The 56,517-nt window shown below is 61.7% G+C and carries 54 protein-coding genes and 1 tRNA gene (1 of these 55 running past the window's edge); 38 read left to right on the plus strand and 17 right to left on the minus strand.

Features of this window, described 5'->3' with window-relative positions:
- The 5 genes from J9893_RS15710 to J9893_RS15730 form a co-directional block, all read left to right on the plus strand.
- Positions 1-39, plus strand: the 3' end of a protein-coding gene (locus J9893_RS15710; protein WP_045522010.1) for an ROK family protein. 891 nt of this gene lie to the left of the window's left edge; only the last 39 of its 930 coding nucleotides appear in the window; its start codon lies beyond the left edge, outside the window; it ends in the stop codon at positions 37-39.
- Positions 40-89: 50 nt separating this feature from the next.
- Positions 90-1,100 carry an erythrose-4-phosphate dehydrogenase gene (gene epd / locus J9893_RS15715; RefSeq protein ID WP_041211676.1) on the plus strand — a complete coding sequence of 337 codons (1,011 nt, stop codon included), beginning with the start codon at positions 90-92 and terminating at the stop codon, positions 1,098-1,100.
- A 66-nt stretch (positions 1,101-1,166) separates the two neighbouring features.
- Positions 1,167-2,330, plus strand: a complete 1,164-nt coding sequence (locus J9893_RS15720; RefSeq protein ID WP_052815671.1) for a phosphoglycerate kinase — start codon at positions 1,167-1,169, stop codon at positions 2,328-2,330.
- Positions 2,331-2,445: 115 nt separating this feature from the next.
- Complete coding sequence (fbaA, locus tag J9893_RS15725) at positions 2,446-3,525, plus strand: class II fructose-bisphosphate aldolase (protein WP_010675658.1); 1,080 nt, start codon at positions 2,446-2,448, stop codon at positions 3,523-3,525.
- A 153-nt stretch (positions 3,526-3,678) separates the two neighbouring features.
- Complete coding sequence (locus J9893_RS15730; RefSeq protein WP_041213912.1) at positions 3,679-4,980, plus strand: FAD-binding oxidoreductase; 1,302 nt, start codon at positions 3,679-3,681, stop codon at positions 4,978-4,980.
- A gap of 18 nt (positions 4,981-4,998) precedes the next feature.
- On the opposite strand, the gene J9893_RS15735 is transcribed toward J9893_RS15730, so the two are convergent.
- From J9893_RS15735 to cutA, 4 genes are all read right to left on the minus strand, one after another.
- The gene (locus J9893_RS15735; protein ID WP_039040544.1) at positions 4,999-5,424 is read right to left on the minus strand and encodes a hypothetical protein; all 426 of its coding nucleotides are present in this window, start codon (positions 5,422-5,424) and stop codon (positions 4,999-5,001) included.
- A gap of 86 nt (positions 5,425-5,510) precedes the next feature.
- Positions 5,511-5,963 carry a GNAT family N-acetyltransferase gene (locus tag J9893_RS15740; protein ID WP_210599752.1) on the minus strand — a complete coding sequence of 151 codons (453 nt, stop codon included), beginning with the start codon at positions 5,961-5,963 and terminating at the stop codon, positions 5,511-5,513.
- Positions 5,964-6,026: 63 nt separating this feature from the next.
- A complete protein-coding gene (locus tag J9893_RS15745; RefSeq protein ID WP_210599751.1) occupies positions 6,027-7,805 on the minus strand; it encodes a protein-disulfide reductase DsbD in 1,779 nt (592 codons plus the stop codon).
- Positions 7,802-8,119 carry a divalent-cation tolerance protein CutA gene (gene cutA / locus J9893_RS15750; protein ID WP_210599750.1) on the minus strand — a complete coding sequence of 106 codons (318 nt, stop codon included), beginning with the start codon at positions 8,117-8,119 and terminating at the stop codon, positions 7,802-7,804. The genes J9893_RS15745 and cutA overlap by 4 nt, the downstream gene beginning before the upstream one ends.
- Before the next feature lie 183 nt (positions 8,120-8,302).
- On the opposite strand from cutA, the gene J9893_RS15755 reads away from it, so the two are divergent.
- On the plus strand, positions 8,303-8,644 hold the full coding sequence (locus J9893_RS15755; protein WP_010675652.1) for a hypothetical protein: 342 nt from the start codon (positions 8,303-8,305) through the stop codon (positions 8,642-8,644).
- A gap of 70 nt (positions 8,645-8,714) precedes the next feature.
- Here the strand turns inward: J9893_RS15755 and J9893_RS15760 are convergent, their stop codons facing one another.
- Positions 8,715-9,152 (minus strand): PACE efflux transporter, encoded by a 438-nt coding sequence (locus J9893_RS15760; protein WP_039040541.1) that lies wholly within the window; start codon positions 9,150-9,152, stop codon positions 8,715-8,717.
- Positions 9,153-9,276: 124 nt separating this feature from the next.
- On the opposite strand from J9893_RS15760, the gene J9893_RS15765 reads away from it, so the two are divergent.
- On the plus strand, positions 9,277-10,158 hold the full coding sequence (locus tag J9893_RS15765; protein WP_010675650.1) for a LysR family transcriptional regulator: 882 nt from the start codon (positions 9,277-9,279) through the stop codon (positions 10,156-10,158).
- 7 nt (positions 10,159-10,165) lie between these two features.
- Here the strand turns inward: J9893_RS15765 and ygfZ are convergent, their stop codons facing one another.
- Positions 10,166-11,077 carry a tRNA-modifying protein YgfZ gene (ygfZ, locus tag J9893_RS15770; protein ID WP_210599749.1) on the minus strand — a complete coding sequence of 304 codons (912 nt, stop codon included), beginning with the start codon at positions 11,075-11,077 and terminating at the stop codon, positions 10,166-10,168.
- A 113-nt stretch (positions 11,078-11,190) separates the two neighbouring features.
- Here ygfZ and J9893_RS15775 point away from each other — a divergent pair, with 113 nt between their 5' ends.
- Together J9893_RS15775 and J9893_RS15780 are read left to right on the plus strand one after the other, a co-directional pair.
- Positions 11,191-11,460, plus strand: a complete 270-nt coding sequence (locus J9893_RS15775) for a succinate dehydrogenase assembly factor 2 (RefSeq protein ID WP_041213909.1) — start codon at positions 11,191-11,193, stop codon at positions 11,458-11,460.
- A gap of 58 nt (positions 11,461-11,518) precedes the next feature.
- The gene (locus tag J9893_RS15780; RefSeq protein WP_043154867.1) at positions 11,519-11,890 is read left to right on the plus strand and encodes a protein YgfX; all 372 of its coding nucleotides are present in this window, start codon (positions 11,519-11,521) and stop codon (positions 11,888-11,890) included.
- 103 nt (positions 11,891-11,993) lie between these two features.
- Here J9893_RS15780 and nadB read toward each other — a convergent pair whose 3' ends face one another.
- Positions 11,994-13,601 (minus strand): L-aspartate oxidase, encoded by a 1,608-nt coding sequence (nadB, locus tag J9893_RS15785; protein ID WP_048208412.1) that lies wholly within the window; start codon positions 13,599-13,601, stop codon positions 11,994-11,996.
- Between the two features lie 181 nt (positions 13,602-13,782).
- On the opposite strand from nadB, the gene rpoE reads away from it, so the two are divergent.
- From rpoE to pdxJ, 10 genes are all read left to right on the plus strand, one after another.
- Positions 13,783-14,364, plus strand: a complete 582-nt coding sequence (rpoE, locus tag J9893_RS15790) for an RNA polymerase sigma factor RpoE (protein ID WP_010675645.1) — start codon at positions 13,783-13,785, stop codon at positions 14,362-14,364.
- A gap of 22 nt (positions 14,365-14,386) precedes the next feature.
- Positions 14,387-14,974 (plus strand): RseA family anti-sigma factor, encoded by a 588-nt coding sequence (locus J9893_RS15795; protein WP_041211670.1) that lies wholly within the window; start codon positions 14,387-14,389, stop codon positions 14,972-14,974.
- 21 nt (positions 14,975-14,995) lie between these two features.
- Complete coding sequence (locus J9893_RS15800; protein WP_010675643.1) at positions 14,996-15,976, plus strand: MucB/RseB C-terminal domain-containing protein; 981 nt, start codon at positions 14,996-14,998, stop codon at positions 15,974-15,976.
- Positions 15,977-16,066: 90 nt separating this feature from the next.
- Positions 16,067-16,528 (plus strand): SoxR reducing system RseC family protein, encoded by a 462-nt coding sequence (locus tag J9893_RS15805; RefSeq protein ID WP_210599748.1) that lies wholly within the window; start codon positions 16,067-16,069, stop codon positions 16,526-16,528.
- Positions 16,529-16,687: 159 nt separating this feature from the next.
- Complete coding sequence (gene lepA / locus J9893_RS15810) at positions 16,688-18,481, plus strand: translation elongation factor 4 (protein ID WP_010675641.1); 1,794 nt, start codon at positions 16,688-16,690, stop codon at positions 18,479-18,481.
- 3 nt (positions 18,482-18,484) lie between these two features.
- Positions 18,485-19,408, plus strand: a complete 924-nt coding sequence (gene lepB, locus J9893_RS15815) for a signal peptidase I (RefSeq protein WP_010675640.1) — start codon at positions 18,485-18,487, stop codon at positions 19,406-19,408.
- Positions 19,409-20,080 (plus strand): ribonuclease III, encoded by a 672-nt coding sequence (rnc, locus tag J9893_RS15820; RefSeq protein ID WP_010675639.1) that lies wholly within the window; start codon positions 19,409-19,411, stop codon positions 20,078-20,080.
- 61 nt (positions 20,081-20,141) lie between these two features.
- Complete coding sequence (gene era / locus J9893_RS15825; protein ID WP_041211854.1) at positions 20,142-21,041, plus strand: GTPase Era; 900 nt, start codon at positions 20,142-20,144, stop codon at positions 21,039-21,041.
- Complete coding sequence (gene recO / locus J9893_RS15830) at positions 21,042-21,752, plus strand: DNA repair protein RecO (RefSeq protein WP_039040537.1); 711 nt, start codon at positions 21,042-21,044, stop codon at positions 21,750-21,752.
- Between the two features lie 157 nt (positions 21,753-21,909).
- Positions 21,910-22,647 (plus strand): pyridoxine 5'-phosphate synthase, encoded by a 738-nt coding sequence (pdxJ, locus tag J9893_RS15835; RefSeq protein WP_201890308.1) that lies wholly within the window; start codon positions 21,910-21,912, stop codon positions 22,645-22,647.
- A 140-nt stretch (positions 22,648-22,787) separates the two neighbouring features.
- On the opposite strand, the gene J9893_RS15840 is transcribed toward pdxJ, so the two are convergent.
- The 3 genes from J9893_RS15840 to barA all read right to left on the minus strand — a co-directional run bounded on the left by J9893_RS15840 (position 22,788) and on the right by barA (position 26,981).
- A complete protein-coding gene (locus tag J9893_RS15840) occupies positions 22,788-23,678 on the minus strand; it encodes an N-acetylmuramoyl-L-alanine amidase (RefSeq protein WP_210599747.1) in 891 nt (296 codons plus the stop codon).
- A 32-nt stretch (positions 23,679-23,710) separates the two neighbouring features.
- Positions 23,711-24,196 (minus strand): DUF1456 family protein, encoded by a 486-nt coding sequence (locus J9893_RS15845; protein ID WP_010675634.1) that lies wholly within the window; start codon positions 24,194-24,196, stop codon positions 23,711-23,713.
- Between the two features lie 64 nt (positions 24,197-24,260).
- Positions 24,261-26,981 (minus strand): two-component sensor histidine kinase BarA, encoded by a 2,721-nt coding sequence (barA, locus tag J9893_RS15850; protein WP_210599746.1) that lies wholly within the window; start codon positions 26,979-26,981, stop codon positions 24,261-24,263.
- 269 nt (positions 26,982-27,250) lie between these two features.
- On the opposite strand from barA, the gene rlmD reads away from it, so the two are divergent.
- The 14 genes from rlmD to rpoS all read left to right on the plus strand — a co-directional run bounded on the left by rlmD (position 27,251) and on the right by rpoS (position 42,136).
- Positions 27,251-28,573: a 23S rRNA (uracil(1939)-C(5))-methyltransferase RlmD gene (rlmD, locus tag J9893_RS15855; RefSeq protein WP_113068966.1), complete on the plus strand. Its 1,323-nt coding sequence runs from the start codon at positions 27,251-27,253 to the stop codon at positions 28,571-28,573.
- A 349-nt stretch (positions 28,574-28,922) separates the two neighbouring features.
- Entirely contained in the window at positions 28,923-31,133 is a 2,211-nt protein-coding gene (gene relA, locus J9893_RS15860) for a GTP diphosphokinase (protein WP_010675631.1), read from the plus strand.
- 171 nt (positions 31,134-31,304) lie between these two features.
- The gene (mazG, locus tag J9893_RS15865; RefSeq protein WP_210599745.1) at positions 31,305-32,102 is read left to right on the plus strand and encodes a nucleoside triphosphate pyrophosphohydrolase; all 798 of its coding nucleotides are present in this window, start codon (positions 31,305-31,307) and stop codon (positions 32,100-32,102) included.
- Positions 32,103-32,243: 141 nt separating this feature from the next.
- Positions 32,244-33,881 carry a glutamine hydrolyzing CTP synthase gene (pyrG, locus tag J9893_RS15870; protein ID WP_039041042.1) on the plus strand — a complete coding sequence of 546 codons (1,638 nt, stop codon included), beginning with the start codon at positions 32,244-32,246 and terminating at the stop codon, positions 33,879-33,881.
- 89 nt (positions 33,882-33,970) lie between these two features.
- The gene (gene eno, locus J9893_RS15875; RefSeq protein ID WP_005335583.1) at positions 33,971-35,272 is read left to right on the plus strand and encodes a phosphopyruvate hydratase; all 1,302 of its coding nucleotides are present in this window, start codon (positions 33,971-33,973) and stop codon (positions 35,270-35,272) included.
- Positions 35,273-35,449: 177 nt separating this feature from the next.
- Complete coding sequence (gene ftsB, locus J9893_RS15880) at positions 35,450-35,767, plus strand: cell division protein FtsB (RefSeq protein ID WP_010675628.1); 318 nt, start codon at positions 35,450-35,452, stop codon at positions 35,765-35,767.
- Complete coding sequence (gene ispD / locus J9893_RS15885; protein ID WP_210599744.1) at positions 35,760-36,491, plus strand: 2-C-methyl-D-erythritol 4-phosphate cytidylyltransferase; 732 nt, start codon at positions 35,760-35,762, stop codon at positions 36,489-36,491. Before ftsB ends, ispD begins: the two co-directional genes overlap by 8 nt.
- Before the next feature lie 58 nt (positions 36,492-36,549).
- Positions 36,550-37,026, plus strand: coding sequence for a 2-C-methyl-D-erythritol 2,4-cyclodiphosphate synthase (ispF, locus tag J9893_RS15890; protein ID WP_010675626.1), 477 nt, complete (start codon positions 36,550-36,552; stop codon positions 37,024-37,026).
- Positions 37,026-38,084: a tRNA pseudouridine(13) synthase TruD gene (gene truD / locus J9893_RS15895; protein ID WP_210599782.1), complete on the plus strand. Its 1,059-nt coding sequence runs from the start codon at positions 37,026-37,028 to the stop codon at positions 38,082-38,084. The genes ispF and truD overlap by 1 nt, the downstream gene beginning before the upstream one ends.
- Positions 38,065-38,826 carry a 5'/3'-nucleotidase SurE gene (gene surE, locus J9893_RS15900; protein WP_041211067.1) on the plus strand — a complete coding sequence of 254 codons (762 nt, stop codon included), beginning with the start codon at positions 38,065-38,067 and terminating at the stop codon, positions 38,824-38,826. The genes truD and surE overlap by 20 nt, the downstream gene beginning before the upstream one ends.
- Positions 38,827-38,830: 4 nt before the next feature.
- A complete protein-coding gene (locus tag J9893_RS15905) occupies positions 38,831-39,448 on the plus strand; it encodes a protein-L-isoaspartate(D-aspartate) O-methyltransferase (protein WP_010675623.1) in 618 nt (205 codons plus the stop codon).
- Entirely contained in the window at positions 39,445-40,026 is a 582-nt protein-coding gene (locus J9893_RS15910; protein WP_010675622.1) for a YqaA family protein, read from the plus strand. Before J9893_RS15905 ends, J9893_RS15910 begins: the two co-directional genes overlap by 4 nt.
- A gap of 9 nt (positions 40,027-40,035) precedes the next feature.
- Positions 40,036-41,106 (plus strand): LysM peptidoglycan-binding domain-containing protein, encoded by a 1,071-nt coding sequence (locus J9893_RS15915; RefSeq protein ID WP_039041047.1) that lies wholly within the window; start codon positions 40,036-40,038, stop codon positions 41,104-41,106.
- Between the two features lie 46 nt (positions 41,107-41,152).
- Positions 41,153-42,136, plus strand: a complete 984-nt coding sequence (rpoS, locus tag J9893_RS15920) for an RNA polymerase sigma factor RpoS (RefSeq protein ID WP_010675620.1) — start codon at positions 41,153-41,155, stop codon at positions 42,134-42,136.
- Positions 42,137-42,209: 73 nt separating this feature from the next.
- On the opposite strand, the gene tsaD is transcribed toward rpoS, so the two are convergent.
- Entirely contained in the window at positions 42,210-43,223 is a 1,014-nt protein-coding gene (gene tsaD, locus J9893_RS15925) for a tRNA (adenosine(37)-N6)-threonylcarbamoyltransferase complex transferase subunit TsaD (protein WP_010675619.1), read from the minus strand.
- A 179-nt stretch (positions 43,224-43,402) separates the two neighbouring features.
- On the opposite strand from tsaD, the gene rpsU reads away from it, so the two are divergent.
- The 5 genes from rpsU to J9893_RS15950 all read left to right on the plus strand — a co-directional run bounded on the left by rpsU (position 43,403) and on the right by J9893_RS15950 (position 48,304).
- On the plus strand, positions 43,403-43,618 hold the full coding sequence (rpsU, locus tag J9893_RS15930; RefSeq protein WP_005309452.1) for a 30S ribosomal protein S21: 216 nt from the start codon (positions 43,403-43,405) through the stop codon (positions 43,616-43,618).
- A gap of 15 nt (positions 43,619-43,633) precedes the next feature.
- On the plus strand, positions 43,634-44,077 hold the full coding sequence (locus tag J9893_RS15935; protein ID WP_210599743.1) for a GatB/YqeY domain-containing protein: 444 nt from the start codon (positions 43,634-43,636) through the stop codon (positions 44,075-44,077).
- A gap of 89 nt (positions 44,078-44,166) precedes the next feature.
- Positions 44,167-45,954, plus strand: coding sequence for a DNA primase (dnaG, locus tag J9893_RS15940; protein WP_010675617.1), 1,788 nt, complete (start codon positions 44,167-44,169; stop codon positions 45,952-45,954).
- A 183-nt stretch (positions 45,955-46,137) separates the two neighbouring features.
- A complete protein-coding gene (gene rpoD, locus J9893_RS15945) occupies positions 46,138-48,033 on the plus strand; it encodes an RNA polymerase sigma factor RpoD (protein WP_263639565.1) in 1,896 nt (631 codons plus the stop codon).
- A 194-nt stretch (positions 48,034-48,227) separates the two neighbouring features.
- Positions 48,228-48,304 (plus strand) — tRNA-Ile (locus J9893_RS15950).
- A gap of 47 nt (positions 48,305-48,351) precedes the next feature.
- On the opposite strand, the gene J9893_RS15955 is transcribed toward J9893_RS15950, so the two are convergent.
- From J9893_RS15955 to purH, 6 genes are all read right to left on the minus strand, one after another.
- Positions 48,352-48,714: a tetratricopeptide repeat protein gene (locus J9893_RS15955; RefSeq protein ID WP_223933045.1), complete on the minus strand. Its 363-nt coding sequence runs from the start codon at positions 48,712-48,714 to the stop codon at positions 48,352-48,354.
- A 259-nt stretch (positions 48,715-48,973) separates the two neighbouring features.
- Entirely contained in the window at positions 48,974-51,550 is a 2,577-nt protein-coding gene (locus tag J9893_RS15960) for an alpha amylase C-terminal domain-containing protein (RefSeq protein WP_210599742.1), read from the minus strand.
- Positions 51,551-51,815: 265 nt separating this feature from the next.
- A complete protein-coding gene (locus J9893_RS15965; RefSeq protein ID WP_103243703.1) occupies positions 51,816-52,370 on the minus strand; it encodes a cytochrome b/b6 domain-containing protein in 555 nt (184 codons plus the stop codon).
- Entirely contained in the window at positions 52,351-52,725 is a 375-nt protein-coding gene (locus J9893_RS15970) for a cytochrome b562 (protein WP_104454743.1), read from the minus strand. The genes J9893_RS15965 and J9893_RS15970 overlap by 20 nt, the downstream gene beginning before the upstream one ends.
- 404 nt (positions 52,726-53,129) lie before the next feature.
- On the minus strand, positions 53,130-54,419 hold the full coding sequence (gene purD, locus J9893_RS15975; protein WP_210599741.1) for a phosphoribosylamine--glycine ligase: 1,290 nt from the start codon (positions 54,417-54,419) through the stop codon (positions 53,130-53,132).
- A gap of 106 nt (positions 54,420-54,525) precedes the next feature.
- Positions 54,526-56,118 (minus strand): bifunctional phosphoribosylaminoimidazolecarboxamide formyltransferase/IMP cyclohydrolase, encoded by a 1,593-nt coding sequence (purH, locus tag J9893_RS15980; protein ID WP_042016335.1) that lies wholly within the window; start codon positions 56,116-56,118, stop codon positions 54,526-54,528.
- Positions 56,119-56,517: the final 399 nt, after the last annotated feature.

Raw genomic sequence — 56,517 nt, forward strand, 5'->3', positions numbered from 1 at the left:
CTGGCCCGCGGCGTCTTTCGCGAGGCACTGCTCTCGTGAGTCGCCCCTTCCTCTCATCCCTTTGTCGCAGCTAAGGACACAACGTTTCCATGATCAAGATTGCCATCAACGGCTATGGCCGCATCGGCCGCAACGTGCTGCGGGCCCTCTACGAGAGCGGCCGCGACAAGACCATCAAGATAGTGGCCATCAACGAGCTGGCGGCCCCCGAGGCCATGGTGCACCTGACCCGCTTCGACACCAGCCACGGTCGCTTCCGCTATCCGGTGCAACTGGCGGGCAACAGCATGCAGGTGGGGGAGGATCTCATCGCCCTGTTTGCCGAGCGGGATCCGTCGAACTTGCCGTGGCGGGCGCTGGGGGTGGACGTGGTGCTGGACTGCACCGGGGTGTTCGGCTCCCGGGCCGATGCCGAGCTGCATCTGGGGGCGGGAGCGGGCAAGGTGCTCTTCTCCCATCCGGCGGACGCGGACGTGGACGCCACCATCGTCTACGGGGTCAACCACCAGGTGCTGACCGGGCGGGAGCGGATCGTCTCCAACGCCTCCTGTACCACCAACTGCGTGGTCCCCGTCATCGAAACATTGCATCGAGAATTCGAGATAAATTGTGGTACTATTACGACAATTCATTCGGCCATGCACGATCAGCAAGTCATCGATGCCTATCACGGCGACTTGCGCAGAACCCGGGCAGCCAGCCAGTCCATCATCCCGGTGGACACCAAGCTGGCAAAGGGGTTGGAACGTATCCTTCCCCACTTTGCCGGCAAGTTCGAGGCGATCGCGGTACGGGTACCGACCATCAATGTAACCGCCATGGATCTGAGCATTACTGTTCGTAAAAAAGTGACAGTTAGTGACGTAAATCAAGCCCTGCAACGGGCATCCAGAGGTACATTACACGGTATTCTGGACTACACGGAAGAGCCACTGGTCTCCGTAGACTTTAATCATGATGCACACTCCTGCATCATTGATGGTACCCAGACCCGGGTCAGCGATGCCAACCTCGTCAAGATGTTGATGTGGTGCGATAACGAATGGGGCTTCGCCAACCGCATGCTGGATACCACCCGGGCCATGATGGCCGCAGGCTGAGAGTCTGCACCGGGCGCAAGGTTACTGTTTTTTTAACATTACCTGAAAATATATAGAGGACTGAATATGTCTGTTATCAAGATGACCGACCTGGATCTGGCGGGCAAACGCGTTCTGATCCGTGCTGACCTGAACGTGCCGGTAAAAGACGGCAAGGTCACTTCCGATGCACGTATCGTTGCGACTCTGCCGACCATCAAGCTGGCTCTGGAAAAGGGCGCCAAGCTGATGATCACCTCCCACCTGGGTCGTCCGACCGAGGGTGAATACAACGAAGAATTCTCCCTGGCTCCGGTTGTCAACTATCTGAAAGACGCACTGTCCTGCCCGGTTCGTCTGGCCAAAGACTACCTGGATGGCGTAGACGTCGCCGCCGGTGAGCTGGTTGTGCTGGAAAACTGCCGCTTCAACAAAGGCGAGAAGAAGAACACCGAAGAGCTGGCCAAAAAATACGCCGCCCTGTGTGACGTCTTTGTAATGGATGCGTTCGGTACTGCTCACCGCGCCGAAGGTTCTACCTACGGTGTGGCCCAGTTCGCGCCGGTTGCCTGTGCAGGCCCCCTGCTGGCCGGTGAACTGGAAGCCCTGGGCAAAGCAATGCTGAAGCCCGAGCGCCCCATGGTTGCCATCGTGGGCGGCTCCAAGGTCTCCACAAAGCTGACCGTACTGGAATCCCTCTCCAAGATCGCTGACCAGCTGGTGGTCGGTGGTGGCATCGCCAACACCTTCATCGCTGCTGCCGGTCACAACGTCGGCAAGTCCCTGTGCGAGCACGATCTGATCGACACCGCCAAGAAACTGGCTGCCGAAACCAACATTCCGGTGACCACCGACGTGGTTGTGGGCGCCGAGTTCTCCGAATCCACCCCGGCCACCATCAAGTCTGTGTCCGACGTGACTGACGGCGACATGATCTTCGACATCGGTCCGGATTCCGCCAAGGCCCTGGCCGACATCATCATGAACGCCAAGACCATCCTGTGGAACGGCCCGGTCGGTGTGTTCGAGTTCGACCAGTTCGCTGAAGGCACCAAGGTGATCGCCGAAGCCATCGCCGCTTCCCCGGCCTTCTCCATCGCTGGCGGTGGTGACACCCTGGCTGCCATCGACAAGTTCGGCATCGCCGACAAGGTCTCCTACATCTCCACCGGCGGCGGCGCCTTCCTGGAGTTCGTAGAAGGCAAGGTACTGCCGGCTGTCGCGATTCTCGAAGAGCGCGCCAAAGCCTAATTGACCCGGGACGGGGGGCAAAAGCCTCCCGTTTCGTTTATCATGTGGCCGCTGTGCCGGTTCATGATGAACCCCCCACTTTTTATTAACGGCATACGAGACAGGACGATTAAACATGTCTAAGAAAATTTTCGACTTCGTAAAACCCGGCGTGATCACTGGTGATGACGTTCAGAAAGTATTCGCCATCGCCAAGGAAAACGGCTTCGCTCTGCCGGCCGTCAACTGCGTCGGTACCGACTCCGTGAACGCCGTGCTGGAAGCTGCTGCCAAGGTCAAAGCCCCGGTTATCGTACAGTTCTCCAACGGTGGTGCCGTGTTCACCGCCGGTAAGGGTCTGAAGCTGGAAGGCCAGCAAGCTGCCATCCTGGGTGCCATCTCCGGTGCCAAGCACGTGCACGCCGTTGCCGAAGCCTACGGTGTGCCGGTGATCCTGCACACCGACCACGCCGCCAAGAAGCTGCTGCCGTGGATCGACGGTCTGCTGGACGCGGGCGAGAAGCACTTTGCCGAAACCGGCAAGCCGCTGTTCTCCTCCCACATGCTGGATCTGTCCGAAGAGTCTCTGGAAGAGAACATCGACATCTGCTGCGAGTACCTGACCCGCATGGCCAAGATGAACATGACTCTGGAGCTGGAACTGGGCTGCACCGGCGGTGAAGAAGACGGCGTGGACAACAGCCACCTGGACCAATCCTCCCTGTACACCCAGCCGGAAGACGTGGCCTACGCCTACGAGCGTCTGTCCAAGATCAGCCCGCGCTTCACCATCGCTGCCTCCTTCGGCAACGTGCACGGTGTGTACAAGCCGGGTAACGTCAAGCTGACTCCGAAGATCCTGGACAACTCCCAGAAGTACGTCTCCGAGAAGTTCGGTCTGCCTGCCAAGTCCCTGGACTTCGTGTTCCACGGTGGCTCCGGCTCTACCCTGGAAGAGATCCGCGAATCCATCTCCTACGGCGTGGTGAAGATGAACATCGACACCGACACCCAGTGGGCGACCTGGGAAGGCGTGCTGAACTTCTACAAGTCCAACGAAGCCTACCTGCAAGGCCAGCTGGGCAACCCGGAAGGTGCCGACAAGCCGAACAAGAAGTTCTACGATCCGCGCGTATGGCTGCGTGCCGGTCAGACTTCCATGATCGCGCGTCTGGAGAAGGCCTTCTCCGACCTGAACGCTATCGACGTACTGTAATTCGCAGCACCTTGATTGCATGAAAAGGCGCCCTTCGGGGCGCCTTTTGCATTTCTGTGATCCTGACGGGCTGGATTGGGAATGGGGGGCTGGGTATTATCGATGACATCCGTTTAATTTAGTAAACGAATGCAACCAGGCAGGATGCTGAGCATGCAGACAGGAAGACAGGGACATCAGGAACACACGGCCTCCTATTACGCGGCCACTCGCAACGACCATCGGCAGTGGCCCGAGCTCAGTGGTGAGCTGGATGCGGACGTCTGCGTCATTGGTGGCGGTTTCACTGGCCTCAACACCGCCATCAACCTGGCCGATGCCGGTTACAAGGTGGTGCTGCTGGAGGCCAACCGCATCGGTTGGGGAGCGTCGGGGCGCAACGGCGGCCAGCTGATCCGCGGCATCGGCCACGATACCAGCCAGTTTGCCCGCTGGATTGGCGAGGCGGGCGTGCGGGAGCTGGATCTCATGGGGATCGAAGCGGTGCAACTGGTGCGCGAGCGGGTCGAGCGTTTCAATATCGAGTGCGATCTCACCTGGGGCTATTGCGATCTCGCCACCAAGGCGCGCCACCTGAAGGGGTTCGAGGAGGATGCCGAGCACCTGGCGAGCCTGGGTTACCGGCACGCACTGAAAATGGTGGCGCGGGAGGAGATGCACACCGTGGTCGGATCGGATCGCTATATCGGCGGGATGATCGACATGGGCTCCGGTCACCTGCATCCTCTCAACCTGGCACTCGGCGAAGCGCGTGCGGCAGCCAGTCTCGGGGTCTCCCTGTTCGAACACTCAAGGGTGACCCACATCGACTACGGCGAGCGGGTCGAGGTGACCACGGCCCACGGCCGGGTCAGCGCGGACTACCTGGTGATCGGCTGCAACGCTTACCTGGGCGACCTCCAGCCCGATCTCGGGGGCAAGGTGCTGCCGGCGGGCTCCTACATTCTCGCCACCCAGGTGCTGGAGAAGCGCCTGCGCCAGCGCTTGCTGCCACAGAACATGGCGGTGTGCGATCAGAATGTGGCGCTCGACTACTATCGGCTGTCGGCGGACGGTCGCCTGCTGTTTGGCGGGGCCTGCAACTACTCGGGCCGTGACCCCCGCGACATCAAGGCCTTCATGCTGCCCAAGCTGCTGCGGGTTTTCCCCGAGCTCGCGGGTACCGCCATCGAGTTCCAGTGGGGGGGCATGATAGGCATAGGCGCCAACCGGCTGCCCCAGATAGGCCGCCTCGAGCAGCACCCCAACGTCTTCTATGCCCAGGCCTATTCGGGCCATGGCCTCAATGCCACCCACATGGCGGGCAAGCTGGTGGCGGAGGCGATCAAGGGGGAGAGCCGGGGCTTCGATCTCTTCAGCCGCGTCCCCCACATGACCTTCCCGGGTGGCCCGGCGTTGCGCTCTCCGCTGCTGGCGCTCGGGATGCTCTGGTATCGGCTGAAGGATCTGCTCTAGGGAGAGGGGGGCTCGGGATTATCCCTGCTGCGTCGCGTCTGGCTCGGCCAGGCGCCAGCCCTGCTCCGTCTTCATCATCCAGACCTGGGTCTCCTGCGCCAGGGCCTGGCCTGCCTCGAAGTCGCCATATTTGCGCTCGAGCTCCATCAGCCCCATCTCCTGCTGGAAGGGGCCGACCCTGTCATAGACGAGATCCTCGTCGTGCAGCACCTGCAACTGATCCAGTCCCTGCTTGAAGTGGAGCTGGTAGCTCACCTTGACCAGATAGACCCCCTCCATCCGCTCCTCCTTGCCGAGCACGGCGAAGTCGCGGATGTCGAACAGGTCAGCATCTGTGCCCGCCTGCAACCTGGCGGTGACCTGGCTCTGGATGGTCTCTTCACCGGGACCTGCGTTGCAGCCATAAAGCCAGAGGGCCAGCAGGGGGATGAACCACTTTTTCATCAAAACTCCGGATGATGCGAGACAGGAGGGGCAAAGTTTGCCACGGTACGGGCCAGATACAAGGGATAGCCAGAAAAATCAGCAGTCTATGGCAGGTCCGAGGTAAGGGGACGGCGAACGATGCAGGTCATGATCAGGGTATCGCCGCTGAACCCGGCGATCTGTTTGCGATCTACTTGCTGGAAGCCGTGCCTGGTCCAAAAATGCAGGGCTGGCAGGTTGGTTTCTATGACCCCGAGCCGCATGTTGGTGCAACCCCAGTTTGCCGCCATCTCCATGAGCCGTAGGACGACTTGGCTGCCGATGCCACGGCCTTGCCTGCACTCCTTCAACAGCAGCAGACCGAGATAGGCGGTATCCGGTGTGGGATAGCCACGGATGAGATCGACGCAGCCAAGCAATTCTTCCCCCTCCAGCACGGCCAGCACAAACTTGTCCTCTTGCCCCATCCCCGGTGGACAGACCTTGAGTATCTCTTCGGCATCCGCAGGGACAGGCCCCTTGCTTTCGGTCAGCCAGCTGTAGGCTGGGGCTGCCATGACAACTTCCTCCAGCCAGCCCCTGTGCTCTGGGTGAAACGCTGACAGACGCCGGAGCTCCATCTAGCGCAGCTTGTCCAGCTGGCCGAGAAATTCGACAGGCCCCATGAAGCCGGTCACCCGCTGGCCGTTCACCTCGTTGCCATCGCGATCGAAGAAGATGAGGGTCGGCAATCCCAGCACGTTGAGGCCGTTGAGCAGATCCACGTCGGCGTCGTCGTTGGCGGTGACGTCCGCCTGCAGCAGCACCATCTCGCTGAAGCGCGCCTGCACATCGGGGTCGCTGAAGGTCTTGTGCTCGAACTCCTTGCAGGCCACGCACCAGTCGGCGTAGAGATCCAGCAGCACCGGCTTGCCGCGGGCGGCGGCAAGCTGCACCTTGAGATCGTCAAGGGTCTTGATGCGGATGAATCGGGGGGCCTGGGTCTGGGCGGCGGCATTGGCCCCCTCGGGTGGCAGCAGCAGATCCTTGCCCACCACCACGAGGCCCATCATCGCCAGCAACAGGACGAAGCCGCCAAGGCTCTTGCCCACCGAATGGGCGCGATGCTGGTTGTGGTGATAGAGATAACCGCACAGCACCAGCCCCCAGCCGAGCCAGAGCAGGGTGGCCACCTGATCGCTCAGGAGCCTTGAGAGCAGCAGGATGGGTACCGCCAGCAGCGCAAACCCGAAGAGTTGCTTGATCACATCCATCCAGGCGCCGGCCCTGGGCAGCAGCTTGCCGCTAGAGGTGCCGAGCAAGAGCAGCGGCAGCCCCATGCCCAGGGAGAGGGCATAGAGGGCCGCACCGCCAAGCCAGAGGTCGCCACTCTGGGCCACGTAGATAAGGGCCCCGGAGAGCGGCGCCGTGGTGCAGGGGGAGCAGACCAGTCCCGAGATCATGCCCATGATGGCGACGCCGGCCACGGATCCGCCCTGCTGGCGGTTGGAGAAGCCCGAGAGACGGGTTTGCAGGCTGCTCGGCAGTTGCAGGGTGTAGAGCCCGAACATGGAGAGGGCGAGCAGCACGAACATCACCGAGAGGCCGATGAGCACATAGGAGTGCTGCAGGGCCGCCTGGAATTGCAGGCCCGCCGAGGCAACGACGAGCCCGAGCAGGGTATAGGTGACCGCCATCCCCTGCACATAGACAAAGGAGAGCAGGAAGGCGCGACGGGTGGAGAGGCGATGCCCGGCCCCGGCGATGATCCCGGTCAGGATGGGATACATGGGGAAGACGCAGGGGGTGAAGGCGAGGCCGAGACCCAGGGCGAAGAAGGCGGCGACGCTGATCCAGAACCCCTGGCTGCCGAGGGCGGCCGCCAGCCTGTCCTGCTGGCTGCCCGGCACGTCGGTGCCCTGAAGGGGGGCCACCGCTTCCGCCTGGGCGGGGGCGGTGAGGGGCTCGACGGCGATCCGCTTGTCGGTGGGTGGGTAGCAGAGTCCCTCGGTACAGCCCTGGTAACTCAGGGTGAGGCTCGCCGTGTCCCCGACCCGGGTCAGTGCCACGGGGATCTGCACCTCCTGGTAATAGACCCGGCTCTTGCCGAAGAAGTCATCCTCGTGCTCGGTGCCGGGGGGCAGGACGGGCTCGTCAAAGGCGAGGTTCTCTCCCTTCACACGGATGCTGTGGCGATAGAGGTAGTAGCCGTCGGCGATGCGTATCCGGAGCAGCAGCCGATCACCCTGTTGTTCGCTCTCGAGGGCGAAGGCCTGATCCACCTTGAGGAATCTTGGCTGGGTCTCGATGCCGAGGCTGCCGAGCAGATCCTGGCTGCTGGCCCGGGCGGGGGCCGTCGTCAGGACGCAGAGCAGGCCCAGCAGTATCAGCAGGAAGGAGAGGGGGCGAGAGGCGGTCATGAGGTCTCCTGTGTCAACCAGTCGAGATAGGCAGGGTGGCCCTGGCTTGCCGGGAGCGCCAGGATCTCCGGTACCTCGTAGGGATGGTGGGCGAGAATGCACTGGCGCAGGGGTTGGAACAGCGCGGCCCGACTCTTGATGACGAGCTGGATCTCCCGGGTTCGCTCCGTCTTGCCCTGCCAGCGATAGACGGAGGTGACCCCGGGCAGCTGGTTGATGCAGGCGGCGAGGCGCTGGTCGAGCAGCTGCTCGCAGAGGCGGTCTGCACTGGTCTCGTCGGGGCAGGTGCAGAGCACCAGAATGGCGTCGGTCATAGGGATGGACGGTCTCGGCAACGGGGCGCACGGGCCCCCTGGATCAGCCGTTACTATACCGGGCCGGGGGGCAAATAGCACCCGGCCCCCCGCACCCGGAATAAGTCATGCGCCCGAGATGGACGCTGTGAAAAGGACAGGGCAGAATGAGCGGGCTTGTTCCAATTCTACGTAAGGAAATGTATGACCCAACAGAATGAGCAGCAGAGAAACCGCATGTTGAGCCTGTTGCGTGAAGGGGAGCGCCGCATGCTGGTGCAACTGGCCGGTCTGCTGCGTACCAGTGTCGACGAGATCAATGCGGAGCTGGAAAAAGAGGAGCTGTTGTCGGCGTTGGAGCAACCCATCACGGTGGAGTACCTCAACGGCGTGGTGCAGCATCATCTGTTCGAGCGCCTGCACAAGGGGGACATGGTGGCGGCCCAGCGCATGCTGAACCAGTACCAGAGCGACCTCGAAGCCATGATGCGCCAGGAAACCAGGCAGGACGACACCCCGCCGGAAGAGGTCAAGGCCCAGGCCTGACCCCGCGAGGCCCTCTTCAGCACCATCATGCCATCGCATGATGGTGCCTCGCCCTTACCCCTCGAATCGCTTATCCCAGTGCCTTCTGCACCTGTCCCATGGGAATGGGGAACACCTTGTCGTAGCTCCAGTTGTAGACGAAGGCATAGACCAGGTAGAAGAGCACGAAGCCCATATCCAGCACCAGCGCCTCCAGCAGGCCGATGTCGAGCCACCAGGACATCACCGGCAGGGCCACGATCAGCAGGCCCCCCTCGAACCCCAGGGTGTGCAGCACCCGCTGCCACAGCGCCTTGTGGGTGTGGCCCTGATAGCGCAGCAGCAGCTTGTCCACCCCGATGTTGTAGACATAGTTCCAGACGGTGGCGACCACCGAGAAGAACAGGGCCAGGGGGCCCATGTGGTTGAGCCCGACGCCGGTCACCCAGCTGGCCAGCGGAGCGGCGATCAGCAGGCCAATCAATTCGAAGCCGATGGCGTGGCGCAGGCGGTCACGGGTCGTACGCATGGTCTGTCTCTCTCTCTGATCAGGGAATGGCGGCAATGTATCGCCAAAACCGGATAGATTCACGTTGGTATCTATCGCTAAAATAGATAGATGTGACGACACAACCGCACGGCGGAGCAGGCTCATGACCCCTTCACTGGAACACTTCAAGGCATTGCTGGCGACGGCCGAGACCGGGTCGTTCTCGGCGGCGGCGCGCAGGCTGGGCAAGGCCCAGTCGGTGGTGAGTGCCGCCATCGCCAACCTGGAGATCGATCTCGGCCTTGCGCTGTTCGATCGCAGCGGCCGCTATCCCGTGCTGACCGAGGCGGGGGCCCGCATCTGTCAGGAGGCGGGGGTGCTGCTGGCCCAGAGCGAGCGACTGCAGGCCATCGCCGGCGAGCTGGCCAACGGCGTCGAGTCGCGCCTCACCCTGGCCATCGACGATGACTCCCACCTGCCCTGGCTTGGTTCCCTGCTGGAGGAGTTCGCCAGCCGTTACCCGGCGGTGGAGCTGGAGCTGCTGTTTCCGCTGATGGAAGACGTGACCGAGCTGCTCAAGAGCGGCCGTGCCCAGCTCGGCATCAGCTACCAGAAGGCGCACCCCGAGCGGGAGCTGGTCTCCCGCTCCCTGGGGACGGTCACCATGCCCCTGGTGGTCTCTCCGGATCACCCCCTGGCCCACAAGACGCCGTTGAAGGAGAGCGACCTGCAAGGGGCTCGCCAGTTGATGGTGACTGGACGGCGGGAGGGGACGGAGCGCCATCGCTTCCGCCTCTCGGCGCAAGTGTGGTGGGTGGAGGGGGATCTCGGGATCCTGGAGCTGGTGAAACTGGGGCTGGGATGGGCGGCGGTGCCCGAGTTTCTGCTGCACCGGCCCCTGGCGCGGGGGGAGCTGGTGGTGCTCAAGCCGGACTTCATCGCCGAGGCGGAACTGGCGCTGGAGTTGCAGTGGTATCGCGCCCGCCCACTCGGGCAGGCGGGGCGCTGGTTGCAGGAGGCACTGCTGGCGCGGGTGCCTCGCTAGGGGGGATTCAGTCGATCAACGCATAGGGCAGGGGTTGCAGACCGAGGCTGGAGCCCTCTTCCAGCTTGAGGCGGAAGCGGGCGTCGGCCTCGGTGTCCTTGGGCAGCACGGCGGTGAGCCACACCTGACCCTGCTGCTGCCAGGCGTTGAGCACCAGACCGCTGCGGCGCCAGTTGTCACCGAGCTGGATCTCCAGGGTGTCACCGCTGGCCACCTGCGTTGCGGCAGTGCCGCTCAGCACGAAGAGGGCGCGGTTGTTGGCGCCGCGATACTTGGCGCGTGCCACCGTCTCCTGCCCCATGTAGCAGCCCTTGTTGAAGCTGATGCCATCAAGGGCTTGCAGGTTCAGCATCTGGGGGATGTATTCCCCCTGATGGACCGCTTCCAGATGAGGGAGACCGGCTTTGATTTCCAGCCCCCACCAGAGTCCTTCGTCGCCCACCGGCAGGTTGAGGGCCAGCGGGGATGTGCTCGCCAGCAGCCAGCGGTTCGCCTCCACCCTGACTGCCATGCCGCCCTCCACCAGACCGGTGCCGGTCAGCGCGAAGTGCTGTGCCATCCAGTCGTCCGTCCCCTGACCGGCCAGTCCGGTCAGGCTGCCCTGAAACTCGCCGATCTCGACCTTGGCAAAGATCGCAAACTTCTTGAGCTCCGGCAGCTGGCGTGCCAGCACCGAGGGCTTGGTCAGCATCAGCAGGCTGTCTTCCAGGCAGAGCAGGCGAAAATCGCTCCACAGCTTGCCCTTGGGATCGCAGTGGCCGCCGAGGGTGCTCTGGCCCGGTTGCAGGGCGTTGACGTCGCAGGTGACCTGACCTTGCAGATACTTGGCGCGATCCGGGCCGCCGAGGCGGGTGATGGCCAGATTGGTCAGGGAAAACAGGGTCGGCTCGGCAGGAAGAAGAGGGGTCGGCAGGCTCACGATGGGATTCCAGAGACAGAAAGTATGTGACCTGCATGGTAAAGACGTAAGGAATGTTTGTCAGCCGGAAAATCCTGCTGCTACCATTCCCCGGTCTTTGTAAGGAGAGTTCCATGTTGAACCCAAGTGAGAAGTCCCGCCTGAAGTGGGCCTGCCGTCGCGGCATGCTCGAGCTGGATGTGATCTTTATGCCCTTCTTTGAGCACGAGTTCGATGGCCTCGGCGAGGCCGAACAGCGCACCTTCATCCGCCTGCTGGAGTGCGAGGATCCCGAGCTGTTCCGCTGGTGCATGGGTCACGGCGTGCCCGAGGATCCCGATTTTGCCGCCATGATCCCCCTGATCCTCGAGCGCAACCAGGCCCGTCACGACAGCCTGCGCTGAGCCCGACTCGCGACCGCCCCCCCTCATGGCCAGCCTCGCGTCTCCCCAGCGGGCAGTGATGCCCGTGATCGCCTCCCGCCAGCAGCGTCTGCTGCTGTGCATCCTGTTTCTGTTGCTGCTCTTGCCCGTCGCCAGCCTGATCCAGGGCTGGCAATGGGGGCTGTTCCTCCCTGTCTGGGGGCTGAGTCTGTGGCGTGCGTTGCGCCGCCATCCGGCGGCGAGCGGCGTGCTCGTCTGGGATGGGGAGTGGCTCGAGTGGCAAGGGGCGCGCCATCGGCTGGATCCCCGCAGCCGCATCCTGCCCGGGGTGCTCTGGTTGCGGCTGAAGACGGTGGAGGGCTCCGAGGGGCAGCTCTGGCTCTTCTCCGATGCCCTGGCCCCTGCACACTACCGCGCCCTGGCCCGCGCCATCCACCTCGCTGTCCGCTAGGGGCGTCTCTCTCTACCTGCTACATCTGCCGCTCATAGCAGATGACCCCGCCTGGGCGGGGTCATCTGGGGGAGGGCATACGCCCGAATCGAACGCAACGGCCTTATTCCCGATCCGGGGTCAGCACGGTCGGCTTGGAGTCCGGCTGCATGTCCGGATAATCCAGGTTGTAGTGCAAACCGCGAGACTCCTTGCGCTCCAGGGCGCAGTTGACGATGAGCTCGGCCACCTGCAACAGGTTGCGCAGCTCCAGCAGGTTGTTGGAGACCCGGAAGTTGGCGTAGTACTCCTGCACCTCCTGCTTGAGCAGATCGATGCGACGCTTGGCCCGGGCCAGGCGCTTGTTGGTGCGCACTATGCCCACGTAGTCCCACATCATCAGCCGCAGCTCGTGCCAGTTGTGCTGGATCACCACCTGCTCGTCCGAGTCATCCACCTGGCTCTCGTCCCAGGCCGGCAGGCTGGGGGGCGCCACGCTGGTGGGCAGCTTGGCCAGGATGTCGGCTCCCGCCTGATGGGCATAGACCACGCATTCGAGCAGGGAGTTGGAGGCCATGCGATTGGCGCCGTGCAACCCGGTATAGGTCACCTCGCCGATGGCATAGAGGCCGGGGATGTCGGTCTGGCCGTTGTTGTCGATCATCACGCCGCCACAGGTGTAGTGGGCCGCCGGGACGATGGGCATCGCCTCCTTGGTGATGTCGATACCGACCGCGAGGCAGCGCTCATAAATGGTCGGGAAGTGCTTGATGATGAAATCCGCCGGCTTGTGGCTGATGTCCAGATACATGCAATCCGCCCCGAGGCGCTTCATCTCGTGGTCGATGGCGCGGGCGACGATGTCCCGCGGGGCCAGCTCGGCCCGCTCGTCAAACTCCGGCATGAAGCGGCTGCCGTCGGGACGGCGCAGGTAGGCCCCTTCGCCGCGCAGCGCCTCGGTCAGCAGGAAGTTGGGGTCGTCCGGGTGGAACAGGCTGGTGGGGTGGAACTGGTTGAACTCCAGATTTGCCACCCGGCAGCCGGCCCGCCATGCCATGGCGATGCCGTCGCCAGAGCTTACATCGGGGTTGGAGGTGTACTGGTACACCTTGGAGGCCCCGCCGGTGGCCAGCGCCACGAAGCGGGCGCGGATCACCTCGACCTGCTCGGCGTTGCGATTCCAGACATAGGCTCCCAGTACCTTGTTGCCCGGCAGACCCAGCTTGCGGGTGGTGATGAGATCGACCGCGTTGAAGCGCTCCATCAGCTGGATGTTGGGGTGGGCGCGCACCTGGTCGATCAGGGTGAGCTGCACCGCCTTGCCGGTGGCGTCGGCCGCGTGGAAGATGCGGCGATGGCTGTGGCCCCCTTCCCGGGTCAGGTGATAGTGGGATTCCCCCTCGGCATCCTCTTCCTGATCGAAGGGGACCCCTTGCTGAATGAGCCACTGGATGGAGTCGCGGGCGTTGCGGGCGGTGAACTCTACCACCGCCGGGTCGCACAACCCGGCGCCGGCGTTGAGCGTGTCGCTCACGTGGGATTCGATGCTGTCGGTCTCGTCGAACACGGCAGCGATGCCTCCTTGCGCATAGAGAGTGGCCCCCTCACTGATGGGCCCCTTGCTCAGAACCAGGACTTTGGCCTGGTCTGCCAATCGCAACGCGAGGGACAGACCGGCGGCACCGCTGCCAATGATGAGTACGTCGCAAAGGTATTCAACACTTGCTTTCATAAGTATCATTGGCCTGGATTAAGAACTGGCCCCATGGTAGCCCAAGGGGGGTTGTGATGCAGCCCGCATCACATTTTTTTCAATGCAAGCGAACTTTCCCTGATTCCTCCTGTCTGAACTTGTGCGCTTAGAAGGGGCCGGAAAAGAAAAACGATAACCTGATGGGGGTTTTACGGCTCTGATGAGCGACCAGAATCTACTGGACGAACAGCTGGTTGAACGGGTCCAGCGTGGCGATAAAAATGCATTCAACCTATTGGTACGCAAGTACCAGCACAAGGTGGTCAACCTGGTGGCCAGGTATGTCAACAATCCGGGCGATGTACCGGATGTGGCGCAGGAGGCATTCATCAAGGCCTACCGTGCGTTGCCGACATTCCGTGGCGAGAGCGCGTTTTACACCTGGTTGTACCGGATCGCCGTCAACACGGCCAAAAACTACCTGACGTCACAGGGGCGCAGACCGCCCAGCAGTGATGTCGAAGCGGACGAGGCTGAATATTATGGTGGTGGTGAAGCCCTGCAAGAGGTGGCCACCCCGGAAAACTTGGCGCTGACCGACGAGATCAAACGCACCGTGTTTACCGCCATAGAAGCCTTGCCAGAAGATTTGAGAACGGCGATCACCCTTCGTGAAATGGAAGGGCTGAGCTACGAGGAGATTGCGGAGATCATGGATTGCCCGGTGGGTACGGTGAGATCCCGCATCTTCCGGGCGAGGGAAGCAATCGATAAAAAGCTGCAACCTCTGATCGAGCATTAACTGGGGAAAGACAGGCAAACTTATGGCAAATAAAGAGCAACTTTCAGCCCTGATGGATGGCGACCTCAGCGAAATCGAGGTACTGAACGAGCTGGGAACGGATCCCGCTCTGCAGGATACCTGGTCGCGTTACCATCTGATCGGTGATGCCATGCGGGGTGACCTGCCGGTCAATCTGCAACTGGATCTCAGCGACAGCATCATGCTGGCGCTGGAGGATGAACCCGCCATACTGGCGCCCAAGCCGGCACAGCCTGCTGCGCCCCAGGTGCAGCCCGCCGGCAAGGTGATCCCCTTCGTTCGCCGCTTTGGCCAGCAAGTGGGGCAGTATGCCATTGCCGCCTCCGTGGCTGCCGCCGTCATCTTCGGCGTGCAGCAGTACCAGGGCAAGGATGGTGTGCCGACCAGCCCGGTGCTCAATACCATACCCGTGGGTGGCAGTGCTGCGCCGGTGAGCGTGCACTATCCCCAGGATGGCAGCCGGACCGGTGTGCGTCAGCAAGGTCTGAGCGAGCAGCAGATGCAGGAGCAGCGCGAGCGCATCAATGCCTTCCTGCGCGACCATCAACTGCAACAGCGTCTGCTGCAAGACAAGCAGATTCAGGAATAACGCATTTTTAGGGATCAGATCGTGCGCCAGTCCAGCCGTATCCTGCTGGCCTCTCTCCTGTTGATTTGTGCCAAGGCCTCGGCCGACGATCTGTCGGCCGAGGCCTTGTTGCAGCAGATGCAGAGTGCCGTTTCGCAACAAAATTTCGAATTGTCCATGGTCAAGGCCCGCCAGGGGCGCCTCGAGCCTATCCGTTTCAGCCACGGGATCATCGATGGCAAGGAGGTGGCTCACCTGAGCTATCTCGACGGCAAGGCCGTGGAGTTCCTGCAACGCCAGAACGAATACACCTTCTTCGAAAACACCCATGAACCCTACACCCTCAAGGGGGCGCGTTTCCCCGGGGTGTGGTCGAGCCTGGTGAGGATGCCGCTGCCCCGGGTGATGGAGAGCTATGACCCCGTGCTGGCGGGCCGCAGCCGGGTGGCCGGCCTGGTGGCACAAGTGGTGCGGCTGGTGCCCAAGGAGGCGGACAAGTACGGCTTCGTGCTCTGGATTGACGAACAGAGCCATCTGCTGCTGCGGGTGGACATGGTGGATCGGGAAGGCAATCTGGTGGAACAGGTGCTGGGGGTGGATCTGGACAGGCAATCTGCGCCGGCCCCCTGGCTGGTCACCCTGGCACGCAGCAAGCTGCCGGATGCGCTGGCGCTGGAAGATGCCTATCCCGCTCCCCAGCAGACCCTCAACTGGCACCTGACCTGGTTGCCCGATGGCTTCAAGGTGCTCTCTCAGGATCGGCATCAGCTGGTCAGCACCAGTCTGCCGGTGGATTACATGATGCTCTCCGACGGGCTGGTGGATCTCTCCGTCTACGTCTCACGGGTCGATCCCAAGCAGGCGGTGCGCCAGCAGTTGATTCGCCAGGGGGCTACCTCGCTGGTGAGCTTCGTCAACGAGGTCGGGGTGGAGATCACCGTGGTGGGCGAGGTGCCCGCCGAAACCGCCAAGCGCATCGCCGAGGCAGTGCAGCCGCTGGCCCGCAACGAGGCGGTGCAGTGAGTCTTTGCCGTGAGACTTGCCCTGAGGGTGCCGCCGTGTTGAGATCCGGTGCATCCACCGCCCCCTGTGAGGAGTCATCAGGTGAGTAACATGAGTGAAGAGCTGGCCACAGTAGTGGCCATCGACGGCAATCACGCCTGGGTGGAGTGCGAGCGGCGAGCCGCCTGCAGCGGTTGCCACCAACAATCCAGCTGCGGGACCGGCACCGTCGCCAAGGCCTTTCCCATGAAGGCGCAGCGGCTGCGGGTCGCCCTCACCGGCGATGTGGCGGTGGGCCAGCAGATCCGCCTGGGCATCCCTCAGGCCAGCATCCTGCGCGGTGCGGCTCTGGTATACGTGCTGCCGCTCTTCTGTCTGCTGCTGGGCGCCCTGCTCGGCCAGCTCTGGCTGGTGCCGCTCTTGTCGGCGGGAGAGGGGGTGACCATCCTCTGCTGTCTGCTGGGCGGCGCCATCGGATTTTTACTGGTTCGTTACTTTTCTGACCGGCTCGAGCAGGGGGAATACGGTCCCCGCATGCTCGGGGTGGTGCTCAATACCCGTCATCTCTCTTGAGGGGCCGGGTCTGGCGGAGGGCATCCAGGTGCCCAACGCCCGCCAGACAAGGCGCTATTTGTGGGGCCCGCCGACTAAAGATTGGCCGTCGACCGGGTTATCCAGTAAAATCCTGCCCTCATATCCGACCCTAACTTAATTTTGAGTGATTCTTGCTCGATGAAACACATTCGTAACTTTTCGATTATTGCGCACATCGACCACGGTAAGTCGACCCTGTCGGACCGTCTGATCCAGACTTGCGGCGGCCTGTCCGATCGCGAGATGCAGGCCCAGGTGCTGGACTCCATGGATCTGGAGCGCGAGCGCGGCATTACCATCAAGGCACAGAGTGTGACCCTGAACTACCAGGCACAAGACGGTAACACCTATCAGCTGAACTTTATCGACACCCCGGGCCACGTGGATTTCTCCTACGAGGTTTCTCGCTCCCTGGCTGCCTGTGAAGGGGCACTGCTGGTGGTGGATGCCGGTCAGGGGGTTGAGGCACAGACTCTGGCCAACTGCTATACCGCCATGGAAATGGATCTGGAAGTGGTGCCGGTGCTGAACAAGATCGACCTGCCGGCCGCAGAGCCCGAGCGGGTTGCCGAGGAGATCGAGGACATCGTCGGCATCGACGCGGTGGACGCGGTGCGCTGCTCCGCCAAGACCGGCCTCGGTGTCGATCTGGTGCTGGAAGAGATCGTCGCCAAGATCCCGTCCCCGGAAGGGGATCCGGAGGCGCCGCTGCAGGCGCTGATCATCGACTCCTGGTTCGACTCCTATCTCGGGGTCGTGTCGCTCGTGCGGATCAAGAACGGTTCCCTGAAAAAGAACGACAAGATCAAGGTGATGAGCACCGGTCAGGTGTGGGGTGTGGATCGCATCGGTATCTTCACGCCGAAGCAGGTGGACACCGACGGCCTGGGTTGTGGCGAGGTAGGTTGGGTCGTCTGCGGCATCAAGGATATCCACGGTGCGCCGGTGGGGGATACCCTGACTCTGGCCAAGCACGGTGCCGAGAAGGCGCTGGCCGGCTTCAAGAAGGTGAAGCCCCAGGTCTATGCGGGCCTGTTCCCCATCTCCAGCGATGACTACGAGTCCTTCCGCGATGCGCTGGAGAAGCTCTCCCTCAACGATGCCTCCCTGTTCTACGAACCGGAGAGCTCCACGGCGCTGGGCTTCGGCTTCCGCTGCGGCTTCCTCGGGATGCTGCACATGGAGATCATCCAGGAGCGTCTGGAGCGTGAATACGATCTGGATCTCATCACCACTGCGCCGACCGTGGTCTACGAGATCGAGCTGAACGATGGCTCCACCATCCACATCGACAGCCCGGCCCAGATGCCCGCCATCAATAACATCAAGGAGATGCGCGAGCCCATCGCCGAGTGTCACATCCTGCTGCCGCAGGAGTACATGGGCAACGTCATCACCCTCTGCATCGAGAAGCGCGGCGTACAGACCAACATGGTCTACCACGGCAAGCAGGTGGCGCTGACCTACGAGATCCCGATGGCGGAAGTGGTGCTCGACTTCTTCGACCGTCTGAAGTCCACCAGTCGCGGCTACGCCTCCCTGGACTACGGCTTCAAGCGCTTCGAAACCTCCGACATGGTCCGTCTGGACATCATGATCAATGGCGAGCGGGTCGACGCCCTGGCCATCATCACCCACAAGGAGAACGCCCAGTATCGCGGTCGCCAGGTGGTGGAGAAGATGCGCGAGCTGATCCCGCGCCAGATGTTCGACATCGCCATTCAGGCCGCCATCGGCAACCAGATCATCGCCCGCAGCACCGTCAAGGCATTGCGTAAAGACGTCACCGCCAAGTGCTACGGTGGTGACGTGAGCCGGAAGAAGAAGCTGCTGAACAAGCAGAAAGAAGGCAAGAAGCGGATGAAGTCCCTGGGTCGTGTGGACGTGCCGCAAGAGGCCTTCCTCGCCATTCTCCACGTCGGAAAGGATTAATCGATGGCAAGCACCTTTTCCCTGATCCTCGTCGTCGTCACCCTGCTGACCGGCATCATCTGGACGCTCGACAAGCTGGTCTGGGCCAAGCAGCGGGCGGCCAAGATTGCCGCCGCCCGTGCCAATGCTGGTCCGGATGTGGACGAGAAGACACTGGCCAAGGTGGCCCCCATGCCGGTCTGGATCGAACAGACCGGCGGGGTTTTCCCGGTGATCGCGCTGGTGCTGATCCTGCGCTCCTTCATCTTCGAGCCGTTCCAGATCCCGTCCGGCTCCATGATGCCGACCCTGCTGGTGGGCGACTTCATCCTGGTGGAGAAGTTTGCCTACGGCCTCAAGGACCCGGTGACCAACACCAAGTTCCTCGAGACCGGCGAGCCGAAGCGCGGTGATGTGGTGGTCTTCAAGTATCCGCTGGATACCCGGGTGGACTACATCAAGCGGGTGGTCGGCATGCCCGGCGATCGGGTCATCTATCGCAACAAGGAGCTGATGATCCGGCCCAAGTGCGATGAGCAGGAAGGGAAAACGTGCCCCGGCTTCCAGAAGCTGGACGTCAAGTTCGAGCAGCGCGGGGAGTTCAGCCAGATGGGGATCCCGCTGGATCGCTACACCGAACAGCTGGGTGATGTCTCCCACGAGACCTTGCGCAACCCGCTGATGCCGGACCTGGTGGACCGCTACTATCGCCAGCCCGGCACCTACCCCGACGAGTGGGTGGTGCCGGAAGGCCACTATTTCGTGATGGGTGACAACCGCGACAACAGCACCGACAGCCGTTTCTGGGGTTTCGTGCCCGAGCAGAACCTGGTGGGCAAGGCGGTCGCCATCTGGATCAGTTTCGAATTCGAGCGCGAGGAAGGGTCCAGCTTGCCGAGCTGGGTGCCGACCGGTGTGCGCTTCAACCGCATTGGCGGAATCAAGTAAATGAATATCAAGATGAACAGACTGCAGTCCCGTCTCGGGCATGTCTTTCAGGATCCTGAGCTGCTGACCCGGGCTCTGACCCATCGCAGCGCAGGGTCCCGTCACAACGAGCGCCTGGAATTTCTGGGGGACTCCATCCTGAGTCTGGTGATTGCCGATGACCTCTTCCACCGCTTCCCGCAGGCGGCGGAAGGGGATCTCAGCCGGATGCGCGCCACCCTGGTGCGCGAGAAGACGCTGGCCGAGCTGGGCCGGGAATTCGACCTCGGGGATCACCTGATCCTGGGGCCGGGGGAGCTGAAAAGCGGCGGTTTTCGCCGCGAGTCCATCCTGGCCGACACCGTCGAGGCGGTGATCGGCGCCATCTATCTGGACACGGATCTGGAGCGGGTGCGCAGCCTCCTGCTCGGCTGGTATGCCAGCCGCCTTGGCGAGATCAAGCCCGGGATCGAACAGAAGGATCCCAAGACCCGTCTGCAAGAGATCCTGCAGGGCAGCCGCAAATCCCTGCCGACCTACACGGTGACCAACGTCAAGGGCGAGGCCCACAACCAGGAGTTCACCGTCCAGTGCGAAGTGGATGGGCTGGATGGCCCCCTGGTCGGGATCGGCTCCAGCCGCCGCAAGGCCGAACAGGCCGCGGCGCAGCAAGCACTGGAACGGCTGTCATGAGCACCATGACGGATCCGGCACTGTGCGCTCTTTTCACTCCATCAGCATTGGGAACGCGGGCATGACAGATACCACCTATTGCGGCTTTGTCGCCATCGTGGGCCGCCCCAACGTGGGCAAGTCCACCCTGCTCAACAAGTTGCTCGGCCAGAAGGTCAGCATCACCTCGAAGAAGCCCCAGACTACCCGTCACCGGATCCTGGGGATCGACACCGAGGAGAACCATCAGACCATCTATGTGGATACCCCGGGTCTGCACATCGAGGAGAAGCGGGCCATCAACCGCCTGATGAACCGCGCCGCCACCAGTTCCCTGGGGGACGTGGCCATGGTGGTGTTCGTGGTGGACGGCACTCACTGGACCAAGGATGACGAGATGGTGCTGGGTAAGCTGCGCCACCTCAAGTGCCCCGTGGTGCTGGCGGTCAACAAGATCGACAACGTCAAGGAGAAAGAGGATCTGCTGCCGCACCTCGAGTGGCTGGGTCAGCAGATGAACTTTGCCCACATCCTGCCCATCAGCGCCGAGAAGGGTACCAACGTGGAGAAGATCCGCGAGTGGGCCAAGGATCTGCTGCCGGAGAACGTCCACTTCTTCCCGGAAGATTACGTGACCGACCGCTCTTCCCGCTTCATGGCCTCCGAGATCATCCGCGAGAAGCTGATGCGCTTCACCGGCGAGGAGCTGCCCTATTCGGTGACGGTGGAGATCGAGCGCTTCAAGGTGGAGGAGACTGGTCTCTACCACATCCACGGGCTCATCCTGGTGGAGCGCGAAGGCCAGAAGAAGATGGTCATCGGCAACAAGGGCGAGAAGATCAAGACCATCGGCACAGAGGCGCGCATCGACATGGAACGGCTGTTCCAGAACAAGGTGCATCTCGAGCTGTGGGTCAAGGTCAAGTCCGGCTGGGCCGACGACGAGCGGGCCCTGCGCAGCCTCGGGTATGGCGACGACTGATTGCTGACCCCGGCTTTCGTCATCCACAGTCGGCCCTATCGGGAGACCAGCCAGCTGGTCGAGGTCTTCACCCAGGATAGCGGTCGATTCACCTTGGTGGCTCGCGGTTCCCGCGGGCCACGCTCCTCTCTGAAGGGGCTGCTTCAGCCCTTCACCCTGCTCACCATTGCCTGGCGCGGCAAGGGGGATCTCAAGAACCTCACCCAGGTGGAGTGCCCGGATCACTCGTTGCGCCTCGGGGGGGATCGTCTCTTCTACGGCCTCTATCTCAACGAGCTGGTCTACTACCTGCTGGAAGCACACACCCCCTTCCCCGAGGTGTTCGACGCCTATGCCCGTGCCATCATGGCCCTGGCGGACGGCGAGACCCCGGAGCTGCCCCTGCGCCGCTTCGAGTTCCTGCTGCTGCAGGCCCTGGGCTACGCGGTGGACTTCGAATATGCCGCGGACGACGACTCCCCCATCGACCCCACCCTGCTCTACGGCTTCGAGCGGGAGCTCGGCTTTGTCGCTTGCGAGCGGGCGCCGGATCCCCGTACCCTGTTCCTCGGCGCCCACCTGCTGGCCTTCGCCGAGGGGCGTTTCGACACGCCTCCCTTGCTGCAGGCGGCCAAGCGTTTCAGCCGGTTGGCGCTGCAGCCCTATCTCGGCAAGCGTCAACTGAAGAGCAGGGAGCTCTTTTTGAAGCGAAAAGGCAGTGTTTCAAGCTGATTTTTATTATCTGGTGATGTTTTGTGTTTATGACATCGCCTTTCATGAACAATAATGCTGTCGCCGTGGCCAGAACCGGCCTGCGGCGGCACATGGACAGAGGAGCGGGCACCACCCGCTCCGGCATTCACAGATGACCTGTATCAAGGAGTAAGCAATGAGCGAGATCTACCTGGGTGTGAACATCGACCATATCGCCACCCTGCGCAACGCCCGCGGCACCCAGTATCCGGATCCGGTACAGGCCGCCTTCGTGGCCGAGCAGGCCGGTGCCGATGGCATCACGGTCCACCTGCGGGAAGATCGCCGCCACATCACCGACCGGGACGTGGAGATCCTGCGCCAGACCATCCAGACCAGGATGAACCTGGAGATGGCGGTGACCGAGGAGATGATCGCCATCGCCTGCCGCATCAAGCCCCACTTCGTCTGCCTGGTGCCGGAGAAGCGCACCGAGGTGACCACCGAGGGTGGTCTGGACGTGGCGGGCCAGCTGGACAAGGTGACCGATGCGGTGACCCGTCTTGCGGCCGTCGGTGCTCAGGTATCCCTCTTCATCGATGCGGATCCGTTGCAGATCGATGCGGCCGCCGCGAGCGGTGCTCCCTTCATCGAGATCCACACCGGCCGCTACGCCGATGCCACCACGGATGCCGAGCGCAACGCCGAGTTCAAGCGCATCGCCGCCGGTGCTTCCTACGCCGCTGGCAAGGGCTTGAAGGTCAATGCGGGCCACGGTCTGCACTACCACAACGTCAAGGCTATCGCCGCCATCCCCGAGCTCTATGAGCTCAACATCGGTCACGCCATCATCGGCCGCGCCGCCTTCGACGGTCTGGCCAAGGCGGTCAGCGACATGCGTGCGCTGATGCAGGAAGCCCGTCAGGGGATCTGATGCCGTTCGCAGGTATCGCAACCACAAGGGACGCTTCGGCGTCCCTTGTGGTTTTCAGGAGTGGAAGGCGGGGTGAACCCCGAGCTCATCTGGCATGGGGCCGGGCATCCGTGTGCAGAGGGCGAAAGGGAAGGGGCGTCTCAGCCTGGCTCCGGGAAGTAGCGCTCCAGCAGGGCGGTGAGGATGGCCTGGCACTCGGCATCCGGCTCGCCGGTGACCAGGGCGGGGCGAAAGTGAAGCTGGAAGGCGCGCAGGACGGCGCGGCTCTGCTCATCCCAGGCGCCGTGCTGGGGTAGGCCGTAGCCGTAACGGGCAAGCTGCTGCTGCCATTGCAGCGCATCCCAGGGATTGAGCTGCGTCTGGCGCAGCTCGGCCACCCGGGCCTCGTCGGGCCAGGCGCCGACACCGTAGCGCAGGGCGAGCTCGCGCCAAGGGAACCGGGGGCCGGGATCTTGCTTGCGCTCGGGGGCGACATCGCTGTGGGCCAGCACCTGGGTGGGGGGGATCTGGTAGCGTTCGATCAGATCCCGGGCGAGGGCGCCGAGGGCGGCGATCTGGGCAGGGGGATAGGGTTGCCAGTGTCTCAGATGGGCGGGCAGGGCCGCGTCTTTCTCGTCATACCCGAGATTCACTATCTCGATACCGAGCGAACTGGCGTTGAGCCCGGCGTAGTGATGCCAGCGACTGCGTCCGGCGTGCCAGGCCCGCTGGCTGTCGGGCACCAGCTGGTAGACCGGGAACGGTTGCTCGTCGGTGTCGCGGGGGATCAGGTAGTGGGCGCTCACCTTGTGCTCCGGCTCGGTCAGCAGGCGCAGGGAGCGGGCATCCTCTTCATCCGTGTAGTGCAGGATGAGAAAGGCGATGCGCTCGTTCTGGCTGGCGCTCTGATGCTCCTGATTGAGACGATAGGGTGCAGGCTGGCAGGCGCCGAGCAGCAGGATGAGGGGCAGTGACCAGAACCAGCGCGCCGCGAACCGGCACACGCCGCCGCTCGCCGACGGGCGTGGAGTCAGCAGGCGGCGCCAGCCCATGGTCTAGCCTCGCACCTGGCCGGAGGCGGTCATCAGGGCCCGGGCCTGTATTTGGCGGTGAGGCCAATCAGGAAGTTGCGCAGGATCTGATCCCCGCAATCCTGATAGTGCTTGTGATCCCTGGCGCGGAACAGGGCGCTCAGCTCGGACTTGGAGAGGTTGAAGTTCGCGAGCTTGAGGGTGCCCAGCATCTCCTCTTCCTTGTAGTTGAGGCCGATGCGCAGCTTGCGCAGGATCAGGTTGTTGTTGATCCGGTTCGGGATCACCTGGGGCGGGGCATCTTCTCGCACACCGCGGCGCAGGGCGATGAAGCCGTCGAGGAACTGGCTCAGTGCCGAGTCCGGGCAGGCGGCGAAGCCCGCTTCCTGTGCCTCGCCCTCTTCGGCCTCTTTCATCAGCCAGCCGTGCAACTGGGCATGGGTGATGGCCAGATTGCCCTTGGCAAAGATCTCGACCATCTGGTCGTTGCTGATGCTGAGGGCATAGCGCAGGCGGCGCAGAATATCGTTGTTGGTCATGTTGACTCCTGTGGAAACGGTGCAGATGTTACCACCTGCCGCCTGTCCAGTCAGAAAAAGCGCCTCAGTCGGTCAGGGCCAGGTAGCGGGGGGCCTCTTGCCTCACCTGCTCCAGAGCATCCTGCAGCTCCAGCAATTCGGGCTCCAGATCGCTCACGGCGACCCCGTCGCGCAGCTGCTGCTCGAGCTGGGAGAGCAGGCGTTGCAGACCCGGCACCCCGGAGTAGGCGCAGCCACCGTTGAGGCGGTGGAGCTGGGCCAGCACGTCTGCATCGTCGACACTCCCTTCCAGCGCCGCCGCCAGGATGGGCTCCACCTCGTCGAAGCTGGCCACCAGCATGGTCAGCATCTCCCGGGCGAGGGCTGGCTTGCCGGCGGCCTGACGCACGGCGAGGGGCCAGTCTATCTGCTGATCCCCGTGATTCTGGTGCCGCCGGTGAGCGAAGTCGGTGATGAGCTGCGCCAGCATCCCCTCGTCGATGGGTTTGGCTAGGTAGTCGTCCATGCCCTGGCGAATGAGGCGCTCCCGCTCACCGGGAATGGCATGGGCGGTGACCGCGACGATGGGGGTCTCGGTGTTGAGGGAGTGGTGGCGGATCGCCTGGGTGGCGCTGATGCCGTCCATGACGGGCATCTGGATATCCATGAAGATGATGTCGAACGGCTGGCTCTGGGCCAGGTTGACCGCCTCCTTGCCGTTCTTGCACACCACCACCTCGGTCACCATCTCCTTGAGCATGGCGGCGATGAGCTTGAGGTTGGCGGCGTTGTCATCCACCGCCAGCACCTTGACCGCCTGCACGCTGCGCGGCGTCGGCGCGGGCAGGGGGGCACGGCGTACCGCCTCGGGGGAGAGCAGAGCGTGCAGCAACTTGCGATGGTTGATGGGCTTGGAGAGGCAGTGGACGGCGCCGTGGGCCAGCATGGCGTCGTAGAGGGCCGGCTCGTGGCTGCTGAGCAGCACTATGGTGTTCTGCTGGCCGTCCAGTCCGTCGAGACGGGCAATCACCTGCTGTGGGCTGTGCAGGGTGCTGCTGCCGATGAGCACCATGTCCTGGCTGTTCATCGGGGGCCACTCCTCGTCCACCGTCAGGGAGTGCACATCCAGGTGCCACTCTCCCAACAGGGCGAGCAGGGAGGCGTGAGTGAAGGGATCCGGCTCCAGCAGCCAGACCCGCTTGCCCTGGATGCGATCCAGCGGAAGCCGCTCGCTCTGTGGCAGGGGAGAGACATCCAGATCCAGGTGGAACGAGAAGACCGACCCCTTGCCGAGTTCGGATTCGAAGCGGATCTGGCCCCCCATCTGCTGCACCAGCTTCTGGGTGATGACGAGCCCGAGCCCGGTGCCCCCATAGCGGCGGGAGATGGAGGAGTCTGCCTGGTTGAAGGCCTGGAACAACTGGCGCTGCTGCTCTTCCGAGATGCCGATGCCGGTATCGCGAATCAGCACCCGCAGGCGCACCTTGTTGCCGCTGGATTCCCCGGTCTTCTCGACACGCACGTCCACGTTGCCGCGCTCGGTGAACTTGATGGCGTTGCCGGTGAGGTTGGTGAGCACCTGCTGCAGACGCATGGGGTCGCCGGTGAGGTAGTCCGGCACGGCGGCATCCACCTGGAGGGAGAGTTCGAGCTGCTTGTCGTGGGCGCTCGGCCCCAGCAGGTGCATGGTCTCGTTGAGGGTATCCCGCAGGCTGAAGGGGATGTGCTCGAGCTGTAGCTTGCCCGCCTCCAGCTTGGAGAAGTCGAGGATGTCGTTGATGATCCCAAGGAGGTTGCGCGCCGACTTCTCGATGGTCTGCATGTAGTCGGTCTGGCTCGGGGTCAGACTGGTCTTGAGCAGTTGGCGGGTGAAGCCGATGACCCCGTTGAGCGGGGTGCGCAGCTCGTGGGACATGTTGGCGAGGAACTCGGACTTGACCCTGGCCGCCTCCTGGGCGCGCTTCTTCGCCATGTCGAGCTCGACGTTCTGGATCTCGATCTGCTCGAGGGTCTCCCGCAGATCCGACGTCGCCTGATCGATGTTCTGCTGCATCTCCTCGTGATATTCGGAGAGCGCCTTGGCCATGGCGTTGATGCCGTTCTTGAGCATGTCCAGCTCGCCGGTGAGCTGGCCGCTGACCCGGGTATCGAGCCGCCCCTCCCTGATCCGGTGCACCGCCTGCACCATGTCGGTGATGGGCTGGGTCACGCTCTTGACCAGACGGAAGCCGAACAGGGCGCTGATGGCCAGCCCGATGAGCACGATGATGACCGCGAAGAAGGCGTCGCGGTACTGCAGGACGATGGCCCTGTCCGTGGCAAGTTGCATGGAGATGTAGCCGATGACCGGCGGCTCCAGATCGCTTGGCAGCGGGAAGCCGTCCAGGCTGGTCTCTGCCTGGATGGGGGTGCGCAGTATGATGTCATCGCCGTTGACGGAGACGCTGGTCAGGGCCGGGATGACGCTGCCGTCCGGCAGACGAAGCTGGCTGAAGTCCCTGTGGTAGTTGGACGTCACGAACAGCTGGTTCTCCTGGGTGAAGACGGCGATGGACTTGATGAAGGGCGAGTTCTTGCGATGGGTGAGCCCGATCAGCCGCTTGAGGGATTCGCGGCTGTGCTGTGTCATGCCGTATTCGCTGGCGATGGCCAGGGGCTCGATGATGTTGATGCCCTGATCGATGAGGTTGTTTTCCAGCTGCTGATAGCGGTGGAAGGTGAAATAGCCGGCGATGAGGCCGCCGATGATGAGGGTCGGCAAGATGGTGAAGGCCAGCACCCGGGCCCTGAGACCGTACTTGGTCATGCCGCCGACCCGCCTTTCGCAAGAGAAGCCATGACCCGGGGCGCATGCAGGCACCGGGGTCGGGCAGGCAATACAGTCACTGTCGCTGTACGGGGTCTCAGGCCGTATCCGGTCATATCAATGGGCCACTTTTGGTCAGAATGGACGATGGGGCGGATGCCGCGGCTCGGGCCCTCAGGCCGTATTTGGTCATACGATTATTCTTGTGGGACAATGGTCTGCCGCAGATTCCACAATCATGACATAGCCACCTATAGGCACCAAGTTTTATGGCCCAGTTTTTCAAGCCCCAAAAGAAATCCACCCAGCCCCAACGTATTGAATTTACGGTAGACAGTCTGGATCACCACTGTGTCGGCATCGGCCGTCATCAGGGCAAGGCCATCTTCGTCGAAGGGGCGCTGCCCGGCGAGGCCATCAAGGCTCGCATCATCGACGACAAGAAGCACTATGCTCACGCCGCCCTGCAACAGGTGGTGACCCCGGCGGCCAACCGGGTCGCCCCCTTCTGCGACCACTATCGCGAGTGTGGCGGTTGCAGTGCCCAGCACTTGGGAGAGGGAGATCAACTGGCGGCCAAGGAGGCGGGACTGGTCAGCCTGTTCGAGCGCCTTGGCAACATCCAGGCGCCGGCGCTGGCACCTGCGCTGACGGGGGAGCCCCGCGCCTACCGCCGGGTCTGCCGTCTGGCCATCAAGTTTGACAAGAACGGTCGCTGCACCCGGGTGGGCTTTCGTCGTCGCCAGTCGAACGATCTGGTAGAGATTGCCGGCTGCCCTGTGCTGGCCGAGCCCCTCTCTGCCCTTATCGCCCCTCTGCGCGAATGCCTCAATCGGCTGAAGAGCCAGCGCGAACTGGGCCATGCGGAACTCATTCAGGGGGAGCAGGGCATTCTGATGCTGCTGCGCCACACCGGTCGCCCCACCGAGGCGGACCGGGCGCACTTGACTGAGTTTGCCACCGCCCAGGGGATAGACCTCTATCTGCAGGCGGCGGACGAGCAGATCGAACCTCTGCGTCAACAGTCTCAGCCAAGTTACACGCTGGATGGCCTGTCTCTTGCATTCGCTCCCGGCGACTTCATCCAGGTCAACGGGCCCGTCAACCAGCGCATGGTGGAGCAGGCATTGAGCTGGCTCGACGCAGGCAAGGATGACAAGGTGCTGGACCTCTTCTGCGGCATCGGCAACTTCACCCTGCCGCTGGCCCGTCAGGCCCGCGAAGTGGTGGGGGTGGAAGGGGAGCTCGCCATGGTGACGCGTGCACAGGAGAATGCCCGCCGCAACGGCATCGACAACGCCCGCTTCTACAAGGCGGACTTGAGCGGCGACATCGTAGGCATGTCCTGGGCCCGGGAAGGGTTCGATCTGGTACTGCTGGATCCGGCCAGACCCGGGGCGCTGGAGGTGATGAGCCACGTGGTGGCACTTTCCCCCAAACGGGTGGTCTATGTTTCCTGTAACCCGGTCACCCTGGCCCGTGACAGTCAGGTGCTGGTGCAGGGGGGCTACAAGCTGACCCGTCTAGGGATGCTGGACATGTTCCCCCACACCGGTCATCTGGAGTCCATGGCGCTGTTCGAACGGGGCTGAGTCGAGGCGACCGCATTATTCTGGATGAATCAAGATGCGGTCGTGATGATTTTTCGATGTGCATGATGCTGCCAGAGTGAGGTAAAACAGGTGTTTTTCGCTGCCTTCAACGGGCAGGGCAGCATGCGGTTATCTTGGTTTTCCAGCGGCGGCAGCGCTGTTTGAGCGGGAGTGATTAGGGTAATCTAGGTCGTCGATAGTGGGTCGGATGCGGGGAAGAGCCCTGTCACCTTGCGCGGTGACATGCCTTGAAAACTCTTTCATGCATCCCCATTTGAGGCAGTCATCAGTTGATGAGGGGATGAGGAGAGCATCGGCTTTCGACCCCACACTTTTAAGGATTGATACCATGGTTGCGGTGCGCGATATTCATTTGAAAGACAATTTCACTCTGGATGAGTGGGTCAGTTCCCTTACCCTGAGTGAAAGTGACAAGAATCAGCTGCGAACCGTCTACCAGTATTGCCTGACCCTGGGTGACGAAGCGCTCACCAACCGCCTGCTGGTGCGCGGGGTCGAGATGGTGGGCATCCTGCTGATGCTCAGCATGGATCTCGCCACCCTCAAGGCCGCCATTCTCTATCCCTTCGTCGAAGCCGGTCTCATCAGCCAGGAAAAGGTGAACGAGGACTTCGGCCCCAAGATCGCCAAGCTGGTGGAAGGGGTGCTGGAGATGGAGGCCATCCGCTCCCTGCAAACCCTTCACCGCAGCGAAACCTCGCCGGAGCAGGTGGACAACGTGCGCCGCATGCTGCTCGCCATGGTCGAGGACGTGCGCGCCGTGGTCATCAAGCTGGCGGAGCGCATCGCCTGCCTGCGTGAGGCGAAGAAAGCGGATGAGGAGACCCGGGTGCTGATGGCCCAGGAGATCACCAACATCTATGCCCCCCTTGCGAACCGCCTCGGTATCGGTCAGCTCAAGTGGGAGCTCGAGGATCTCGCCTTCCGCTACCTGCACCCGGACACCTACAAGCAGATCGCCAAACAGCTGGATGAGAAACGCCTCGATCGCGAGCGCTACATCCGCGAATTCGTGCAGTCCCTGCGCGATGCCCTGGCCGAGGCCGGCGTCGAGGCCGAGGTCTATGGCCGACCGAAACACATCTACAGCATCTGGCGCAAGATGCAGAAGAAGCACCTCGAATTCAACGAGCTGTTCGATGTGCGCGCGGTGCGGGTGATCACCAAGCGGCTGCAGGATTGCTACGCGGCGCTCGGTATCGTTCACACCCATTTCCACCATATTCCCCGCGAATTTGACGACTATGTCGCCAATCCCAAGCCCAATGGCTACCAGTCCATCCACACCGTGGTGGTGGGGGAGGAGGGCAAGACGGTGGAGATCCAGATCCGTACCGAGCAGATGCATCAGGATGCGGAGCTCGGTGTCGCCGCGCACTGGCGCTACAAGGAAGGGGCCCAGGCCGCTGCCAAGACCAGCACCTTCGAAGACAAGATCGAATGGCTGCGCAAACTCCTCGCCTGGCAGGAGGATCTCTCGGAGAGCGGCTCCTTGCTGGACGATCTGCGCAGTCAGGTGTTCGAGGACAGGGTTTATGTCTTCACTCCCAAGGGCGATGTCATCGACCTGCCGGCAGGGGCGACGCCGCTCGACTTCGCCTATCACGTGCACAGCATGATCGGTCACCGCTGCATCGGCACCAAGATCGACGGTCGTATCGTCCCCTTCACCTATACGCTACAGACCGGCGACCAGGTGGAGGTGATCACCCAGAAGGAGCCGAACCCGAGCCGCGACTGGATGAACCCGAACGCCGGCTTCCTGCGCTCCAGCCGGGCGCGGGCCAAGGTGGCCACCTGGTTCAGAAAGCTGGACCGGGACAAGAACATCGCCGCTGGCAAGGAGCTGCTGGAGAAAGAGCTGGACAGACACAACCTCACCCTATCCAAGGTGGACAAGGTGGTGCTGGAGCGCTTCCATGCGGAGGAGCTGGAAGATTTGCTGGCCGGTATCGGCAGCGGCGACATCCGCATCAACCAGCTGCTCAATTATCTGGACACCCGCTACAACAAGCCGACGGCGGAAGAAGAAGATCGCCGTCTGCTGGAGAAGCTGGAGCAGAAGGCCAATGTGCCCTTCCGCCCCAAACCCAAGGATCACATCGTGGTGGAAGGGGTGGGCAACCTGATGACTCACATCGCCCGCTGCTGCCAGCCCATCCCGGGGGACGCCATCCAGGGCTTCATCACCATGGGACGGGGGGTTTCCATCCACCGGGAGGATTGCGAGCAGCTCAAGGAGCTGTCGCGTCGCAACCCGGAGCGCTTGATCGATGCGGTCTGGGGGGAGAACTACTCCGGCGGTTACGGTCTCACCATCCGCATTCTCTCCAACGACAGGTCCGGCCTGCTGCGCGACATCACCACCGTGCTCGCCAACGAGAAGATCAACGTGATGGGAGTGCGTTCGCGCTCCAACGTGCGCGAGCAGACCGCCGAAATAGACATGGAGCTGGAGATTTACAACATCAACGCCTTCAACCGGGCGTTGGCCAAGCTCAGTCAGCTCAACGACGTGATCAGCGCCAAGCGGCTGTAATGCTCAACCGACCGGCCCCAGTGGCCGGTCTGCATTTTCTCCCTCCTTGCAGAGCATTGAAGACGGATATCACGCGCCCCATCTCCGTCCGCCATGGCTCCAGATCATGTGGAACAGTGGCGTGAGCGGATATTCATGAACCCCATTTACCGAATCGAAAGTGAGTTGCCCATGTCCCAACGCTACGACCTTCCCCAACTGCTCGACATCATGGCCAGATTGCGTGACCCGAACGGGGGCTGCCCCTGGGATCTCAAGCAGAGCTTCCAGACCATAGTGCCGCACACCCTGGAGGAGGCCTACGAGGTGGCGGATGCCATCGAGAGCGAAGATTGGCAAGGGCTGAAGGGGGAGCTCGGTGATCTGCTGTTCCAGGTCGTGTTCTATGCCCAGCTCGGCAAGGAGCAGGGGTTGTTCGACTTTGCCGACATCGTCGATACCGTGAGCGAGAAGCTCATTCGCCGCCACCCCCATGTCTTCTCCGATGCCGACCTCGGTGACGAGCAGGCGGTAAAAGCGAACTGGGAGGCGGAAAAGGCCAAAGAGCGGGCGGCGCTCGACAAGGAGAGCGTGCTGGACGATATCCCCCTCTCCCTGCCTGCCCTGACCCGGGCAGCCAAGATCCAGAAGCGCTGCGCCACCGTCGGTTTCGACTGGAAGACCCTGGGGCCCGTGGTGGACAAGATCCACGAGGAGATCGAGGAGGTGATGGAAGAGGCGCTGATGGTCGACGTGGACGAGGAGCGGGTGAGCGACGAGCTCGGCGATCTCTTGTTTGCCACCGTCAACCTGGTGCGTCATCTGGGCAAGGATCCCGAGCAGGTGCTGCGGGCTGCCAACACCAAGTTTGAGTGTCGTTTTCGTCAAGTTGAACACTTTATTGCCGCAGAAGGTCTGAAAATGACGGATTGCTCCCTGGAGAAGCTGGACGAGGCCTGGAACAAGGCCAAGGAAACCGAGCAAAGTTGATTTGGCGCAAGACGGGGCGGCGGGGAGCCTGATAGATTTTTGTTCATTGTTTGGGAGTGGGGGTTTTGGTATACTGTTTCCCCGTCCTGCTTCATCCCCGAAGCACCCCTTAAAATTCCCTAAACTTCTTTCAGGTTCAGCATGACGACCAAATATATTTTTGTGACTGGTGGCGTTGTTTCATCCCTCGGCAAAGGCATTGCCGCAGCTTCTCTGGCAGCCATTCTGGAAGCCCGTGGTCTGGATGTGACCATCATGAAACTGGACCCGTACATCAACGTGGATCCGGGCACCATGAGCCCGACCCAGCATGGTGAAGTGTTCGTAACCGAGGACGGGGCCGAAACCGATCTGGATTTGGGCCACTACGAGCGTTTCATCCGCACCAAGATGACCCGCCGCAACAACTTCACCACCGGCCGCATCTATGCAGACGTGCTGCGCAAGGAGCGTCGTGGTGACTATCTGGGCGCCACCATCCAGGTGATCCCGCACATCACCAACGCCATCAAGGAGCGGGTGATTGCCGGTGCCGAAGGCCATCAGGTTGCCATCGTCGAAGTGGGCGGTACCGTGGGCGACATCGAGTCCCTGCCGTTCCTTGAAGCCATTCGTCAGCTGGCGGCCATCGTGGGTCGCAACAATGCCATGTTCATGCACCTGACCCTGGTTCCTTACCTGGCCGCCGCCGGCGAGGTGAAGACCAAGCCGACCCAGCACTCCGTGAAGGAGCTGCTCTCCATCGGTATCCAGCCGGATGTGCTGATCTGCCGCTCCGACCGCGCCATTCCGGCCAACGAGCGTGCCAAGATCGCCCTGTTCTGCAACGTGCCCGAGCGCGCCGTCATCTCCATGAAGGATGTCGACTCCATCTACAAGATCCCGGCGCTGCTGAAATCCCAGGGGCTGGACGGCTACATCACCGAGCGCTTCGGCATCGAGTGCAAAGAAGCCGACCTGGCCGAGTGGGAACAGGTCATCTATGAAGAGGCCAACCCGACTGCCGAAGTCACCATCGGCATGGTGGGCAAGTATGTCTCCCTGCCGGACGCCTACAAGTCCGTCAACGAAGCGCTCAAGCACGGTGGCCTGAAGACCCGTCTCTCCGTCAACATCAAGTACATCGACTCCCAGGACATCGAGACCCGTGGCGCCGAGCTGCTGGAAGGTCTGGATGCGATCCTGGTACCGGGCGGCTTCGGCGAACGCGGCGTGGAAGGCAAGATCCTGGCCGCCAAATATGCCCGCGAGAACAAGATCCCGTACCTCGGTATCTGCCTGGGCATGCAGGTCGCCTTGATCGAATACGCCCGTAACGTGGCGGGCATGGAAGGGGCTCACTCCTCCGAGTTCAAGAAAGACAGCCCGTACCCCGTGGTCGGTCTCATCACCGAGTGGGTGGATGACGAAGGCAACGTCGAGACCCGGACCGAGAAGTCCGATCTGGGCGGTACCATGCGTCTGGGCTCCCAGCTCTGCCACCTGGTGGAAGACTCCAAGGTGCGTCAGATGTACGGCAGCCCGACCATTTACGAGCGCCACCGTCACCGTTATGAAGTGAACAACAAGCTGCTGCCGCAGATTGAAGCGGCAGGTCTGAAGGTGACCGGTCTCTCCGCCGACAAGAAGCTGGTGGAAATCATCGAGATCCCGGATCACCCCTGGTTCGTGGCCGCGCAGTTCCACCCGGAGTTCACCTCGACTCCCCGTGATGGCCACGCCCTGTTCGCCGGTTTTGTGAAGGCGGCGGGCGAGTATCAGAAGCGTAATTTGAAGTAATTGAAAATAAATGCGGTTGGGGCTCTGTGCCACAGCCGCTTTTTTTGGCATATTTTTGTTGTTTTTTTACGAAACCTGAGGAAATACACATGTCCAAGATCGTTAAAGTGATCGGTCGTGAAATCATCGACTCCCGTGGTAACCCGACCGTTGAGGCCGAAGTTCACCTGGAAGGTGGTTTTGTTGGTATGGCAGCCGCTCCGTCTGGCGCGTCCACCGGTTCCCGCGAAGCGCTGGAACTGCGTGACGGCGACAAGAGCCGTTTCCTGGGTAAAGGCGTGCTGAAAGCCATCGAAGCCGTCAACGGCCCGATCGCTCAGGCTCTGCTGGGTAAAGATGCCAAGGACCAGGCCACTGTCGACCAGATCATGATCGACCTCGACGGTACCGAGAACAAATCCAAGTTCGGCGCCAACGCCATCCTGGCTGTTTCCCTGGCCAACGCCAAAGCTGCCGCTGCTGCCAAAGGCATGCCGCTGTACGCCCACATCGCCGAGCTGAATGGCACCCCGGGTGTCTACTCCATGCCGCTGCCCATGATGAACATCATCAACGGTGGTGAGCACGCCGACAACAACGTCGACATCCAGGAGTTCATGATCCAGCCGGTTGGCGCCAAGACCCTGAAAGAAGCCGTTCGCATGGGCGCAGAAGTGTTCCACAACCTGGCCAAAGTGCTGAAGTCCAAGGGCTACAACACTGCCGTCGGTGACGAAGGTGGTTTCGCTCCGAACCTGAAATCCAACGCCGAAGCGCTGGAAGTGATCGCTGAAGCCGTTGCCGCTGCCGGTTACAAACTGGGCACCGACATCACCCTGGCCATGGACTGCGCTGCGTCCGAGTTCTACGACGCAGAGAAGAAAGAGTACAACCTGAAGGGCGAAGGTCGTGTCTTCACCTCCAACGGTTTCTCCGACTTCCTGGCTGACCTGACCACCAAGTTCCCGATCGTCTCCATCGAAGATGGCCTGGACGAATCCGACTGGGAAGGCTTCGCCTACCAGACCGCCGAACTGGGCAAGAAAATCCAGATCGTGGGTGACGACCTGTTCGTAACCAACACCAAGATCCTGAAGCGCGGTATCGACAACGGCATCGCCAACTCCATCCTGATCAAGTTCAACCAGATCGGTTCCCTGACCGAAACTCTGGCTGCCATCAAGATGGCCAAAGACGCTGGCTACACTGCCGTCATCTCCCACCGCTCCGGTGAGACCGAAGACGCGACCATCGCCGACCTGGCTGTGGGTACCGCTGCTGGCCAGATCAAGACCGGTTCCATGAGCCGTTCTGACCGTGTTGCCAAGTACAACCAGCTGATCCGTATCGAAGAAGCCCTGGGTGCCAAGGCTCCGTTCCGTGGTCTGAAAGAAGTGAAGAACCAGGCTTAATTTTCGCCTGCGCTCATGCTTCACAAAGCCCCGCCATCTGGCGGGGCTTTTTCGTTCTGCGCTTATGGGCGTGTGCGACCTGCATTTTTTATTCCGACCAACCCATCCGGCACACAGGCTTTCTTTTGTCTTGCCTGCGAATATGGGAAACTAGGCCGCTTGAAGGAGACTCAGTGCATGCGGCTACTCACTCTTATCCTGCTCCTCCTGTTGGGAGGGCTGCAATATGACCTCTGGCTGGGGAAAAACGGCCTCTCCGACTATCGGGAACTCTCCACCGCCATCGAGCGGCAGCAACAGGACAACCTGGTACTCAAGGATCGCAACAGTCTGATTTACCGGGAAATCGACGATCTTACCTCTGGCCTTGAGGCCATCGAGGAGTTGTCGCGCAACGATCTTGGCTATATCAAGCAGGGCGAGACCTTCTACCGAATCATTCCCAAAGAAAAGGATCAGGTGACGGAGCCTGATGGTGCCCCCTACGATGACTGATAGCCTGAGCGGCCTGACCGCCATCGTCCCGGCTGCCGGTATTGGCAGTCGCATGGGGGCCAGTTGCCCTAAGCAGTACCTTTCCCTGGCAGGGAAATGCATTCTGGAGCACACCCTGGAGCGTCTGCTCTCCCATCCCGCCATCGCCCGTGTGATCGTGGCGCTGGCGCCCCACGACCGCTGGTTTGAGACCTTGACCGCGGCAACCGATCCGCGGGTGCTGCGAGTGCAAGGGGGAAGCGAGCGTGCCTACTCCGTGCTCAATGCGTTGCACGTTGCAGAAGGGGAGTGGGCACTGGTGCATGACGCGGCCCGGCCCTGTCTGACCCACGAGGATCTCGATGCGCTCATTGCTGCCGCCATGGCCTCTGGCGGTGCCATCCTCGGCAGCCGGGTGCGCGATACCATGAAGCGCACCGATGCGGCCGGCAATATCCTCGCCACCGTGGATCGCGAGCAGCTCTGGCATGCCCTGACGCCCCAGATGTTTTTGGTCCGCCCCCTCAAGCGGGCGCTGGAGGAGGGGCTGGCGCTCGGCGCCGCCATCACTGATGAAGCCTCCGCCATGGAACGCGCCGGTTTCCCCGTGCGCATGGTGGAAGGGCGGGCCGACAACATCAAGGTGACCCGGCCGGAAGATCTCTCCCTGGCCGGGCTCTATTTACAGCAACAACGTGCGTGCCGGTCGGCACGACCCGATTCATCCCCAGAGGAGCAGGCATGATCCGCACCGGACATGGTTTTGATGAGACAGATTTCCGTGTATTGAGGAGGGCGCAGGCATGATGCGGATCGGACATGGTTTTGATGTTCACAAGTTTGGCGGGGTTGGTCCGTGCATGCTGGGCGGGGTGGCGGTGCCCTATGAACAGGGCCTGCTGGCCCACTCCGATGGCGACGTGGTGTTGCATGCGGTGAGCGATGCCCTGCTGGGGGCCATCGGCGCCGGCGACATCGGCCGCCACTTCCCCGATACCGCCGCCGAATTCAAGGGCATCGACAGCCGCATCCTGCTGCGGGATGTCTTTGCCCGCGTGCAGCTCGCAGGTTATGCCATCGGCAACCTGGATGTGACCATCATCGCCCAGGCCCCCAAGATGGCCCCCCATATCGACGCCATGTGCGCCGTGCTGGCCGCGGATCTGCAATGTGATTTGAACCGGGTGAACGTCAAGGCGACCACCACCGAACAACTCGGATTCACGGGGCGCAAGGAAGGGATCGCCACCGAAGCCGTCGTCTTGCTGGTGAAACAATGATGCTTGAACAACTTGCCTATCTGCACGGGACGCCCACTGCTCGCGGCATCCTCAAGGCCGAGGCCGCCGACTTCGTGGTCAATGAAGATCTCGGGTTTGCACCTTGCGGCGAGGGGGAACACATCTTCGTCCGGGTACGCAAAACCGGCGAGAATACCGCCTGGGTGGCTGGCCTGCTGGCCGATGCGGCCGGGGTTGCCCGCAATGCGGTGACCTGGGCTGGTCTGAAAGATCGCCATGCGGTGACCGAACAGTGGTTCGGCATCCATCTGCCGGGCAAGGGCGAGCCGGATCTCTCGGTCATCGAGAACGACAACATCCGGATCCTTGAGGTGAAGCGCCACAACAAGAAGCTGCGGGTCGGCTATCTCAAGGGCAACCACTTCACCCTGCGCCTCACCGGGCTGGAGCAGGCCGACGGGCTGGAATCCCGTCTGCAGGCGATTGCAACCCAGGGGGTGCCCAACTACTACGGCGAGCAGCGTTTCGGCCGCGGTGGCAACAACCTGGAGGCCGCCAAGGCGATGTTCGCCGGCAAGCGGGTCAAGGATCGCAACAAGCGCTCCCTCTATCTGTCCGCCGCCCGCAGCATGCTGTTCAATGCCATCGTCAGCGCCCGCATCGAGCAGGGGCTGGCCCATCAGCTGCTGGCTGGCGACTGCGTGATGCTCAAGGGCAGCCACTCCATCTTCAGTGAAGAGAGCGTGACCCCCGAGCTGGAGGCGCGCCTTGCCTCCGGGGACGTGCAGCTGACCGCTCCCCAGTGGGGCCGTGGCCGTCTGGCGAGCCAGGGCGCGGCTGCCGAGTTCGAGCAAGAAGTGCTGGCTCCTTATGGTGACTGGTGCGAAGGACTGGAGAAAGCCGGGCTGGATCAGGACAGGCGCCCGCTGCTGCTCAAGCCGGAGCAGATGAGCTGGCAACGGGAGGACGAGGTGCTGACCCTGTCGTTCTTCCTGCCGGCCGGCGCCTTTGCCACCAGCGTGGTACGCGAATTAATGCAGGCCGAAGAGGCCGATCACGGTTTCAGGAACTCAACCGATGCGAATTCTGGTCAGTAATGACGATGGGGTACACGCCGAGGGCATTCGCGCCCTCAGCGAGGCGTTGCGTGCCTGTGGCGAGGTCGTGGTGGTGGCACCGGATCGCAACCGCAGCGGTGCCAGCCACTCCCTGACGCTGGAAGTGCCGCTGCGGGTCACCCGCCTCGATGCGTCCAGTTTTCACGGCATCAAGAGTTATGCGGTCAAGGGGACGCCGACCGACTGCGTTCATCTGGCGGTTAACGAACTGCTGCGCCCTGAGCCCGACATGGTGGTGGCCGGTATCAATCACGGGGCCAACCTGGGGGATGACGTCATCTACTCGGGGACGGTGGCGGCCGCGACGGAAGGGCGCCATCTTGGTTTCCCCTCCATCGCCGTATCGCTGGTGGGCAAGACCCATTTCGCCAGTGCGGCCCACTACGCCGCCCAGCTGGTGCGGGGGCTGATGGTGCATCCGTTGCCTGCGGATCAGATCCTCAACGTGAATGTGCCGGATCTGCCGCTCGAGCAGATCAAGGGGATCAGGGTGACGCGTCTTGGCAATCGCCACCGGGCGGAGTCGGTGATCCGCACCGAGGATCCCCGTGGTCAGCCCGTCTACTGGATTGGCCCCCCCGGCAACCAGCAGGATGCAGGAGAGGGAACGGACTTTGCCGCCATCGAGCAGGGTTATGTCTCCATCACTCCCCTGACCATCGACATGACGGCCTACGGCAGTCTGTCGACCCTGGGCGCGTGGCTGGATCTGCAGGGATGACGTTGTGATAGTACAGCGCCTGTTGAATCAACTGATTGCCCAGGATGTCCGCGATTTCCGCGTATTGGCGGCGATTGCGAAGGTGCCGCGCCAGCTGTTCGTGGATGAGGCCATGGCCCACAAAGCCTGGGACAATACGGCCCTGCCCATCGGCCATGGGCAGACCATCTCCCAGCCTTACATCGTGGCGCGCATGACCGAGCTGCTGATCCAGAACGATCCGGCCCATGTGCTGGAGATCGGGACGGGATCGGGCTACCAGACGGCGGTACTGGCCCACCTGGTGGAGCATGTCTACACCATGGAGCGGATCAAGTCGCTGCAGTTTCAGGCCCGGCGCAGATTGCGCCAGCTCGATCTGCACAATGTGTCGGCCAAGCACGGCAATGGGTGGCTAGGTTGGCCCAACAAGGGCCCTTTCGACGCCATTCTGGTGACGGCGGCGGCCAGTGAGGTCCCCAAGGCCCTGACCGATCAGCTGGCTGACGGTGGTCGTCTGGTGTTGCCGGTGGGTGATGGTCAGCAGACCCTGCAGCTCATCGAGCGATCGGGCTCCCAGCTCACCAGCCGGATCCTGGAGCCGGTACGTTTCGTTCCCCTGATTGACGGAGATGTCGAGTGAAGTTGTTTTCCCGCCTTTATGTTCTGGTGATGCAGTGGGCACGCCACAAGTATGCCCCCTGGTATCTGGCCATCACCGCCTTTATTGAATCCATCTTCTGGCCCATCCCGGTGGATGTGATGCTGGCGCCCATGGCGCTCGGCAAACCTCATCGCGCCTGGCACTATGCCGCGCTGGCCACTCTCTTTTCGGTGCTGGGCGCCCTGTTTGGTTATCTGCTCGGCTATGCCCTGTGGGAGCCAGTGGTGCAGCCGCTGGTGACCTCGGTTGGCTATGAGGACAAGATTGCCCTGGCCGAGCAGTGGTTCGCGCAGTGGGGCATCTGGGTTATTTTTATTGCCAGCTTCACGCCGATCCCCTACAAGGTGTTTACCGTCACGGCTGGCTTGCTTCACATGGCACTGTTGCCTTTCATCCTGACCTCGCTAATCGGTCGTGGCATGCGCTTCTTCCTGGTTGCAGGTCTGATGCGCTGGGGCGGCGAGAAGATGGAGCGCAAGCTGATGCACTATGTGGATGTGCTGGGCTGGCTCTGTATTGGTTTGGCCGTTGCGGCCTATTTCTGGTTTAGTCGTTAAGGATCCACTATGTGTTCGCGTGTTTGGCAAGGTAGCGGTGTCGTCGTGTTGTCATGGCTGCTGCTTGCCTGTTCCTCCAGCAAGACTGCGGCTCCGGTGCACAGCCTGGGCAATGATCAGGTCGCTTCGACCATCCCCGTGCGTCAAGGTATGACCAAGCCCGGCATTGCAGGCAACGGGTACACCGTGGTCAAAGGAGACACTCTCTACTCCATTGCATTTCGTTCTGGCATGGATGTGGCTTCGCTTATCAGCATCAATGGCATCACTCCCCCCTATAACATTTATCCCGGCCAGCAGCTCAGGCTCGATGGCGCTTCCGCCCCCATGGCGGTGGCAACCGTCGGCAGCCCTGTCAGTCGTGGCAGCGTGACGGGGTCTGGTAGTTACGAGGTGCGCCGTGGCGATACATTGAGCAGCATCGGTCGCCAGTTCGGTCTTTCCAACCAGGCCTTGGCCCAGCGCAACAACCTCCAGGCTCCTTATGCATTGCACGTGGGCCAGGTGCTCAATGTGGGGGGCTCGGGTTCCTCGGGTGGTCAGATGGTGGCAGCAACCACACCGGTTGTGACCAGCACGGGGCCCAAACCCCTGGCCACGGCTCCGGCAGGTACGACCACACCATTTATTGCTCAGAAAACCATTGCTCCTGCCTCGTCAACAGCATACGCTCAGGCGAAAGAACAAAAAACCGTCAGTTCCTCGTCAACACTCTCCTGGCATTGGCCGACCAAAGGGCGGATCGTTGAAGGCTTCTCCGTTGCGGAACAAGGCAACAAGGGCATCGACATTTCCGGCCAGAAGGGCCAACCCATTTACGCTGCGAGCAGCGGCAAAGTGGTCTATGCGGGCAGTGCACTGCGAGGGTATGGCAAGCTGATAATTCTCAAGCACAACGATGACTACCTCTCCGCCTACGCTCACAACGATGAGTTGAGGGTCAAGGAGGGAGACACCGTGAAGGGCGGAGCGGTTATCGCCAATATGGGTAGCACGGATGCGCCGGATGTGCGCTTGCACTTTGAAATCCGGTACAAAGGCAAGTCGATCAACCCGATGGGCTATTTGCCAAAGCGTTAACTCAGAGAGCTGAGTCTTACTCTGGTGTAGGTCAGGGAGAGATATCATGAGCCAAGAACAACTGGTAATGCAGGATGCAGAGTTAGAGTTCGACGAGGAGCTGGAGGTTCAGGAGGAAGAAGAGGTTCAGGAAGTGGCGGCCGAAGCCGAAGAGACCATTTCCGATGAACTGATGGCGCCCGAGCTGAACAAGGTAATGGACGCCACCCAGCTCTATCTGGGGGAGATTGGTTTCTCCCCCTTGCTCACGGCCGAAGAGGAAGTCTACTACGCCCGCCGTGCTCTGCGTGGCGACAAAGCGGCGCGCAAGCGCATGATTGAATCCAACCTGCGCCTGGTGGTCAAGATTGCCCGGCGCTACAACAACCGCGGCCTGGTGCTGCTGGATCTCATCGAAGAGGGCAACCTCGGCCTTATTCGCGCAGTTGAGAAGTTTGACCCCGAGCGAGGCTTCCGTTTCTCTACCTATGCCACCTGGTGGATCCGCCAGACCATAGAACGGGCCATCATGAACCAGACCCGTACCATTCGTCTGCCCATCCATGTGGTCAAGGAGCTGAACGTCTATCTGCGCACTGCGCGCGAGCTTTCTCATCGTCTCGACCATGAGCCGACCGCCGAGGATATCGCCTCTGCACTGGATCGCTCTGTGGACGATGTGAATCGCATGCTCAAGCTCAACGAGAAGATCACCTCGGTGGATACTCCCATTGGTGGCGATCGCGACAAGGCGCTGCTGGATGTACTTTCCGACGAACGCGGCATGGGGCCCGAGCTGGAGTCCCAGGAAGATGACATGCGCAGCAGCATAGTGCACTGGCTGGAGGAGCTGAATCCCAAGCAGCGCGAAGTGCTGGCCCGCCGTTTCGGTCTGCTCGGCTATGAACCGGCCACCCTGGAAGACGTGGGCGCCGAGATTGGTTTGACCCGCGAGCGGGTGCGCCAGATCCAGGTGGAAGGGTTGCGCCGTCTGCGGGAGATCCTGCTGGGGCAGGGGCTCTCCATTGAGGCGCTATTCCGCACCAATTAAACGGGTATGAATACCGTCATCAAGATGAAAAAGGGGCCGCAGGCCCCTTTCTTTTTGTCGTGGATCTTCCGGATCATACCGGATCCAGAGTGTCCAGCGGCCAGCGCGGCACGGCCTTGACGACGAGGGGTTCGAAGACTCCCGCCTTCAGGCGTTGCATGCCGGCATAGGCGATCATGGCGCCGTTGTCGGTGCAGTATTCGGTGCGCGGGTAGAAGACTTCACCTTTGAGGCTCTCCATCAGCTCGGCCAGCTGGGCGCGCAGATGACGGTTGGCACTGACGCCGCCTGCCACGACCAGACGATTGAGACCGGTCTCTTTCAGGGCACGGCGGCACTTGATGGCCAGGGTGTCGACCACCGCATCCTCAAACGCCCGGGCGATGTCGGCACGGGTCTGTTCATCATCACCGTTGGCGGCAATGGTGTTGGCGGCGAAGGTCTTGAGACCGGAGAAGCTCATGTCGAGCCCGGGACGGTCGGTCATGGGACGCGGGAAGGTAAAGCGTCCAGTGGTGCCCTTTTCTGCCAGCCGGGAGAGCAGCGGACCACCGGGGTAGTCCAGACCCATCAGCTTGGCGGTCTTGTCGAACGCCTCACCGGCGGCATCGTCGATCGATTCGCCCAGCAGCTGGTAGCTGCCGATTCCATCGACCCGAACCAGCATGGAGTGGCCGCCGGAAACCAAGAGCGCTACGAAGGGAAACTCGGGGGCTCGCTCTTCCAGCATGGGGGCCAGCAGGTGCCCTTCCATGTGGTGTACGGCGATGGCCGGCTTGTCCCATGCCATGGCCAACGAGCGGCCTATGGTCGCCCCGACCAGGATGGCACCAACCAGACCTGGCCCCGCGGTATAGGCGATGCCATCGATGTCATCCTTGCCAAGTCCAGCCTCTTTCAAGGCGGCCTGGATCAAGGGGATCGTCTTGCGTACATGGTCCCGGCTGGCGAGCTCGGGAACAACGCCGCCGTAGTCCGCATGCAGCTTGACCTGGCTGTACAACTGGTGGGAAAGGATCCCTTTTTGATCATCGAAGATCGCGATCCCGGTTTCGTCACAGGATGTCTCTATGCCCAATACACGCATTGCTAAAAAATTTCACTGCTAAAATGAGACGGCTATGGTAACCTTCGCGGGTTTTTTAAACCAGAGCGATCTCTGCGGGTTTACTTTCATTCCCTGTCCAGAGTATAATTTCGCACCATTTTAAGACATGCTGATCGATTGAAGGTCAGCTAACAATTTATCACTGAGGTGAAAGGCACATGCCAGTAATCAAAGTCCGTGAAAATGAGCCGTTTGACGTTGCTCTGCGTCGCTTCAAGCGTTCTTGCGAAAAGGCCGGTATCCTGTCCGAAGTTCGTAGCCGTGAGTTCTACGAGAAGCCGACTACCATTCGCAAGCGCGCCAAAGCGTCCGCTGTCAAGCGTCACGCCAAGAAGCTGTCCCGCGAAAACGCACGTCGTATCCGCCTGTACTAATCAAGGGATCATGCCGTGTCTCTGAAGGATCAACTCAAGGATCAGCAAAAGCTCGCCATGCTTGCCAAAGACAAGCCTCGGTTGGGTGCTATCCGCTTGTTGATGGCAGAAATCAAGCAGCGTGAAGTCGATACCCGTGTCGAGCTCAACGATGAAGAGATCATCGCTGTCGTGACCAAAATGGTCAAACAGCGTCGCGATTCCATCAGCCAGTTTGAAGCTGCCGGTCGCCAGGATCTCGCCGACAAAGAGTCCGCCGAGATCGTTGTGCTGCAGGAGTTCCTGCCACAACAGCTGACCGCAGACGAAATTGCCGCCCTGATCGAGCAAGCCATCACTGAAAGTGGTGCTGCCGTCATGGCTGACATGGGTAAAGTCATGGCTGTCTTGAAGCCAAAAATTCAGGGGCGTGCCGATGTCGGCGCCGTCAGTGCTCAGGTGAAAACCCGCTTGGCGTAACAGGCAACTCTCTTGTTTGGTTGAAGAAGCCGTGCTTCCCATTGGAATGCGCGGCTTTTTTATTTCCTATGCAATGAAACAGGACGGTTATGGCTGGCAGGATCCCGCAATCCTTTATCGATGATCTGCTTGTACGCACGGACATAGTCGAGTTGATCGACTCCCGTGTGCGGTTGAAGAAAGCCGGTAAGAACTACCAGGCTTGCTGCCCTTTTCATAACGAAAAAAGTCCCTCCTTTACCGTCAGCCAGGAGAAGCAGTTCTATCACTGTTTCGGTTGTGGTGCCCACGGCAATGCTATCGGCTTTGTCATGGAGTACGACGGCCTGGAATTCCCCGATGCCATCGAAGAGCTGGCAAGCCTGCACGGCATGCAGGTCCCCCGTGAGCAAACGGCGGGTGGATCAAGCCATAGCCAACCAGCCGTCAGCAAGGATCTGTTCGAGCTGATGAACCAGATTGCGCGCTTCTACGAGAGCAATCTCAAGAACGCGCCTCAGGCGGTGGAGTATCTGAAAGGCCGGGGCCTGACTGGCGAGGTGGTCAAGCGCTTCAACATCGGTTATGCCCCTGGGGACTGGGATCAGGTGCGTCGCCGCTTTGGCGCCAGTAGGGATCACGAACAACTGCTGATTTCGGGCGGTATGCTGATCCCCCGTGACAGCGGCCCGGGCAGCTACGATCGTTTCCGCGATCGCATCATGTTTCCGATCCGGGACAAACGCGGCCGGGTCATCGGCTTCGGTGGCCGAGTGCTGGGGGATGGCACGCCCAAGTACCTGAACTCCCCCGAAACCCCCATCTTCCACAAGGGGCGAGAGCTGTTCGGCCTTTATGAGGTCAAGCAGGCACACAAGGATCCGCGCCGGATCCTTGTGGTGGAAGGCTACATGGATGTGGTGGCGCTCGGCCAGTACGACATCGACTATGCGGTGGCGGCACTGGGGACTGCGACCACCAGCGATCACATCCACACCCTGTTCCGTACCACGGCAGAGGTGGTCTGTTGCTACGACGGCGACAACGCCGGTCGGGAAGCGGCCTGGCGGGCGCTGGATAACGCGCTCTCCCACCTGCAGGACGGCCGTGAACTCAAGTTCGTCTTTTTGCCGGATGGCGAGGATCCCGACTCGCTGGTACGCCAGATCGGCAAGGAGGGGTTCGAAGCGCTGCTCGACAAGGCCCAGTCGTTTGCGGATTTCATGTTCGAACGCCTCGGGCGCGATGCGGCTCTTTCCGGTGAGGCAGGCAAGTTTGAAGTAGCCAACAAGGCCGCCGAGCTGATTCGTCGGGTACCGGAAGGTTTCACTCGCGAGGGGTTGATTACCCGACTCTCCAGCATGATGCGCTGGGGAGAAAACAAGCAGCGGATTGCCGAGCTGTTTGCCCGCAACAGCCAGCCCAAGGCGGAAGTTAACAAACCCAAGGCGACCAAACTGACGCCGATCCGCAGGGCTCTGGCCCTGATGGTGCAGTATCCGGCGATCACCGCCGAGCTGCCGGCCATGCCCGAGTTGGCCGGGCTGCGCCTGCAGGGGATCCCTTTCCTGCTGCAACTGCACCAGCAGATCCTGATCCAGCCGGGAGTGACAACGGGTATCCTGCTGGAGCATTGGCGCGGCACAAAAGAGGGAGAAATACTTGCCCAGCTGGCGATGCATGACCTGTTTGAAGAGGTAAAGCTCGACCAGGAGCCCGATATTTTGGGAGAATTACAGGATACCTTTGTCGGTTTCATCAACCTTTTCCTGAAGCAACGGATCGAAGAATTGCAGGCCAAGGTGGCGCAGGAAGGGCTAAGCTCTGAGGAAACTCAGGAGCTGATGATGCTGATCAGAGAGGTGCAGATTGAGAAAAGAAATGAGAGTGGGGCTTGATATTTGAGTGAGCAGTCCCAATATGAATAGCGTTGCCCGAATCGACGGGATTGAAAGCAAACACTTTATAACCACCTGGCCCCGACAACACTGCGGGCAGGGGTTTCTCATGACCGACGCCGCAACCAGACATAGCATGTCTGGCGGTTTTCTATTAGAATTGGCTATTTGCGCAGCAGCGCACTGTACGCGCAACCTAGCAACACCAACCGGATGAGTTCTATGGAGCAAACCCCGCAGTCTCAGCTTAAACTCCTCGTTGCCAAAGGTAAAGAACAGGGCTACCTGACCTATGCCGAGGTGAACGATCACCTCCCGCAAGACATTGTCGATTCAGACCAGATCGAAGACATCATCCAGATGATCAACGATATGGGCATTCAAGTGGTTGAAAACGCTCCGGATGCCGATGACCTTATCATGGCTGAAGGTGGTACCGCCGATGAGGACGCTGCCGAAGCAGCGGCCCAGGCTCTGGCATCTGTTGAATCTGAGATTGGTCGCACGACCGATCCCGTCCGCATGTACATGCGGGAAATGGGTACCGTCGAACTGCTGACCCGCGAAGGCGAGATCGACATCGCCAAGCGGATCGAAGACGGTATCAACCAGGTACAAAGCTCCGTCGCCGAGTACCCTGAAGCCATCACCTATCTGCTCGAACAGTACGACAAGTACGAAGCCGAGCAGCTTCGCCTGTCCGACATCATCTCCGGCTTCATCGATCCGAACGAAGTGGATGACGTGGCGCCGACCGCCACTCATATCGGCTCCGAGCTCAGCGAGGACGACCTCGCCGACGAAGACGAAGACGAAGATGAGGACGAAGACGAAGACGGTGACAACTCCGACGATGACGGCGACGGTGGCCCGGATCCGGAAGTCGCTCGCGAGAAATTCGGCGAACTGCGTGCCCAGTACGAGGTGACTCGTCTCTCCATTCAGCAGAATGGCCGTGCCCACGACGACACCCAGAATGCCATCGCCCAGCTGGCCGATGTCTTCCGTCAATTCCGCCTGATGCCCAAGCAGTTCGATCGCCTGGTCAACAACATGCGGGAGATGATGGAGCGTGTCCGCGTGCAGGAACGCATCATCATGAAGCTCTGCGTTGAGCAGGCCAAGATGCCGAAGAAGACCTTCGTCGCGGCCTTCACCAACAACGAGTGCGAAACTGCCTGGTTCGAATACCAGAAGCAGGCCGGCAAGGCGTGGTCTCCCCGTCTGCTCGAGATGGACGAAGAAGTACTGCGTTCCATCGGCAAGCTGCAGCAGATCGAAGAAGAGACCGGTCTGTCCATCGCCCAGATCAAGGACATCAACCGCCGCATGAGCATTGGTGAGGCCAAAGCCCGCCGTGCGAAGAAAGAGATGGTCGAGGCCAACTTGCGTCTGGTTATCTCCATCGCCAAGAAGTACACCAACCGCGGTCTGCAGTTCCTGGATCTGATCCAGGAGGGCAACATCGGTCTGATGAAGGCGGTCGACAAGTTCGAATATCGTCGCGGCTACAAGTTCTCGACCTATGCCACCTGGTGGATCCGTCAGGCCATTACCCGCTCCATCGCGGATCAGGCCCGTACCATCCGTATCCCGGTGCACATGATCGAGACCATCAACAAGCTCAACCGTATCTCCCGCCAGATGCTGCAGGAGATGGGTCGTGAACCGAACCCGGAAGAGCTGGCCATGCGCATGGGCATGCCGGAAGACAAGATCCGCAAGGTACTGAAAATCGCCAAGGAGCCCATCTCCATGGAGACGCCCATCGGTGATGACGAAGACTCCCACTTGGGCGACTTCATCGAAGATACCACCCTGGCTCTGCCAGCGGATGCGGCCACCAGCGAGAGCCTGCGCAACGCGACCCGCGAAGTGCTGGCCGGGCTGACCGCACGGGAAGCCAAGGTACTGCGCATGCGCTTCGGTATCGACATGAACACCGACCACACCCTCGAGGAAGTGGGCAAGCAGTTCGACGTCACCCGTGAGCGTATCCGTCAGATCGAAGCCAAGGCCCTGCGCAAACTGCGCCATCCGAGCCGCTCGGAAGTGCTGCGCAGCTTCCTGGACGAGTAGTCCCGGGTTCTGTCAGCCTGACATTGCAACAAAAAGCCCCGCCATGCGGGGCTTTGTTTTATCCGTGCTGGCATGGGCGTGAAGAGGGGTCATGGAACCGCTTGAATATGGATGAAATCTCGCCAAGTGGTTGATCTGACTATGGACGGGGTATCCGCCATCCCCTATAATCCACGCCGCTAACCAGCATCAATGGCCCCTTAGCTCAGTTGGTCAGAGCAGTCGACTCATAATCGATTGGTCGTGGGTTCAAGTCCCCCAGGGGCCACCATTTTCAGACAAAGCCGCTCTTTTGAGCGGCTTTTTCGTTTCTGGCGTTCACCAGCGTCTGTCCAGATCCTCGGCATAGAGTGCCATGGCGCGCCGGTAGGGAAGCAGGGCGGGATCCGTGGTGGTGGTCGCGAGGATCCCCAGCAGCGTCTCCATCCCCTCCTTGTTGCGCCCCAGGTTGTAGCAGGTCATGGCACGAAACACCTTGAACTCCATGGCATCGGGGAAGCGGGCCAGGGCCTCGTCAAAGGTGGCCAGCGCCTCGGCATGACGGCCCGTGGTGCGATAGGAGCTGCCAAGTCCAAGCAGGGCTCCGCGCAGCGACGACTCGCCAAGCCCCAGCGACACGGCCTTCTGATAGAGGGGAATGGCCTGGGCCTCTCGCCCCAGCATGTCGTGCAGTCCGGCCACTTCGTAATGCCGCTCGGCGTGGGTTGGGTGCTCGATGAGTTGCAGCAGACCGTGCTGACGGGCTTCCTCGATCCATCCCTCCCTCGGCCTTGAGGGTGTTCAACTGTTTCATATGTGCTCCTGCATGGGGATGAAGGATCAGTATGCCTGCCGACAGGCTGGCGGGGAACGGGTCATGGGGCCATGTAAAAGGCCTCCCGCCGATGGCGGGAGGCCTGGTTCGGCGCCGGGGCGAAATGGCCCTGGCGTGTGTCCAGCCTTACTGGGCGCTCAGGCTGTAGGCCAGGGTCTGGTCGTTGAAGCGCACCACATAGGCACCGACCACTGCCGTGGTGATGTCTGCCCCGGCCAGCTCGGCCACGCCATCCTTGTTGGTGTCGCCGTAGTTCTGGGTCCAGTCCCCCTTGACGTCGAACTTGAAGCGCTGGCTGCCGTTGCCATCACCGCTGCCGGTGAAGGTGACGCTGGCCTGCCAGAGGTGATCCCCGACCAGGGACATGGGGGTGGTGCCCCAGTTGTTGGTGGTGCCGCGAATGTTGAGGCTGGCGACATTCTTGGCATAGGTGACGCTCACCGGAGTCAGGCTGTATTGCAGGGTCTGATCGTTGAAACGTACCCGGTACTGGCCGATGACCGGGGTGAGGATGTCACTGCCGGTCAGTTCTGCCACGCCGTCCTTGTTGGTGTCGCCGTAGTTCTGGGTCCAGTCCCCCTTGACGTCGAACTTGAAGCGCTGGTTGGTCTGACCGTCGAAGGTGACCAGGGCTTCCCACTGATTGTCGGCGACCAGCGTCATGGCAAGGGAGCCCCAGGCATTGGGGGTGCCGCGGAAGTTCAGGGTGGGCAGTACGCTGGCGTAGGTGCCGTTGTCGTCGGTGACGGTCACGGCGGCGCTGGCACTGGCGGTCAACCCTTCTGCATCGGTTACGGTGACCGTCACGGTATGGGTACCCGGGGTATCGAACCGGACGGTCTCGGTGGCGGCGGTGCCCCCGCTGGACCAGCTGTAGCTCACCACGCCGCCGTCATCGCTGGAAGCGGAGGCGTCGAACACCACGCTCTCCCCCGCCTTGACGCTGAGGGTTTTGGGGGAGAGGGCTGCGACCGGTGCCTGGTTGCTGGTGAGGGGGGTGACCGTGTAGCGCAGATCACTCTCGCTCAGGGTGATGCGGTAGGTGCCCGCCCCGCTGACCAGGATATCCTTGCTGCTGCCCTTGTCGGCGATGCCATCCCCTTCGTTGTCGCCGTAGTTCTCGGCCCAGTTGCCGAAGACGTCGAACTTGAAGCGCTGGGCACCGGTGGCGTCACCGTTGCCGGTCAGGGTGAGGGTGGCGGACCAGACACGGTTGGCATCGACGGTCATGGGGGTGTTGCCCCAGGCGTTGTGGGTGCCGCGCAGGTTCATGCTGCTGAACTTGTTGCCCGGCAGGACGGAACCGCCGCAGGGGCTGGCCTTGGTGCAACCGGCGATGATGGCGGCCGCCTTCATGCCGGGGACGTTCAGGCTGGCCTTGCCGCTGCCATCGACGGTGACATAACCGCCGCTGCAGTAGTCATTGCCCCCCAGCAGGTTGCAGTACTCTCCGGCCGGCAGGCCGGTCTGCACCGAGGCCACCAGGCTGCCGCTCTCGTTGTTGATGGCGACGAAGCCCTTGTCACCGCGGCTGAAGGCTATCTGGTTGTTGCCGTTGTCCCACCAGTTGCTGACGGGCTGGCCTTCGGTCCGGTTGTGGAACAGGGCCATGTTCATGATGGTCGGTCGGCGCTGTTCGCAGTTCCACTGGCTGTCCGTGCAGGGCGTGCTGCCCGGCGCCCCCTTGTCGGTTTCATAGGTACCCATGTTTTCAAAGCGATAGCCCGACATCACCTGCTTCCAGCCATAGGGCCAGGCCATCATGAAGGTGTTGGCCAGCTCGTAGCGGGCACCGCTCATGAAGGTGAGCATGCCGCCACCGCCGTGGCCGCGTTCACGGTCGTGGTTGACCACGAAGACGAAGGCCTTGTTGGAGGGGAGCAGGCCCCAGCTCTCGCCCAGGGTCTTGAGGTTCTTGATCTGGCCGTTGAAGTTGGCGGCGAGATCGGTGCCGTATTTGAAGTCGGTGACGGTGTCGATATAGGTGTAGCGGCCCGGCTGAATGTCGGGGGACTCCCCGCCTGCGCCGATCACCTCCAGGTAGGCCCTGGGGCTGCCCGCCTTGTCGAGGATGGCCTTCACATCGGCCGGTGCCATGTGCTTGGCCGCATCGATGCGAAAGCCCGACACGCCCCAGCCGAGCAGGGTCTTCATGTAGGTGGCGATCTGATCCTGGACGTAGGATGAGCCGGTATTGAGGTCCGGCATGCCGTAGAGGGCGCCGTTCCAGACGTTGTTGCTGTCACCGTAGTTGGTGATGTCGCCGCTGTGATGGAAGTCGTTGTAGCCGAACTGGGGATATTGGTATTGCCCCGAGTTGTAGCTGCCGCCGCCGGTGGCGGTGCCCGAACCCGATGCCAGCTGGTTGAAGACGGCGTCGGCATAGACCTTGACCCCGGCCGCGTTGCAGCGGGCGATCATGCTCCTGAGCTCTGCCTCGCTACCGCCGAAGCTGTTGAAATTCTTGAAGCTGACCGGTTGATAGACGGTCCACCAGACCTGGCTGCCCTGTTTGTGCTCGGCGGGTGGGGTGATCTGGACGCCACCGAACCCCTTGGGCCCGAGCACGGTCTCGCACTCGTTGGCGATGTCGTTGAACTTCCATTGGAACAGGTGAACCATGACTCCTTCGGCGCTGGCAGTGTGGCTGAAAGAGCCGAGTGCCGCCGCCAGCAGGGCGGTTCGAAACAGTGTGTTGTGCATGACGATTTTCCCTTCGATCTTGTTATTGACGTATCACTGTCGTGTAGTCGAACGGACAACAAACAACCTCGTTCAGCTCCGTAGCATTCATGAAATCGACGTGGTTGAAAATCGAACAAGCTGAATTAATTAAGAAATGTGAATGAAAATGCTTTCATGCCATTCGGTGGCAGCAGGAGGATGCAGAGGGGAGCAGATCGGTGCGAGATCCGTCAAGCGGGTAGCGAAGGGGATGAACAGGGGCCCCGCAGGGCCCCGTGAACGTTCAGACGTTGGGTTCCTGCTGCCCGGCACTGGCCCGGGCACGACGCCCTGGCAGCATGCGGGTGACCAGGTTGCTGCGCTGGCGCCAGGAGGTGTAGGCGATGGCGCACAGGTGCAGGGCGATCATGCCCTGGAGTGCCCAGGTGCACCACTCGTGCCAGTCGTCCGCCCCCAGATCGAAGCCGGTCTCGGTGTTCTGGAACCAGCCGGTCCCTGCGGTGGCGAGTACCAGCAGCCAGAGTGCCCAGACCGCCAGCTTGCCGCTGCCGTGATGGCCAGGGGTGGGCGGGGTCCGTTCGCGCAGGGCGTCGGCCTGATGGCGAAAATCCTCCCGGCTCGGGATGAGGGCGCGCAGGCGGGCGTGGCCGCGAGCGAAGGTGAGCCCCCACAGCAGGCGTATGCCGATGAGCACCATGACGGCGTATCCCATCCGCTCGTGCCACTCCTCGCCCGCCTCGTTGAGCCAGAGGTTGCCGATACAGATGGCCGCCACACCCCAGTGGGTGAGGCGCACCAGAGCATCCCAGTGGAAGGGGTCAGCCTTTCTGCTTGGCATATTTGTGGTACTCCTTCTTCAGGTCGTTGACCTTGGCCAGGTGCTCGCGCGCCTTGGCTTCGTCACCGGCCTGGAGGGCTGCCAGGCTGGCATCCAGCTCGCTCTGCACTTCGGTCATGCCTTCCAGGAACTTCTCCTTCTTGGCGGCGGGCATGTTCTTGCCCTTGGCGACGTCCAGCTGGGCCTTCATCTCCTTGATGTATTTCTCCATGGTGGCCGCGTCGTCAGCCTTGACGGCCTGCTTGTAGTTGAAGCCGATCTTCTTCATCGGCTGCTCCAGATCGCCGGCCATGGCAGGCAGGGCCATCAGGCCGAACATCAGGGGCAGCAGCAGGGGACGCACAGTTTTCAGCATGGGATTTCCTTATGAGACGACGAGATTGCAGGTTGTTATAGCACTCATTTGAGTGCGGTTTCACGCATCATGATGCCATGAAAGGGCGATCATTGTATGAAGAAAGTGCGACCAATTGTGACGAATTGTGCAGGGGATTGCTGTGGGAATGTAGCCGAAAGAGAACGGTCACCGGATCTCGCCTCCGGCTGGGATACAAGGGCGCGCATCTGGCCCGGGAAGGGGCCCGCAGGCAGTGAATCATGCTGCCATTTTTTATCACACATCGGTTTTTTAAAGTCAGGTGAGTTTTTCAGGTGTTTTTGTTTTTGAAAGCCACCACCCATGGACGATTTCACTGCCCGTAAGACGCCGTGCAACAAAAAAAGGGCCCGCAGGCCCTTTGAGTGATCGGGATCCGGCCCTTATTCGGCCTGCTCGCGCTCGATGGCACGCCAGCCGATGTCCTTGCGATAGAAGATGCCGTCCCACTGGATGCGACCAGCCAGGGCATAGGCCCGCTGCTGGGCTTCCTGCACCGTGTGGCCGAGGGCGGTGGCGCACAGCACGCGGCCACCCTGGGTCAGGCTGGTGTGCCCTTCCAGGCGGGAGCCTGCATGGAACACCTTCTCCCCTGCCACTTCGTCCACCGGCAGGCCGCTGATGGGGTGGTTGCTGGTGTAGTCGCCGGGATAGCCACCCGCTGCCAGCACCACGCCGATGGCGGCGCGGGGGTCATAGACGGCTTCCTTCTGATCCAGCTGGCCGGCACAGGCGGCGAGGCAGAGATCCACCAGATCGGACTGCATCCGCAGCATGATGGGCTGGGTTTCGGGGTCGCCGAAGCGGCAGTTGAACTCGATCACCTTGGGGTTGCCCTCGGCATCGATCATCAGGCCGGCGTAGAGGAAGCCGGTGTAGACGTTGCCCTCGGCCGCCATGCCGCGCACGGTCGGCATGATCACCCGCTCCATCACACGCTGGTGCACTTCGTCGGTCACCACGGGCGCCGGGGAGTAAGCCCCCATGCCGCCGGTGTTGGGGCCGGTGTCGCCGTCGAAGGCGCGCTTGTGATCCTGGCTGGTGGCCATGGGCAGCACGTGCTCGCCGTCCACCATGACGATGAAGCTCGCCTCTTCCCCGTCCAGGAACTCCTCGATCACCACCTGGGCGCCGGCATCGCCGAAGGCATTGCCGGAGAGCATGTCACGCACCGCCGCTTCCGCCTCGTCGAGGGTCATGGCGACGATCACCCCTTTGCCGGCGGCCAGACCGTCGGCCTTGATGACGATGGGGGCGCCCTTCTCGCGCAGATAGGCCAGCGCTGGCTCCACCTCGGTGAAGTTCTGGTAATCGGCGGTGGGGATGGCGTGGCGGGCCAGGAAGTCCTTGGTGAAGGCCTTGGAGCCTTCCAGCTGGGCGGCGGCGGCGGTCGGGCCGAAGATGGTCTGATCGGCGGCGCGGAAGGCATCGACCACCCCTTTCACCAGGGGGGCTTCCGGTCCGACGATGGTGAGGCCGATCTGGTTCGCCTTGGCGAAGGCCAGCAGGCCCTCGATGTCGGTGGCCTGGATGGCGACGTTCTCGATGCCCGGCTCAAGCTGGGTGCCCGCATTGCCCGGTGCCACGAAGACCTGGGTCACCAGGGGGGAGTGTTTGGCCTTCCAGGCCAGGGCGTGTTCACGGCCGCCGTTGCCAATGATCAGTACTTTCATCGTCTCGCTCGCTTCTGTCTGAGTTCACTGGCGCTGCGGTGGCAACCTGCCAGTGGAAAGGATCCGGTGCTAAAGAGGCAGGGCCGCCATCGGCGGCCCTGGGCTGTCAGTGACGGAAATGACGCATGTTGGTGAACACCATGCACATGCCGTGTTCGTTGGCGGCGTCGATCACCTCCTGGTCGCGCATCGAGCCACCTGGCTGGATGACGCAGGAGATGCCCGCGGCAGCGGCGGCATCGATGCCGTCGCGGAACGGGAAGAAGGCGTCGGAGGCCATGACGGAGCCCGCCACGGTCAGCCCTTCATCCTCGGCCTTGATGCCGGCGATCTTGGCAGAGTAGACGCGGCTCATCTGGCCGGCTCCCACGCCGATGGTCTGGCCGTTCTTGGCGTAGACGATGGCGTTGGATTTGACGAACTTGGCGACCTTCCAGCAGAACAGCAGATCCTGCAGCTCGGCCTCGGTGGGCTGACGCTGGCTGACCACGGTCAGATCCCCGAGCGTCACCATGCCCAGATCGCGCTCCTGCACCAGCAGGCCGCCGTTGACGCGCTTGAAGTCAAAGCCTTGCGCCGGGGCAGTCCACTGGCCGCACTCCAGCAGGCGCACGTTCTGCTTGGCGGCGACCGCCTCGCGGGCAGCCTGGCTGATGCTGGGGGCGATGATCACTTCCACGAACTGGCGGGCGACGATGGCCGCGGCGGTCTCGCCGTCCAGTTCGCGGTTGAAGGCGATGATGCCGCCAAAGGCCGAGGTGGGGTCGGTCTGGTAGGCGCGATCGTAGGCTGCCAGCAGGTCGTCACCGATGGCGACGCCGCAGGGGTTGGCATGCTTGACGATGACGCAGGCCGGTTCGCTGAACTCCTTCACGCACTCCAGCGCTGCGTCGGTGTCGGCAATGTTGTTGTAGGAGAGGGCCTTGCCCTGCAGCTGGATGGCGCTTGCCACCGAGCCCGGCGCGGCCTGCTCTTCGGCGTAGAAGGCGGCAGCCTGGTGGCTGTTCTCGCCGTAGCGCATGTCCTGCTTCTTGATGAACTGGCTGTTGAAGGTGCGGGGGAAGCGGGACTCTTCGTCGCCTTCCTTGTTTTCGCCGTAGGAGGGCACCAGGGTGCCGAAGTAGTTGGCGATCATGCCGTCGTAGGCGGCGGTGTGCTCGAAGGCGGCGATGGCCAGATCGAAGCGGGTGGAGAGGGTCAGGCTGTTGCCGTTGCCATCCATCTCGGCGATGACGCGGTCATAGTCGGAGGCCTTGACGACGATGGTGACGTCCTTGTGGTTCTTGGCAGCGGAGCGGACCATGGTCGGGCCGCCGATGTCGATGTTCTCGACGGCGTCTTCCAGAGTGCAGCCGGGCTTGGCCACGGTGGCGGCGAAGGGATAGAGGTTGACGACGACCATGTCGATGGGGGAGATAGCGTGCTCGGCCATGATGGCGTCATCCCGGTCGCGACGGCCGAGAATGCCGCCGTGTACCTTGGGATGCAGGGTCTTGACCCGGCCGTCCATCATCTCGGGGAATCCGGTGTAGTCGGACACCTCGGTCACCGGCAGGCCCGCATCGGCCAGCAGCTTGGCGGTACCACCGGTGGAGAGCAGGGCCACACCACGCGCGTCGAGTGCCTTGGCAAATTCCAGGATGCCAGTCTTGTCAGACACACTCAGCAGTGCACGGCGAATGGGTCGAGCTTGTTCCATCACACTATCGTCCTCAGCATAACGGGGACCGTTCCATGGGAGGCGAGGCTCAACACACAGAGAGTCCCCAAATAAATGGAAGTGGGGGATTTCGCAAACCACTCTCGCCCGGGGCGGCCGTTGGCAAAAGCGTTTTAGGAAATGCCCGCTTGACGCGACGCTCTCTTGTGGGCGCGTATTCTACACAAAAAATGTGACCTGTGGTGGATTTTTTAAAGAGACAAACCCTTGTGGGATGCGGCGTTAAACGTTTTCTGGTGAATTTTTGTGAAACGTTTGTCTTTTCAGTGTTTTGGGGATAAATGGCCGGCAAGTGAGGGCTTAGCTGCTGCTTTCCTGCCTTTGACTGGCAATCGCCGGGCAAAGAGGTGATAGTGGAGGCCGGTTTATATTGAGTAC

Origin of the sequence: Aeromonas sp. MaB10011B (genome assembly GCF_017939325.1) — a bacterium.
In the GTDB taxonomy this organism is placed as follows: domain Bacteria; phylum Pseudomonadota; class Gammaproteobacteria; order Enterobacterales; family Aeromonadaceae; genus Aeromonas; species Aeromonas caviae.

Bases quoted from the DNA above. Each gene is read 5' to 3' on its own strand.
- rlmD (WP_113068966.1), top strand. From the start codon at position 27,251: ATGGCCCAGTTTTTCAAGCCCCAAAAGAAATCCACCCAGCCCCAACGT.
- J9893_RS15760 (WP_039040541.1), bottom strand. From the start codon at position 9,152: ATGCGTACGACCCGTGACCGCCTGCGCCACGCCATCGGCTTCGAATTG.
- barA (WP_210599746.1), bottom strand. From the start codon at position 26,981: ATGACCAAGTACGGTCTCAGGGCCCGGGTGCTGGCCTTCACCATCTTG.
- truD (WP_210599782.1), top strand. From the start codon at position 37,026: ATGCTTGAACAACTTGCCTATCTGCACGGGACGCCCACTGCTCGCGGC.
- ispD (WP_210599744.1), top strand. From the start codon at position 35,760: ATGACTGATAGCCTGAGCGGCCTGACCGCCATCGTCCCGGCTGCCGGT.
- rpoS (WP_010675620.1), top strand. From the start codon at position 41,153: ATGAGCCAAGAACAACTGGTAATGCAGGATGCAGAGTTAGAGTTCGAC.
- surE (WP_041211067.1), top strand. From the start codon at position 38,065: ATGCGAATTCTGGTCAGTAATGACGATGGGGTACACGCCGAGGGCATT.
- ispF (WP_010675626.1), top strand. From the start codon at position 36,550: ATGATGCGGATCGGACATGGTTTTGATGTTCACAAGTTTGGCGGGGTT.
- fbaA (WP_010675658.1), top strand. From the start codon at position 2,446: ATGTCTAAGAAAATTTTCGACTTCGTAAAACCCGGCGTGATCACTGGT.
- J9893_RS15740 (WP_210599752.1), bottom strand. From the start codon at position 5,963: ATGGCAGCCCCAGCCTACAGCTGGCTGACCGAAAGCAAGGGGCCTGTC.
- J9893_RS15845 (WP_010675634.1), bottom strand. From the start codon at position 24,196: ATGACCAACAACGATATTCTGCGCCGCCTGCGCTATGCCCTCAGCATC.
- pyrG (WP_039041042.1), top strand. From the start codon at position 32,244: ATGACGACCAAATATATTTTTGTGACTGGTGGCGTTGTTTCATCCCTC.
- pdxJ (WP_201890308.1), top strand. From the start codon at position 21,910: ATGAGCGAGATCTACCTGGGTGTGAACATCGACCATATCGCCACCCTG.
- rnc (WP_010675639.1), top strand. From the start codon at position 19,409: ATGAATATCAAGATGAACAGACTGCAGTCCCGTCTCGGGCATGTCTTT.
- lepA (WP_010675641.1), top strand. From the start codon at position 16,688: ATGAAACACATTCGTAACTTTTCGATTATTGCGCACATCGACCACGGT.
- nadB (WP_048208412.1), bottom strand. From the start codon at position 13,601: ATGAAAGCAAGTGTTGAATACCTTTGCGACGTACTCATCATTGGCAGC.
- J9893_RS15730 (WP_041213912.1), top strand. From the start codon at position 3,679: ATGCAGACAGGAAGACAGGGACATCAGGAACACACGGCCTCCTATTAC.
- purH (WP_042016335.1), bottom strand. From the start codon at position 56,118: ATGGAACAAGCTCGACCCATTCGCCGTGCACTGCTGAGTGTGTCTGAC.
- J9893_RS15720 (WP_052815671.1), top strand. From the start codon at position 1,167: ATGTCTGTTATCAAGATGACCGACCTGGATCTGGCGGGCAAACGCGTT.
- J9893_RS15960 (WP_210599742.1), bottom strand. From the start codon at position 51,550: ATGCACAACACACTGTTTCGAACCGCCCTGCTGGCGGCGGCACTCGGC.
- mazG (WP_210599745.1), top strand. From the start codon at position 31,305: ATGTCCCAACGCTACGACCTTCCCCAACTGCTCGACATCATGGCCAGA.
- J9893_RS15795 (WP_041211670.1), top strand. From the start codon at position 14,387: ATGGCAAATAAAGAGCAACTTTCAGCCCTGATGGATGGCGACCTCAGC.
- J9893_RS15755 (WP_010675652.1), top strand. From the start codon at position 8,303: ATGACCCAACAGAATGAGCAGCAGAGAAACCGCATGTTGAGCCTGTTG.
- J9893_RS15780 (WP_043154867.1), top strand. From the start codon at position 11,519: ATGCCCGTGATCGCCTCCCGCCAGCAGCGTCTGCTGCTGTGCATCCTG.
- eno (WP_005335583.1), top strand. From the start codon at position 33,971: ATGTCCAAGATCGTTAAAGTGATCGGTCGTGAAATCATCGACTCCCGT.
- J9893_RS15735 (WP_039040544.1), bottom strand. From the start codon at position 5,424: ATGAAAAAGTGGTTCATCCCCCTGCTGGCCCTCTGGCTTTATGGCTGC.
- epd (WP_041211676.1), top strand. From the start codon at position 90: ATGATCAAGATTGCCATCAACGGCTATGGCCGCATCGGCCGCAACGTG.
- lepB (WP_010675640.1), top strand. From the start codon at position 18,485: ATGGCAAGCACCTTTTCCCTGATCCTCGTCGTCGTCACCCTGCTGACC.
- ftsB (WP_010675628.1), top strand. From the start codon at position 35,450: ATGCGGCTACTCACTCTTATCCTGCTCCTCCTGTTGGGAGGGCTGCAA.
- J9893_RS15775 (WP_041213909.1), top strand. From the start codon at position 11,191: ATGTTGAACCCAAGTGAGAAGTCCCGCCTGAAGTGGGCCTGCCGTCGC.
- J9893_RS15915 (WP_039041047.1), top strand. From the start codon at position 40,036: ATGTGTTCGCGTGTTTGGCAAGGTAGCGGTGTCGTCGTGTTGTCATGG.
- J9893_RS15965 (WP_103243703.1), bottom strand. From the start codon at position 52,370: ATGCCAAGCAGAAAGGCTGACCCCTTCCACTGGGATGCTCTGGTGCGC.
- J9893_RS15970 (WP_104454743.1), bottom strand. From the start codon at position 52,725: ATGCTGAAAACTGTGCGTCCCCTGCTGCTGCCCCTGATGTTCGGCCTG.
- tsaD (WP_010675619.1), bottom strand. From the start codon at position 43,223: ATGCGTGTATTGGGCATAGAGACATCCTGTGACGAAACCGGGATCGCG.
- relA (WP_010675631.1), top strand. From the start codon at position 28,923: ATGGTTGCGGTGCGCGATATTCATTTGAAAGACAATTTCACTCTGGAT.
- cutA (WP_210599750.1), bottom strand. From the start codon at position 8,119: ATGACCGACGCCATTCTGGTGCTCTGCACCTGCCCCGACGAGACCAGT.
- era (WP_041211854.1), top strand. From the start codon at position 20,142: ATGACAGATACCACCTATTGCGGCTTTGTCGCCATCGTGGGCCGCCCC.
- rpoE (WP_010675645.1), top strand. From the start codon at position 13,783: ATGAGCGACCAGAATCTACTGGACGAACAGCTGGTTGAACGGGTCCAG.
- J9893_RS15765 (WP_010675650.1), top strand. From the start codon at position 9,277: ATGACCCCTTCACTGGAACACTTCAAGGCATTGCTGGCGACGGCCGAG.
- purD (WP_210599741.1), bottom strand. From the start codon at position 54,419: ATGAAAGTACTGATCATTGGCAACGGCGGCCGTGAACACGCCCTGGCC.
- J9893_RS15745 (WP_210599751.1), bottom strand. From the start codon at position 7,805: ATGACCGCCTCTCGCCCCCTCTCCTTCCTGCTGATACTGCTGGGCCTG.
- dnaG (WP_010675617.1), top strand. From the start codon at position 44,167: ATGGCTGGCAGGATCCCGCAATCCTTTATCGATGATCTGCTTGTACGC.
- J9893_RS15840 (WP_210599747.1), bottom strand. From the start codon at position 23,678: ATGGGCTGGCGCCGCCTGCTGACTCCACGCCCGTCGGCGAGCGGCGGC.
- J9893_RS15805 (WP_210599748.1), top strand. From the start codon at position 16,067: ATGAGTGAAGAGCTGGCCACAGTAGTGGCCATCGACGGCAATCACGCC.
- rpsU (WP_005309452.1), top strand. From the start codon at position 43,403: ATGCCAGTAATCAAAGTCCGTGAAAATGAGCCGTTTGACGTTGCTCTG.